This is a genomic window from Sphingomonas sp. Leaf37 (genome assembly GCF_920939475.1).
Lineage (GTDB): Bacteria > Pseudomonadota > Alphaproteobacteria > Sphingomonadales > Sphingomonadaceae > Sphingomonas.
Genome location: NZ_CAKLAX010000006.1, coordinates 57672 through 106977 on the forward strand (window position 1 = coordinate 57672; position 49306 = coordinate 106977).

Annotated in this window: 47 protein-coding genes, 1 tRNA gene and 1 pseudogene (1 of these 49 running past the window's edge); 30 read left to right on the forward strand and 19 right to left on the reverse strand. The window is 67.2% G+C overall.

Going from position 1 to position 49306, the window contains the following annotated elements; translation table 11 throughout:
- From LRA87_RS17425 to LRA87_RS17460, 8 genes are all read left to right on the forward strand, one after another.
- Positions 1–294, forward strand: partial view of a histidine phosphatase family protein gene (locus tag LRA87_RS17425; protein ID WP_230782088.1) — the 3' portion only. The gene continues 279 nt to the left of window position 1, outside the view; only the last 294 of its 573 coding nucleotides appear in the window; its start codon lies beyond the left edge, outside the window; it ends in the stop codon at positions 292–294.
- A 28-nt stretch (positions 295–322) separates the two neighbouring features.
- Entirely contained in the window at positions 323–1039 is a 717-nt protein-coding gene (locus tag LRA87_RS17430; RefSeq protein ID WP_230782090.1) for a phosphocholine cytidylyltransferase family protein, read from the forward strand.
- Positions 1036–2148 (forward strand): CDP-glycerol glycerophosphotransferase family protein, encoded by a 1113-nt coding sequence (locus LRA87_RS17435; protein ID WP_230782094.1) that lies wholly within the window; start codon positions 1036–1038, stop codon positions 2146–2148. The genes LRA87_RS17430 and LRA87_RS17435 overlap by 4 nt, the downstream gene beginning before the upstream one ends.
- Positions 2149–2195: 47 nt before the next feature.
- Entirely contained in the window at positions 2196–3326 is a 1131-nt protein-coding gene (locus tag LRA87_RS17440; RefSeq protein WP_230782097.1) for a CDP-alcohol phosphatidyltransferase family protein, read from the forward strand.
- Positions 3323–4681 (forward strand): lipopolysaccharide biosynthesis protein, encoded by a 1359-nt coding sequence (locus LRA87_RS17445; RefSeq protein ID WP_230782099.1) that lies wholly within the window; start codon positions 3323–3325, stop codon positions 4679–4681. Before LRA87_RS17440 ends, LRA87_RS17445 begins: the two co-directional genes overlap by 4 nt.
- Positions 4682–4807: 126 nt before the next feature.
- Positions 4808–5860 carry a diacylglycerol/lipid kinase family protein gene (locus LRA87_RS17450; protein WP_230782101.1) on the forward strand — a complete coding sequence of 351 codons (1053 nt, stop codon included), beginning with the start codon at positions 4808–4810 and terminating at the stop codon, positions 5858–5860.
- A gap of 35 nt (positions 5861–5895) precedes the next feature.
- A complete protein-coding gene (locus tag LRA87_RS17455) occupies positions 5896–6795 on the forward strand; it encodes a hypothetical protein (protein ID WP_230782103.1) in 900 nt (299 codons plus the stop codon).
- Positions 6792–7565, forward strand: coding sequence for an NTP transferase domain-containing protein (locus tag LRA87_RS17460; protein WP_230782105.1), 774 nt, complete (start codon positions 6792–6794; stop codon positions 7563–7565). The genes LRA87_RS17455 and LRA87_RS17460 overlap by 4 nt, the downstream gene beginning before the upstream one ends.
- Here the strand turns inward: LRA87_RS17460 and LRA87_RS17465 are convergent.
- Positions 7544–8245 carry an HAD family hydrolase gene (locus LRA87_RS17465; protein ID WP_230782107.1) on the reverse strand — a complete coding sequence of 234 codons (702 nt, stop codon included), beginning with the start codon at positions 8243–8245 and terminating at the stop codon, positions 7544–7546. The genes LRA87_RS17460 and LRA87_RS17465 overlap by 22 nt on opposite strands.
- 124 nt (positions 8246–8369) lie before the next feature.
- On the opposite strand from LRA87_RS17465, the gene LRA87_RS17470 reads away from it, so the two are divergent.
- A complete protein-coding gene (locus LRA87_RS17470; protein WP_230782109.1) occupies positions 8370–9152 on the forward strand; it encodes a hypothetical protein in 783 nt (260 codons plus the stop codon).
- 10 nt (positions 9153–9162) lie between these two features.
- Here LRA87_RS17470 and LRA87_RS17475 read toward each other — a convergent pair whose 3' ends face one another.
- Positions 9163–10068: a prephenate dehydratase gene (locus LRA87_RS17475; RefSeq protein ID WP_230782111.1), complete on the reverse strand. Its 906-nt coding sequence runs from the start codon at positions 10066–10068 to the stop codon at positions 9163–9165.
- 115 nt (positions 10069–10183) lie between these two features.
- Here LRA87_RS17475 and LRA87_RS17480 point away from each other — a divergent pair, with 115 nt between their 5' ends.
- A complete protein-coding gene (locus tag LRA87_RS17480; protein ID WP_230782113.1) occupies positions 10184–10876 on the forward strand; it encodes a c-type cytochrome in 693 nt (230 codons plus the stop codon).
- A 99-nt stretch (positions 10877–10975) separates the two neighbouring features.
- On the opposite strand, the gene LRA87_RS17485 is transcribed toward LRA87_RS17480, so the two are convergent.
- Both LRA87_RS17485 and LRA87_RS17490 read right to left on the reverse strand, forming a co-directional pair.
- The gene (locus LRA87_RS17485; RefSeq protein ID WP_230782115.1) at positions 10976–11851 is read right to left on the reverse strand and encodes a TIGR00730 family Rossman fold protein; all 876 of its coding nucleotides are present in this window, start codon (positions 11849–11851) and stop codon (positions 10976–10978) included.
- A 47-nt stretch (positions 11852–11898) separates the two neighbouring features.
- Complete coding sequence (locus tag LRA87_RS17490; RefSeq protein ID WP_443024905.1) at positions 11899–12549, reverse strand: extensin-like domain-containing protein; 651 nt, start codon at positions 12547–12549, stop codon at positions 11899–11901.
- A 143-nt stretch (positions 12550–12692) separates the two neighbouring features.
- On the opposite strand from LRA87_RS17490, the gene LRA87_RS17495 reads away from it, so the two are divergent.
- From LRA87_RS17495 to LRA87_RS17515, 5 genes are all read left to right on the forward strand, one after another.
- A complete protein-coding gene (locus tag LRA87_RS17495; RefSeq protein ID WP_230782117.1) occupies positions 12693–13844 on the forward strand; it encodes a phosphoserine transaminase in 1152 nt (383 codons plus the stop codon).
- A gap of 106 nt (positions 13845–13950) precedes the next feature.
- Positions 13951–15528 carry a phosphoglycerate dehydrogenase gene (serA, locus tag LRA87_RS17500; RefSeq protein WP_230782119.1) on the forward strand — a complete coding sequence of 526 codons (1578 nt, stop codon included), beginning with the start codon at positions 13951–13953 and terminating at the stop codon, positions 15526–15528.
- 121 nt (positions 15529–15649) lie between these two features.
- A complete protein-coding gene (locus LRA87_RS17505) occupies positions 15650–16705 on the forward strand; it encodes an MlaA family lipoprotein (protein ID WP_230782125.1) in 1056 nt (351 codons plus the stop codon).
- Positions 16706–16760: 55 nt separating this feature from the next.
- Positions 16761–17873: an ATP phosphoribosyltransferase regulatory subunit gene (locus tag LRA87_RS17510; protein ID WP_230782126.1), complete on the forward strand. Its 1113-nt coding sequence runs from the start codon at positions 16761–16763 to the stop codon at positions 17871–17873.
- Positions 17874–17982: 109 nt separating this feature from the next.
- Complete coding sequence (locus LRA87_RS17515) at positions 17983–19272, forward strand: adenylosuccinate synthase (protein ID WP_230782128.1); 1290 nt, start codon at positions 17983–17985, stop codon at positions 19270–19272.
- 62 nt (positions 19273–19334) lie between these two features.
- Here the strand turns inward: LRA87_RS17515 and LRA87_RS17520 are convergent, their stop codons facing one another.
- The 6 genes from LRA87_RS17520 to LRA87_RS17545 all read right to left on the reverse strand — a co-directional run bounded on the left by LRA87_RS17520 (position 19335) and on the right by LRA87_RS17545 (position 24177).
- Entirely contained in the window at positions 19335–19814 is a 480-nt protein-coding gene (locus LRA87_RS17520; protein WP_230782130.1) for a hypothetical protein, read from the reverse strand.
- Positions 19815–19882: 68 nt separating this feature from the next.
- Positions 19883–20965 (reverse strand): chorismate synthase, encoded by a 1083-nt coding sequence (aroC, locus tag LRA87_RS17525; protein ID WP_230782132.1) that lies wholly within the window; start codon positions 20963–20965, stop codon positions 19883–19885.
- Positions 20962–21231, reverse strand: a complete 270-nt coding sequence (locus tag LRA87_RS17530; protein ID WP_230782242.1) for an endonuclease domain-containing protein — start codon at positions 21229–21231, stop codon at positions 20962–20964. Before LRA87_RS17530 ends, aroC begins: the two co-directional genes overlap by 4 nt.
- A 230-nt stretch (positions 21232–21461) precedes the next feature.
- Positions 21462–22253, reverse strand: coding sequence for an enoyl-ACP reductase FabI (gene fabI / locus LRA87_RS17535; RefSeq protein WP_230782244.1), 792 nt, complete (start codon positions 22251–22253; stop codon positions 21462–21464).
- 8 nt (positions 22254–22261) lie between these two features.
- Positions 22262–23212 carry a YihY/virulence factor BrkB family protein gene (locus LRA87_RS17540; RefSeq protein WP_230782134.1) on the reverse strand — a complete coding sequence of 317 codons (951 nt, stop codon included), beginning with the start codon at positions 23210–23212 and terminating at the stop codon, positions 22262–22264.
- Between the two features lie 8 nt (positions 23213–23220).
- Positions 23221–24177, reverse strand: a complete 957-nt coding sequence (locus LRA87_RS17545) for a DnaJ C-terminal domain-containing protein (RefSeq protein ID WP_230782136.1) — start codon at positions 24175–24177, stop codon at positions 23221–23223.
- A gap of 97 nt (positions 24178–24274) precedes the next feature.
- Here LRA87_RS17545 and LRA87_RS17550 point away from each other — a divergent pair, with 97 nt between their 5' ends.
- Entirely contained in the window at positions 24275–24538 is a 264-nt protein-coding gene (locus LRA87_RS17550) for a hypothetical protein (protein ID WP_230782138.1), read from the forward strand.
- A gap of 147 nt (positions 24539–24685) precedes the next feature.
- On the opposite strand, the gene LRA87_RS17555 is transcribed toward LRA87_RS17550, so the two are convergent.
- From LRA87_RS17555 to ku, 4 genes are all read right to left on the reverse strand, one after another.
- Positions 24686–25576 carry a transglutaminase family protein gene (locus LRA87_RS17555; protein WP_230782246.1) on the reverse strand — a complete coding sequence of 297 codons (891 nt, stop codon included), beginning with the start codon at positions 25574–25576 and terminating at the stop codon, positions 24686–24688.
- 8 nt (positions 25577–25584) lie between these two features.
- The gene (locus tag LRA87_RS17560) at positions 25585–28059 is read right to left on the reverse strand and encodes a circularly permuted type 2 ATP-grasp protein (RefSeq protein WP_230782152.1); all 2475 of its coding nucleotides are present in this window, start codon (positions 28057–28059) and stop codon (positions 25585–25587) included.
- A gap of 461 nt (positions 28060–28520) precedes the next feature.
- Positions 28521–31001 (reverse strand): DNA ligase D, encoded by a 2481-nt coding sequence (ligD, locus tag LRA87_RS17565; RefSeq protein ID WP_230782154.1) that lies wholly within the window; start codon positions 30999–31001, stop codon positions 28521–28523.
- The gene (ku, locus tag LRA87_RS17570) at positions 30994–31857 is read right to left on the reverse strand and encodes a non-homologous end joining protein Ku (RefSeq protein WP_230782160.1); all 864 of its coding nucleotides are present in this window, start codon (positions 31855–31857) and stop codon (positions 30994–30996) included. Before ku ends, ligD begins: the two co-directional genes overlap by 8 nt.
- Before the next feature lie 191 nt (positions 31858–32048).
- Between ku and pdxH the strand changes: the two genes are divergently transcribed.
- The 3 genes from pdxH to LRA87_RS17585 are packed head-to-tail and all read left to right on the forward strand — an operon-like array spanning position 32049 to position 34377.
- Positions 32049–32627, forward strand: coding sequence for a pyridoxamine 5'-phosphate oxidase (gene pdxH / locus LRA87_RS17575; protein WP_230782162.1), 579 nt, complete (start codon positions 32049–32051; stop codon positions 32625–32627).
- Positions 32624–33571, forward strand: coding sequence for a cation diffusion facilitator family transporter (locus LRA87_RS17580; RefSeq protein WP_230782164.1), 948 nt, complete (start codon positions 32624–32626; stop codon positions 33569–33571). Before pdxH ends, LRA87_RS17580 begins: the two co-directional genes overlap by 4 nt.
- Positions 33568–34377 carry a PhzF family phenazine biosynthesis protein gene (locus tag LRA87_RS17585; protein WP_230782172.1) on the forward strand — a complete coding sequence of 270 codons (810 nt, stop codon included), beginning with the start codon at positions 33568–33570 and terminating at the stop codon, positions 34375–34377. The genes LRA87_RS17580 and LRA87_RS17585 overlap by 4 nt, the downstream gene beginning before the upstream one ends.
- 54 nt (positions 34378–34431) lie before the next feature.
- Here LRA87_RS17585 and LRA87_RS17590 read toward each other — a convergent pair whose 3' ends face one another.
- Both LRA87_RS17590 and mnmA read right to left on the reverse strand, forming a co-directional pair.
- Positions 34432–34686 (reverse strand): UvrB/UvrC motif-containing protein, encoded by a 255-nt coding sequence (locus LRA87_RS17590; protein ID WP_268934882.1) that lies wholly within the window; start codon positions 34684–34686, stop codon positions 34432–34434.
- Entirely contained in the window at positions 34683–35795 is a 1113-nt protein-coding gene (gene mnmA / locus LRA87_RS17595) for a tRNA 2-thiouridine(34) synthase MnmA (RefSeq protein ID WP_230782174.1), read from the reverse strand. The genes LRA87_RS17590 and mnmA overlap by 4 nt, the downstream gene beginning before the upstream one ends.
- A gap of 162 nt (positions 35796–35957) precedes the next feature.
- On the opposite strand from mnmA, the gene LRA87_RS17600 reads away from it, so the two are divergent.
- The 3 genes from LRA87_RS17600 to LRA87_RS17610 all read left to right on the forward strand — a co-directional run bounded on the left by LRA87_RS17600 (position 35958) and on the right by LRA87_RS17610 (position 36966).
- Positions 35958–36200, forward strand: a complete 243-nt coding sequence (locus LRA87_RS17600; protein ID WP_230782176.1) for a hypothetical protein — start codon at positions 35958–35960, stop codon at positions 36198–36200.
- 102 nt (positions 36201–36302) lie between these two features.
- Positions 36303–36602, forward strand: a complete 300-nt coding sequence (gene sciP, locus LRA87_RS17605; protein WP_163957783.1) for a CtrA inhibitor SciP — start codon at positions 36303–36305, stop codon at positions 36600–36602.
- 106 nt (positions 36603–36708) lie between these two features.
- Positions 36709–36966 carry a GlsB/YeaQ/YmgE family stress response membrane protein gene (locus LRA87_RS17610; RefSeq protein WP_230782178.1) on the forward strand — a complete coding sequence of 86 codons (258 nt, stop codon included), beginning with the start codon at positions 36709–36711 and terminating at the stop codon, positions 36964–36966.
- A 69-nt stretch (positions 36967–37035) separates the two neighbouring features.
- On the opposite strand, the gene LRA87_RS17615 is transcribed toward LRA87_RS17610, so the two are convergent.
- Positions 37036–37755 carry an SIMPL domain-containing protein gene (locus LRA87_RS17615; protein ID WP_230782179.1) on the reverse strand — a complete coding sequence of 240 codons (720 nt, stop codon included), beginning with the start codon at positions 37753–37755 and terminating at the stop codon, positions 37036–37038.
- Positions 37756–37975: 220 nt separating this feature from the next.
- On the opposite strand from LRA87_RS17615, the gene LRA87_RS17620 reads away from it, so the two are divergent.
- From LRA87_RS17620 to LRA87_RS17650, 7 genes are all read left to right on the forward strand, one after another.
- Entirely contained in the window at positions 37976–39151 is a 1176-nt protein-coding gene (locus LRA87_RS17620) for an efflux RND transporter periplasmic adaptor subunit (RefSeq protein ID WP_230782181.1), read from the forward strand.
- 1 nt (position 39152) lies between these two features.
- On the forward strand, positions 39153–42368 hold the full coding sequence (locus LRA87_RS17625) for an efflux RND transporter permease subunit (protein ID WP_230782190.1): 3216 nt from the start codon (positions 39153–39155) through the stop codon (positions 42366–42368).
- Between the two features lie 232 nt (positions 42369–42600).
- Positions 42601–43866 (forward strand): DUF445 domain-containing protein, encoded by a 1266-nt coding sequence (locus LRA87_RS17630; protein WP_230782197.1) that lies wholly within the window; start codon positions 42601–42603, stop codon positions 43864–43866.
- Between the two features lie 82 nt (positions 43867–43948).
- Positions 43949–45049, forward strand: coding sequence for an ABC transporter permease (locus tag LRA87_RS17635; protein WP_230782199.1), 1101 nt, complete (start codon positions 43949–43951; stop codon positions 45047–45049).
- A complete protein-coding gene (locus LRA87_RS17640; RefSeq protein WP_230782202.1) occupies positions 45049–45948 on the forward strand; it encodes an ABC transporter ATP-binding protein in 900 nt (299 codons plus the stop codon). Before LRA87_RS17635 ends, LRA87_RS17640 begins: the two co-directional genes overlap by 1 nt.
- On the forward strand, positions 45948–46910 hold the full coding sequence (locus LRA87_RS17645) for an MlaD family protein (protein ID WP_230782206.1): 963 nt from the start codon (positions 45948–45950) through the stop codon (positions 46908–46910). Before LRA87_RS17640 ends, LRA87_RS17645 begins: the two co-directional genes overlap by 1 nt.
- A gap of 4 nt (positions 46911–46914) precedes the next feature.
- On the forward strand, positions 46915–47502 hold the full coding sequence (locus LRA87_RS17650) for an ABC-type transport auxiliary lipoprotein family protein (protein WP_230782208.1): 588 nt from the start codon (positions 46915–46917) through the stop codon (positions 47500–47502).
- Between the two features lie 92 nt (positions 47503–47594).
- Here the strand turns inward: LRA87_RS17650 and LRA87_RS17655 are convergent, their stop codons facing one another.
- Positions 47595–48449: a peptidylprolyl isomerase gene (locus LRA87_RS17655; protein WP_230782210.1), complete on the reverse strand. Its 855-nt coding sequence runs from the start codon at positions 48447–48449 to the stop codon at positions 47595–47597.
- Positions 48450–48537: 88 nt separating this feature from the next.
- On the opposite strand from LRA87_RS17655, the gene LRA87_RS17660 reads away from it, so the two are divergent.
- Positions 48538–48628: transfer RNA gene (locus LRA87_RS17660), tRNA-Ser, on the forward strand.
- Between the two features lie 571 nt (positions 48629–49199).
- On the opposite strand, the pseudogene LRA87_RS17665 reads toward LRA87_RS17660, so the two are convergent.
- Positions 49200–49306: pseudogene (locus tag LRA87_RS17665) on the reverse strand (IS5 family transposase); the annotation flags it as partial.

The following is a 49306-nucleotide window of genomic DNA, read 5'->3' on the forward strand; positions in this document are numbered from 1 at the left end:
TGGCAGGCGATCTGGCGCGAAACCGGCGACCTGATGGATCGGATGATGACCGATCCATCAGGCTTCCGACCGGGCAACGGCGAGACGGGGCAGGAACTGGCGCAGCGGGCATGGGCCGCCTGGGATCGCCTGCCGATGGACGGCACGACGCTGGTGGTTGCGCATGGCGGATCGATCGCGGCGATCCGCGCCCGCTACGCGGGTGCATCGCTGGAGCGGATGATAGATTTCGTGCCCCGCTGCGGCGACGTGGTGGTGATCCCGCGCCGGACCGGTTGCGATCCGCTGGGCTAACCGCGACGACGCGGTTAAAAGCGGGATCATGCAAGCTGTAATCCTCAGCGCGGGCATCGGCTCGCGCTTGCTGCCGCTGACGCGCGAAATCCCCAAATGCCTCGTTGAGGTCGGCGGACGCAGCATCCTCGACCACCAGCTCGACGCGCTGCACGCCGCGGGGATCGAGCGGGCGGTAATCGTCGGCGGCTATCGCTATCGCCAGATCGGGGCGCATCTGGCCGTTGCCCGCCCGCCGGTGCCGGTGCGGCTGATCTTCAACCCCTTCTGGTCGGTGGCGAGCAGTATCGGCAGCGTCTGGATGGCGCGCGACCTGCTGGGCGATCCGTTCTGCCTGATGAACGGCGATACCGTGTTCGCGGCCGACCTGATCGCCGCGGCAGTGGCGGTCCCGGGCGATGGCGTCGGGCTGCTGGTCGAGCCGCTGCATGTCGCGGCGGTCGACGACATGCTGGTGACCGTCGCCAACGGCCAGATCTGTTCGGTCGCGAAAGAGTTGCCGCTCGATGTCGCGACGCATCGCTCGCTCGGGGTGATCGTGTCGAACGGCGGCAACTCCTATGTCCGTGCGCTGGAAAGCGTCATTGCGCGACCGGGCGGGCTCAACGCCTTCCATCATGCCGTGATCGCCGAACTCGCGAGCTATGCGCCGGTACGGGCGGTGGTCGCGGGCGAGGGCGCGTGGCAGGAGATCGACCAGCCGGAGGATATCGCTGCCTGGACAGGGCAGGGGCGGGCCGGATGACGGCGGACGTCGCCTTCCTGTTTCTGGGCGAGACCTTGCTGATCCCCCATCTCTACCCGGTGCTGGATGCGCTGACGCAGGCGGCGCCACAGCGGCCCGTCGACGTATGGGTGGCGACGTCGATGCATCGCGATCTGATCGGCGGCTGGCTGGGGGATCGTCCCAACGTGCGGCTGCGCCGGGCACCGGGGTTCCGCGATCTCGATGCATGGCCCGCCGGTCGCAACCCGCCCTTGCCTGCAAAACTACCGCTGCTGGCACGGCTCGCGCCGCGGTTGATGGGCACGCGAGTGGTGGTGTCGGCGGAACAGACCAGCCTGTGGATTCCCACGCTACTGCCGCTGCGCAGCCGGTTCGTAAACATCCTGCATGGCGCGGGATCGATGATGAACCGTGACGATCGGCGACGCAGGGCGGCGGTGCTGACCATCGTCGCGGCCGAACGTGAACGCGATGCGCTGGCCGCGCATGGCGTCGATCCGGCACGGATCGCGGTCGTCGGTTACGTCAAGTCGGGGTTCCGCCAGCGGACGCATGCTGCGCTCGCCTTTGCCGCGGATCGACCGGTCGTCCTCTACGCACCGCACTGGCAACGGCATCGTTCCTCGTGGTGGGCGTGGGGCGAGGAGGCGGTGCGACGTGTGACGGCGACGGGCCGCTACAATCTGATCTTCGCTCCTCACCAGCGGCTGGTCGAAAAGGCGCCGGACGTCCGCGCATTCGCGGCCGGACTGGCAGGTCGGAACGACGTGCACGTCGATCTCGACAGTTTCGCGATGGTCGACGGCAGCTACACCGCGGCGGCGGACCTGTATCTGGGCGATACGTCGAGCCAGGTCGTCGAATTCCTGATGCGGCCGCGACCGTGTGTGTTCCTCGATCCCGCCGCCGTCGCGTGGCAGGGGGATCCGAGCTATGCGATGTGGGCGGCCGGTGAGGTGGTGACCACGATCGACGCCATGATGCCGGCGCTGGATCGCGCGACGGCGCGGCATTCCGGCTTCGTTGCGGCGCAGGAGGCGTTCGCGGCGGCGTCGCTGGGCGCCAGCGACGGCGTGGCACCGGACCGGGCGGCGGCGGCGATCCTGCGGCTGCTCGCGACCAGTTGAACGCTGGCGACTATCCCGATCGCATCGGCGACGCTATCGGGCCGGACATGACCGTGCCCGTTCCCGCCCCGCGCCCGATCGTGATCGCGATCGGAGACAATCCGACGCCGATCTGGGGGATGACCGTAGCGGAACGGCTGCGGCGGCTGGCAGCGGCGCGCAAATTGCCGCTGGCGGGCGATGCCGATGCGGCGGGGGCGCTGCTCGTCAATCTCGCGTTCGCGTTCGACCCTGCGTGGGTGCCGTACCTCGTCGCGCGACCGGGCACGGTAGTGACGCGGGGCGGCGTGCCCGTACTTGCGCACATCCTCGACGCCGCCGATCGCGCACGCGTCGCTGCGGCGATGGAGGCGAACGGGCCGCTGGAGCCGGGCACGCTGACGGTGATCCCGGCAGAGGCGGAGGACGGCATCTTCAACGAGGCGCTGCGAAAGCGGGAGCGTCCGTTTGCGGAGCGGCTGGAACCTGCCAGCGTGCCGGCGATCGAACGCGCCAGCTACACCGGCGCGTATAAGGGCGTCACCGATCTGCTGACCAAATATCTGTGGCCGGAATGGGCGTTGTGGATCACGCGGCTGTGCGCGCGGGCCGGCATCTCACCCAATCAGGTCACGGCGCTGGGTTCGGTGCTGTGCATCGTCGCGACCGTGGCGTTCTGGTACGGCTGGTTCTGGAGCGGGCTGGCGGTCGGGCTGCTGTTCATGGTCCTCGACACCGTCGACGGAAAGCTGGCGCGGTGCACGATCACCTCGTCCGCGCTCGGCAATGCCTGGGATCATGGCGTTGACCTGATCCACCCGCCGTTCTGGTGGTGGGCATGGGCGACGGGATGTGCCGCCTATGGCAGGCCGCTCGATCACGACATCTTCGTCGCAGTGATCGCCGCGATGCTGTTCGGCTATGTCGCGCAGCGCTTGATCGAGGGCGCTTTCATCGCGCGGTTCGCAATGCACATCCACGTGTGGGAGCGGTTCGACAGCCGGTTCCGCCTGATCACCGCGCGCCGCAACCCGAACATGGTGCTGCTGTTCGCCTTGCTGCTGGTCGGTCGCCCCGACTGGGGCATCGTCGCGGTGGCGATGTGGACGATGCTGTCGCTCCTCGTCCACCTGATTCGCCTGTTCCAGGCGATGGCCGTCGCCAGGCGGGGGCAGAGGATCGTCAGCTGGCTGGCATGAGTCCCGACGCCACGAAGACCGGCCTGTTCCAGGGCGGTCCGATGCGCGCCATCGCGCGGAACCTGGGCTGGATGCTCGCCAGCCGCGGCGTGCTCGCCGTACTGAGCCTCGTCTATCTCGCGATCGTCACGCGAACGCTGGGGGTCAACGGCTTCGGCCGGTTCGCGCTGATCACCGGTGCGTCACAGGCGCTCGCCACCGTGGTCGGGTTCCAGACGTGGCAGATCATCGTCCGCTACGGCACGCAGCATCTGGGCGCTGCCGATCGCGATCCCGGCCAGAAGGACAGCGATGCCTTGCGGCTGGCGCGGCTGTTCAAGGCGTGCGGATTGCTCGATCTGGCGAGCGCGGTGGTCGGCGTGATCCTGGCGGCGATCATCATCCGGACGTGGGGCGAGGCGCTGGGGGTCCGGCCCGTCCACGCGCGTGCGACCATGCTGTTCACCCTGGCACAACTGCTGTCGATCCGGTCGACTCCGCTGGGCATTCTGCGCCTGCGCGACCGGTTCTCGTTCGCGGCGGCGGCGGACAGCGTCACCCCGGTGATGCGGCTGGTGGGCGCGGTCGGGGCGGCGGTGTTCCTGCCCAGCGTCACCGGTTTCCTGATCGCCTGGGGCCTTGCCGAGGTGCTGACCGCCGCCGCATACTGGGCGGCGCTCGCCCGTACCGGTGACCTCAAGCTGCTGTTCGCCCGCGGCATCGGCGTGCGCGACGTGGTGGTCGATCATCCGGGTATCGTCCGCTTCTCGCTCGCCACCAACGCCAGCTCTTCGCTCGGTCTGTCGAGCAAGCAGATCCCGCTGCTGCTGGTCGGCGGCACCGTCGGCACCGCGTCGGCGGGCGCGTTCCGGCTGGCGCTGCAACTGGCGCAGGCGCTGACCAAGGTGTCGCAATTGCTGGCCCGCGCGGCCTTTCCGGAGATCGTTCGTGCCGTCGCCGCCGGCGGGCTGGCACGGGTGCGGCAGATGATCATGCGATCGTTCCTGATGGCTTCGGTCGTCGCGGCATTCGCCTTCCTGATCGTCGTGCTGTTCGGACATCCGGTGCTGACGTTGATGGGGGGCAAGGAATTCGGCCGCGCCTATCCGATCCTGTTGTGGCTGGCCGCCGCCGGATGCGTCGATCTGGTCACCGTCGGGTTCGAGCCCTTGCTGCTCGCCGCCAACCGGATCGGCGCGACGTTCATCGCCCGATTGGTCGGGATCGTCGTACTATTCGGCGTCAGCTTCTGGCTCAGCCCGTCGCTGGGCGTCATCGGCATCGGTGTCGCCGTGCTGGCCAACGCGTTGATCGTCGCGATCATGCTCGGGGTCGCCACGCGCGCATTGCTCACGCGGTCTGCCGGGGCCGCCTGAACTTGGGCGAAGCGCGCATTTCGGCGAAATCATACTAAAATGCGTCAATTTTCTTGCTGGGGCCGTAATCCTGCCCATATTCTCGCCTGTGACAGTTCGGTGAAGGACTTGTGACGGAGGGCGGTTGTGGCCACACGGATAGATGGGCGGCCCTCCGCCGGACAGACCCTGCTCGGTGCGGCGGGCGAAGTCCTGTTTCGCCAGACCGGCGCGCATGCTGACGGTCGCCTGCCGCGGGTCGCATTGCCGGCTGCGCTGGCGCCGGCATCGTCTCTGGTAGGCGTGATCGCCAACGCTCGCAGCCACCGCAATCAGAAGACCGGGGTGCGGCTGGATCACTGGCCGGACGTGCTCTACGCTGCGCCGGAGACGTTCGACGCGCTGGAGGACACGCTGCGCGATTATGCCGCGCGCCAGATCGGCCTGCTGGTCGTCAATGGCGGTGACGGAACGTTGCGCGACGTGATGACCGCGGCGGCACGGGTGTTCGACCGGTTGCCGCCGATGGCGATCATCCCGTCGGGCAAGACCAACGCGCTGGCACTCGACCTCGGCATTCCGGACGTGTGGACGGTACGCGATGCGATCGCCGCGGCACAGGCCGGGCGGTTCGTCCAGCGTTCCCCGGTCGAGGTGCTGCGCAACGGCAGCGACCTGCCCGATGCACGCGGATTCCTGCTGGGCATGGGCGGCTTCGTGCGTGCGACCGAACTGGCGCAGAGCACGCACCGTGCCGGCGCGTTCAACGGTATCGCGGTGGCGCTGTCGCTCGGCTGGAGCATCGCCCAGACGCTGTTCGGCGGCCCCGGCAACCCCTGGCGCCGGGGGACGACGATGCACATGCAGGTTGACGATCAGGCGCCGGCGACGCGCCGATTGTACCTGATGCTCGCATCGACGCTGGAGCGGATGCCGGTCGGACTGAAACCGTTCGGTCGCCAGCGCGCAGGCCTCAAGATGCTGACTGTCGAGGCCCCGCCGAAGCATCTGCTGCGCATGCTGAAGCCGATCCTGACCGGAACCGACGGCGGTGCAGCAACATCGGACGATTTCACTCGAAGCGATCCGGGTATCGTCCATGTCCGGTCGGACGAGGGGTTCATTCTCGACGGCGAACATTATGCCGGTGGCGATCTGACGATCCGGGCGGGAGAGCCAATTCGGTTCGCCGCCCCGTGAGTTCAGGTGTGGATCGGGCGGCGGGACACACCTTGTTGTCGTTCGTCGCAGATGAACTGGATGTCGCGGTCGCCCCGCTGGTTTCGGCTGCGGCGCGCGATCTGGTACGGCGACTCAATGGCGTGGCGGTGCTGTTCTACGGATCGGTACTGCGGACCGGCGATCTGGATGGTGTCCTCGATTTCTATGTCCTGACGCCGCCGCCGCGGGGCTTCGGCATGCGGGCCCTGGCGACGCGGGCGCTCTGGCCCGACGTCAGCTTCCACGAGCTTCCGGTCGGTGGTCGTATGATCCGGGCCAAGGTGGCGACGATGCCGCTCGATACATTCTGCCGCGCCGCCGGGGGGCGAACGATCGACACGACGGTCTGGACGCGGTTTGCGCAGCCGGCCGGGCTGGTGTGGAGCGCCGATCCGGTGACCGGTGCGCGGGTGGTTCGCGCGGTTGCGCATGCCGCGGCGACGGCGGCGCGTTTTGCCGCGGTGCTGGGTCCGCAAAGCGGCCGCCCCGGCGATTTCTGGACCGCGCTGTTCCGCCAGACCTATTCCGCCGAACTGCGCGTCGAGGCGCCGGGGCGAGAGCAGCAGATTCTCGCCTTCGATCCCGACCGGTTCGATACCCTGTTGCCGCTGGCGTGGCAGGGCGCAGGGATCGGGTACGAACGCCGCGGCGACGCCTATCGCCCGCTGGTGACCGAGCGGGACAGCCGCCAGACGCTTGCGGCCTGGTGGTTGCGCCAGCGGCTCGGCAAATGGCTCAACGTCGCACGGCTGATCAAGGCGGCCTTCACGTTCGATGGTGCCGCCCGTTACGGCCTGTGGAAGTTGCAGCGTCACACCGGCATCGACCTGCCGCTGACGCCGTGGCGCGAACGCCATCCGATTCTGGCGGCGCCGGGCGTGATGTGGCGGGTATGGCACGCGCGTCAGGCATGACCTTCAACGCACTGATACTGGCGGGATCGCGCGGCGGCGCGGATGCGGTCGCATCATATGCCGGAGTGGCGGACAAGGCCCTGATCGTGATCGAAGGCGAGACGATGCTGGCGCGGGTCGTCGCGGCGCTGCGGGCGGCGGGTGCCGACCGGATCGCCGTGTCGGCGAACGCTCCTGCGGTGCGTGCCGAGGCAATCCGGCTGGGTGCCGAACCGCTCGATGCCGCTGCCGGCCCCAGCACCAGCACTCGGTCGGGCTTGCGGACGCTGGGCGCGCCGCTGCTGGTCACCACGGCAGATCACGCGCTGTTGCGTGCCGCATGGGTGTGCGAGTTCCTGACCGATGCACCGCCCGACGCGGACGTCGCCGCGCTGCTGGCGCACCGCGATGTCGTCGAACGCGACGCGCCGCCGACCCGGCGTACCTATCTGCGCTTTGCCGACGGCGGCTGGTCGGGCTGCAACCTGTTCCTGTTGCGCACGCCGGCCGCCGACGCTGCGATTGGACTGTGGATGTCGGTCGAGGCGGACCGCAAGCGGCCGTGGCGGATCGTCCGGCGTCTGGGCGTGCGCACGCTGCTACGCTATCTGGGCGGCCGGCTGACGCTGAATGCCGCGTTGGCACAGCTTGGAGCGATCGCAGGCGTACGGGCGGCGGCCGTCGCGGCACGGCATGGGCTGGCTGCGGTCGATGTCGACAAGCCCGACGACCTCGACCTCGTCCGCAGGATCGTGGCGGAACCGCCGGGTCAGGCGTCCCAGTCGACCTGAGGCCAGCCACGCTGTGCGGTGACGCGTCTCAGCGGGGCATGCGGATTGACCACCACGGGCTCGTCCGACCAATCGAAGGTCGGCACGTCGGAGACATGGTCGGAATAGAAGCGGACGGTCGTGGTGGCGCGGTCCAGTCCCTGCGCCGCGAACCACGCCTCGATCATCGCCAGCTTGCCCTCGCCATAGCAATTGCCGCCCTCGATCCGTGGCAGCAGGTGCCCGCGCGCATCGACCGCGGTGCGCGTCGCGATCAGCGCATCGGCGCCGACATCGCGCGCGATCGCCTCGGCGTAGAAACCATAGGCCGCGGTGGCGATCACGATGCGATATCCCGCCGCGCGATCCGCCGCCATCTGTCGGCGGGCCGAGGCGCGAATCTGCGCCGGTCCGAATCGCGCCATCCAGCGCGCCGCGATCGCTGCCGCGCGATCCGGTGACAGCGTGCCGAGCGCGGCGCGGTGCATCACCTGCTTCAGCTGGTCGCGATGCAGCAGCCCGACCCCCCGCAATGCCGCCGCCGCCAGCACGGCGGGCAGCAACGCCAGCCGCCACGGCGCGTGGCGGACGACGGCGTGCAGCAGAAACGGGGTCCAGGTCGGCAACCGGGTGATCGTCCGGTCGAGATCGTAGATCGCCACCCGCATGAGGGCTGACGAGCGTGGCGGGGTGTCATCCATCAGAGCGTCGATGGCGTTCGAAGATGGCGCGGACGTGGCAGGGAGCGGACACTGGTCAGGCATCCACCGTGCGCGATTCGAAGCGGTTGCGGCGGACATCCGGCCACGCTAGGCGCGGCGTTCCATGCGGTCCTATCAGCCATCGTCGGACCGTCGCCGGGCAGTGTCGCTGGCGCTCACCGTCGCCGCGCATGTCCTGATCGCATGGCTGCTGTGGCAACTCGCGCCGGTGTTCGATCCCGACCGGGAGCCGGGTCGGTCGCTGACGGTCAACATGCTGCCCGTCGGCGACAACAATTCCACCGCGACCAGGAGCGCCAAGGCGCCCGCCCGCGCAGCACAGGCGAGCCGCCGCACCGCGCCGGATCCCCCCGCTGCACCGAAGCCGCCGGCGGAGGACAGGCCGGTGCCGCCACCGGTCGACACGCCGTTTCCCGGCTATCTTGTGCTCAGCAAGAACGATTTCGCCGCCTCCGACGTCGGCAAGATCCCGTCGCGCAAGTCGGGCGGCAGCGCGGGCAGGCAGATGGCGGCGGCGGCGGAGGGGCAGGGCGACGGCGACGACGGCGAAACCACGGCGGCGGCGGGTATCGGGCCAGGCGGGCAGCGCCTCTACGCCGCCGAATGGTACGTCCGGCCGGCGGCGTCCCAGCTCAATCCGTATATGCCGCGCAACATCGTGCCTGCGGGGTCATGGGCAGAGATCGCCTGTCGCACCGCGCCCAATTACCGGGTCGAGGATTGCGTTCAGATCGGCGATTCGCGTCCCGGGCTGGGGCTGGCTCGCGCGATCCGCGAGGCGGCGTGGCAGTTCAAGATCCGGCCGCCGCGCATCAACGGCAAGCCGCAGATCGGTGCCTGGGTGCGCATCCACTACGACATCGTCGAGGGGCGACTGACGCCCTGACTCGGCGGGGTCAGCCCCGTTCGCGCGCGCGGCGGTACGTGCCCAGTACGCGCACCCATTTCGAATGGAAGCCCAGCTCCTCCAGCGCGCGATCGACCGCGGCGTCGCCGGGCTTGCCCTCGATATCGGCGAAGAACTCCGTCGCGACGAACTGCCCGCCGCGCTGATAGCTTTCCAGCTTCGTCATGTTGACGCCGTTCGTCGCGAAGCCGCCCATCGCCTTGTAGAGCGCGGCGGGAATGTTCTTCACCTCGAAGATCAGCGTCGTCATCCATGGGCCCCCGTCTTGCCCGTCGGCGCCTACCGCCGGCTTGCCGCCGCGCGCCAGCACGACGAACCGCGTGGTGTTGTGATCGGCATCCGCGATGTCGACGCCAAGCAGGTTGAGGCCGTAGATCGTCGCCGCACCGGGCGGGGCGAGCGCCGCGACCGCCGGATCGCCGAGCTCCGCCACATAGGCTGCCGCGCCCGCCGTATCGGGATAGGACGCCTGCCGGATACCGTGCGCCTTCAGCCAATGGCGGCATTGGCCGATCGCCTGCGGGTGGCTCATCGCCTCGCGAACGTCGTCGCGCGTGCCGGTGCCCATCAGCGCGTGGCGAATCGACAGGAAATGTTCGCCGGTGATGACCAGCCCGGATTCCGGCAGCAGGAAATGGATGTCGGCGACGCGGCCGTGCAGTGAATTCTCGATCGGGATGACCGCACAATCCGCCCGGCCGTCGCGCACGGCGTCGATCGCATCCTCGAACGCGAAGCACGGCAGCGGCAGGCCGTCGGGAAAGGCCTCCAGTGCCGCGACATGGCTGTTGGCGCCCGGCGCGCCCTGAAAGGCGACGGCGCGACCTGGGTCGGCGGCGGCGGCGGCAGTCATCGCGGCGACGATCGGACGGGCGGGGGCGGCATAGGTTTCCATGGCGACCGCGGCGGTAGAGTGCCTGTGCGCCACCAGCAAGCGCGCGCTTGCGGATGTATCCGCCGTTTCCTATGGGTTCGCTGCGCAAGAAGAGAACAGGGGCAGCGTCAGGCAGATGGATAACCGCACCAACACGATCGCCGGGTGGACGCTGGCAGCCTGCGGGCTCGCGCTCGGTCTGTCGATCGTCGGCGGCATGGCCTTCCACAGCGAGCGGCCGGAAAAGATGGGCTATGCGATCGAGGGCGTCGAGGCCGAGGGCGGCGAAGGCGGCGCGGCCGAGGTGCCGATCGCCACGCTGCTGCCGGCCGCCGACCCCGGCAAGGGCGCCGAAGTGTTCAAGAAGTGCGCTGCCTGCCACACCGTGACGCAGGGTGGTGCGAACGGCATCGGCCCGAACCTGTACGCGACGATGGGCGAGGGCATCGGCCAGGGCAAGGGCGGCTTCGCCTTCTCCGACGCGCTGAAGGGCGTGGGCGGCAACTGGGACTTCGACAAGATGAACGCGTGGCTGACGAGCCCGCGCAAATTCGCACCCGGCACCAAGATGACCTTCGCCGGTCTCGGCAATGCGCAGGATCGTGCCAACGTCATCGTCTATCTGAACGCGCAGGGATCGAACCTGCCGCTGCCGGCCGCTCCTGCCGCGGGTGCCGCTGCTCCTGCCGATGCGAAGGCGCCGGAGGGCAAGGATTCGGTAACCAACACCGATGCGGCGAACAACCTCGGCAATACCGGCACGCCGGCGTCGGGCGCGCCATCTGTCGATCCGAACGCCGCGATCGAAGGGGCGAAGGCGGGCAAGTAACGCCCAGGGCTATCGATCGGGCGAGTGCCGGTCGATAGCCCTGAATCCGTCAATCACCCGGAACGTATCCCGGGGACGAGGGGCGGCGACGGCAAAGGTTCAGCCATCCTTCTTCGCCTGTTCATCGTAGAAGTTGCGCACCACGTCCCACGCCTCCTCGGCGCTTTCGACATAGGTGAAGATCCCCAGATCGCGCGCGCTCACCACGCCTTCGTCGACGAGGGCTTGGAAATTCACCACCTTTTCCCAGAATTCGCGTCCGAACAGCAGCACCGGGATCGGCTTGATCTTGCCGGTCTGGATCAGCGTCAGCAGCTCGAACAGCTCGTCGAACGTCCCGAACCCGCCGGGGAACGCCGCCAGCGCACGGGCGCGCAGCAGGAAGTGCATCTTGCGCAGCGCGAAATAGTGGAACTGGAAACTCAGCGACGGTGTCACATAGGGGTTGGGCGCCTGCTCATGCGGCAGCACGATGTTGAGGCCGATCGATTCCGCCCCCACGTCGGTCGCGCCGCGGTTGGCGGCTTCCATGATCGATGGGCCGCCGCCCGAACAGACGACGAACTGGCGCATCCCGGCCTGATCGCGCGGCACGCGGCTGGCGATCTGCGCCAGCTCGCGCGCGACATCGTAATAGCGGCTCTTGGCGACCAGTCGCTCGGCGATCGCGCGCGAGACGTCGTCGGTGGCGAGTTCGAGCATCGCCTGCGCCTTGGCAGGCTCGGGGATGCGCGCCGACCCGTACATGACGAAGGTGGAGGCGATCTGCGCCTCCTCGAGCAGCAGTTCGGGCTTCAGCAGTTCGAGCTGGAACCGGATCGGCCGCAGGTCTTCGCGCAGCAGGAAATCCATGTCCTGGAAGGCGAGCTTGTAGGCGGGATGCTCGGTCTGCGGCGTCGAGATCGCCTGTTCGGCGCTGGCGGCATCCTGTCGGGCGCGGGGAAAGACCCGCTCGGGTACGCGTGTATCAGTCATCCGAGGGGGTTAGAGCAAAGCGCGTACCCGCTCAACGGAGGAAATCTTCACCGGCAGAAGCGCGCGCCGTCATCTTCCAAATGCAGGTGGTTGCGGTGCGCGGCATTGTACGCCGGCGACAGGACGGTGCCGAAACGGCGGCAGGCCGAATCGTGGATCGTGGTGAGGAATCGCTGCACCTGCGGATCGGGCGAGGTCCAGTCGTTGAGCACCGTCAAGCGCCGCCCGTCCTTCAGCGTCACGCCGCCGATATCGATCGCATTGGCGATGGCATGGCCGGAGCGGCGATCGGTGCGCTTCGACCCGATGACGTTGCGGCAAGCGTAGCTGCCCATGCTCTGCACGCTGACGAGTTCGCTGCCGAGGATCTGGTATGCCGCCGGCGCGACCGCGTTGCGGATCCAGCCGGAAAACGCCCGCGCCTCGCCGCACCGCACCGCACCGAGGCCGGTGACAGGCACGCCGATCTCGACGAGCTGGACCGTGCCCGAGAGGCCGCAGCCATTGCCGTTGTCCGTCTCCGGCAGCACGCGGTAGGCGACGTTCATCGCGCGAAGGTCGGCGAGGCATTGCGCCGTCTCGCGCGCCGCCGGCTTGGCGATCGTGTCGCGCGGCGGCGCAGGGCGTTCGCGACTGCCGCAGGCGGCAAGGAAGGCCAGCGCCGACAGGACACACGGGAAGCGAAGATACCGATACACGCGGCGATCATGCGTCAGACGCGCGGGCACAAACAAGTCCGGGACGGACAAACCTGCCTTGCCAGCGGCACGAACCGCCTCTAGGGCCGTCGACGGGCCACGCCGCCCCAACGCGGCGCGTGCTCTCTGTGAGGAGAGATACTTTGACGGATACCGTTACCGCACCCGCGTTGGATGCGACCAAGCCTGCCATGACACCGGCACGGCCCTTCTTCAGCTCCGGCCCTTGCGCCAAGCCTCCGGGCTGGGATGCGTCGAAGCTCGCCACCCAATCGCTCGGTCGTTCGCACCGGTCCAAGATCGGCAAGACCCGCCTTGCCTATTGCATCGACCTGATGCGCGAGCTGCTGGGCCTGCCCGACACGCATCGTATCGGCATCGTTCCCGGCTCCGACACCGGCGCGTTCGAAATGGCGATGTGGACGATGCTCGGCGCGCGCCCCGTCACGACGCTGGCGTGGGAAAGCTTCGGCGAGGGCTGGGTGACCGATGCGGTCAAGCAACTCAAGATCGATCCCACCGTCATTCGCGCCGATTACGGGCAGCTCCCCGATCTGACGCAGATCGACTGGGCGACCGACGTGCTGTTCACCTGGAACGGCACCACAAGCGGCGTGCGTGTGCCGAATGCCGACTTCATCCCGGCGGACCGCGAGGGGCTGAGCTTCGCCGACGCGACGTCGGGCGTGTTCGCCTATGACATCGACTGGGCCAAGATCGATGTCGCGACGTTCAGCTGGCAGAAGGTGCTGGGCGGCGAGGGCGGTCACGGCGTCCTGATCCTCGGCCCGCGCGCGGTCGAGCGGCTGGAGAGCTATACGCCGGCATGGCCATTGCCCAAGGTGTTCCGCCTGGTGTCGAAGGGCAAGCTGACCGAGGGCGTGTTCAAGGGCGAGACGATCAACACGCCGTCGATGCTGGCGGTGGAGGATGCGATCGCGTCGCTGGAATGGGCGAAATCGCTCGGCGAGCGTGGTCTGATCGCGCGGTCGGATGCGAATGCGGCGGCGCTGGACCGGATCGTCGAGGAGCGGGACTGGCTCGGGCATCTTGCCGCCGATCCGGCATCGCGGTCGAAGACCAGCGTCTGCCTGACCGTCGAGGGCGCCGACGAGGCGTTCATCAAGACGATGGCCGGGCTGCTGGAGAAGGAAGGCGCGGCGTATGACGTTGCGGGCTATCGCGATGCGCCCGCCGGCCTGCGCATCTGGTGCGGTGCGACCGTCGATACCGCCGATATCGAGGCGCTCGGGCCGTGGCTCGACTGGGCTTATGCGACCGCGAAAGCGGCCTGATTTGCCGTGCTCCTGCGCACGCAGGAGCCCAGAGCCACATGCGACATCCCCTGTAATCCTGTTCTCCTGCGTTCGCAGGAGGACAGTCGTTCTTTAGGAAATCCCCATGCCAAAAGTCCTCATCAGCGACAAAATGGACCCCAAGGCCGCGCAGATCTTTCGCGAGCGCGGTGTCGAGGTCGACGAGATCACCGGCAAGACGCCGGAAGAGTTGATCGCGATCATCGGTGACTATGACGGCCTCGCGATCCGCAGCTCGACCAAGGTGACGAAGGCGATTCTCGAACACGCCACCAACCTCAAGGTCGTCGGTCGTGCCGGCATCGGCGTCGATAACGTCGATATCCCCGCCGCGTCGGCGAAGGGCGTCGTCGTCATGAACACGCCCTTCGGCAACAGCATCACGACCGCCGAGCACGCCATCGCCTTGATGTTCGCTCTCGCCCGGCAATTGCCCGAGGCAGACGCCTCGACGCAGGCCGGCAAGTGGGAGAAGAACCGCTTCATGGGCGTCGAGCTGACCGCCAAGACGCTCGGCCTGATCGGGGCCGGCAATATCGGCTCGATCGTCGCCGACCGTGCGCGCGGCCTGAAGATGAGGGTGGTGGCGTTCGATCCGTTCCTGACGCCCGAGCGCGCGGTGGAGATGGGCGTCGAGAAGGTGACGCTGGACGAATTGCTCGCCCGCGCCGACTTCATCACGCTGCACACGCCGCTGACCGACCAGACCCGCAACATCCTGTCGGCCGAAGCGCTGGCCAAGACCAGGAAGGGCGTGCGAATCATCAATTGCGCCCGCGGCGGCCTGATCGACGAGGCGGCGCTGAAGGCAGGGCTCGACAGCGGCCACATCGGCGGCGCGGCACTGGACGTGTTCGTCGAGGAGCCGGCCAAGGCATCGCCGCTGTTCGGCACGCCCAATTTCGTCAGCACGCCGCATCTGGGCGCATCGACGACCGAGGCGCAGGTCAACGTCGCGATCCAGGTCGCCGAGCAGATGGCCGATTTCCTCGTCTCGGGCGGCGTCACCAACGCGCTCAACATGCCGAGCCTGTCGGCGGAGGAAGCGCCGAAGCTGAAGCCGTATATGGCGCTGGCGGAGAAGCTCGGGTCGCTGGTGGGTCAGCTGACCACCGGCGCGATCACGCGGATTTCGGTTCATACCGAGGGCGCAGCGGCGGAGCTGAACGCCAAGCCGATCACCAGCGCCGTGCTGGCCGGCTTCCTCGGCACCCAGACCGCAACGGTCAACATGGTCAACGCGCCGCTGCTGGCGCGCGACCGCGGTGTCGAGGTGCGCGAGGTCCGCACCGAACGCGAGGGCGATTACCACACGCTGCTGCGCGTTTCGGTCAAGACCGCCGATGGTGAACGCTCGGTCGCGGGTACGCTGTTCGGCGATCAGGCGCCGCGCCTGGTCGAGCTGTTCGGCATCAAGGTGGAGGCCGATCTGGTCGGGCCGATGCTCTACGTCGTCAACGAGGACGCGCCGGGCTTCATCGGTCGCCTCGGAACGGCGCTGGGCGAGGCCGGGGTCAACATCGGCACCTTCCATCTCGGTCGCCGTCAGGCGGGCGGCGAGGCGGTGCTGTTGCTGTCGGTCGATGAGCCGGTCGACGTCGCGCTGCTGGCCAAGGTGAAGGCTCTCGGCGGCGTGAAGACCGCGATGGGTCTGACCTTCTGATCCGACCCGGAGGGTGCCACGGAACAAGCGATCGTTCCGTGGCACCCTCTCTGGTGCTTTGCCGCATAGATGGTATGCAGCACCCGCCGGTCGGTTCGCGCCGGTGTGGAGATCATCGTAAGTGGCGCTGTCGGTGATCGCGATCCTGCTGTCCCTGTCGGATCAGCCGGTTACGCCCGCGCCTTCTCTCGTCGCTCCGGTTGAGCAGACGGCGAGCACCGGATCGGGAGCGATCGCGGATCGTGCGTCGGGTACGGTCCCGCAGATGGCGGATGCCACACCGGTCGTGTCCGTCCTGCCGCTCGTATCGGTCCCTTTCGACACGTTTCCGGTCTTCGTGGCGGCGGACGGCACATCGGCACCCAGCGATATTATCGTCACCGCACGCGCCGAATGGGAGGCCCCCGATCCGCTCGCCGGGATCAATGCGACCGCGTTTGAGGCGACGCAGACGGTGGATCGTGCGCTGATCGGCCCCCTGTCGATGGCGTATAAAAAGAAGGTGCCTGGGCCGATCCGCGACGGCATCCACAACTTCCTCTACAATCTGCGCGAACCCGTCGTCTTCGTGAACTACGTGCTCCAGCACAAGATCGGCAAGGCGGTGGAGACGGTCGGGCGATTCGTGGTCAACACGACGATCGGCGCGATCGGCCTGTTCGACATCGCCAGGCGCAAACCGTTCAGGCTGCCGCGCCGGAGCAACGGGTTCGCCAATACACTGGGGTTCTACGGCGTGCCCAACGGCGCGTTCCTGTACCTGCCGCTGGTCGGGCCGACGACGGTACGCGACCTGTTCGGCGGCGCGGTCGATCGCCTGATCCTGCCGATCACGCTGGGGCAGGGGGTGACCGATCCCAAATTCGCGATTCCCGCCGGCGTGCTCGGCGCGCTCGATCACCGGGCCGAATTCGACGAGACCTACAAAGCGATCGATACCGCGCCCGGGGACCGTTACGGCAATGCCCGCGACTTCTACCTGCAGCGGCGGCAGGCGGAGATCGACCGTCTTCATGGTCGCGGCAAGGCCGGAGCGGGTGGCATGACCGAGGCGCCGAGCGGGACGATCCGGCTGCGCGGGCGGGGATCGGACCCGACCGTCGAGCTTCCCGTCACCCCGTCCGCGATCCCTGCGGCTACGCCGTCCGCAACGACGACAACGCCGCCCGCCAGATAGGGCTGCTGCATCGCAGCTATGGCGCTCCCCCGCCGCTGTCGCTATCCGCGCGGACATGACCAAATTCGGCCTGCTGCCTGAGGGCTTCCACGATCGCCTGCCCCCCTTCGCCGACGCCATCGTGGCGGTGGAGGCGCGCGTGCTGGAGGCGGCGCGGGGTCATGGTTACGAACGCGTCGATCCACCGCTCGCCGAATTCGCCGAAGGGCTGGGTGCGCGACTGAAGGCCGGCGGCCTGCGCAACGCGGTGCGCTTTGTCGATCCGGTCAGCCAGACGACGATGGCGATCCGGCCGGATCTGACCGCGCAGGTTGCGCGGATCGCGGCGACGCGCATGGGCCACCATCCGCGTCCGGTCCGCCTGTCCTACGCCGGTTCGGTACTGGCGCTGAGAGCATCCGCGCTGGCACCGGAGCGGGAGCGGCGACAGGTCGGTGCGGAGCTGATCGGCCTCGATTCGATTCCAGCCGCGCGTGAGGTCGTCGGTGTGGCGGTCGAGGGGCTGATCGCGGCCGGTGTCGCCGGCGTGTCTATCGACTTCACGCTGCCCGATCTGGTCGACACGCTCGCCGCTGGACCGCTGCCGGTCGCCGCCGACCGGATCGGGCGATTGCGCGAGCGGCTGGACGCCAAGGATGCCGGCGGCGTCGCCGGGATCGCGCCCGCCTATCTGCCGCTGATCGCCGCGGCGGGACCGTTCGACAGTGCGATGGCGCAGTTGCGCGCGTTCGATAACCAAGGCGTGCTCGCATCGCGACTCGACGGCCTCGCCGACATCGCAGCGGCGATTCCCGCCGGTATCACGCTGACGCTGGATCCCACCGAACGCCATGGTTTCGAATATCAGACCTGGCTCGGCTTCTCGTTGTTCGCTGCCGGCGTCGCGCGCGAGGTCGGGCGTGGCGGGACCTATCTGATCGTCCACGGCGATGGCGCCGAAGAGGTCGCGACGGGTTTCTCGCTCTACGCCGACGCGATCGTCGCAACGACGGGACCGGTCGATCGCCGCCGCCTGTTCCTGCCGCTCGGTACCCCCGCCGACGCGGGTGCGGCGATGCGCGCGGCAGGCTGGGTCACTGTCGCGGCGCTTGAACCCGGCGATACGCCGGAGGCGCAACTGGCGACGCATCTGTTCGTCGATGGCCGAGCCAGTCCGCTGGACGGTTGACCCGCCGGGCGGAGACCGGTAGGCGCGCCCTCGCAATCAGGACCTGTTCGTGCGCCGAGTCCTGTCGAAGGGCGCACGGATCAACGCCGGCAGGCGGAGACCTGTATCCATGGCCAACGTAGCAGTCATCGGCGCGCAATGGGGCGACGAAGGCAAGGGCAAGATCGTCGACTGGCTCGCCGAGCGGGCCGACATGGTCGTGCGCTTTCAGGGCGGACATAACGCCGGCCATACGCTCGTCGTCGGCGAGAACGTCTACAAGTTATCGCTGCTGCCGTCGGGCATCGTCCGCGGCACGCCCAGCGTCATCGGCAACGGTGTCGTGCTCGATCCGTGGGCGCTAAAGGCCGAAATCGAGCGGCTGGCGGCGCAGGGTGTCATCGCGACGCCGGATACGCTGCGCATCGCCGACAATTGCGCGCTGATCCTGCCGCTCCACCGCGACCTCGATGCGCTGCGCGAGGATGCGAGCGGCGCGGGCAAGATCGGCACCACCCGACGCGGCATCGGCCCGGCATATGAGGACAAGGTCGGCCGGCGCGCGATTCGCGTGTGCGATCTCGCGCACCTCGACGACCTCGGTCCGCAGCTCGATCGCCTGCTGGCGCATCACGACGCGCTGCGTGCCGGCTTCGGCTCGCCAGCGATCGATCGTGAGGGACTGATCGCCGAACTGCGCGAGATCGCGGGTTATGTGCTGGCATTTGCCAAGCCGGTGTGGCGCGACCTCAACGGGGCGCGCGCGGCGGGCAAGCGCATCCTGTTCGAGGGCGCGCAGGGCGTGTTGCTCGACGTCGATCACGGCACCTATCCGTTCGTCACCTCGTCCAACACGATCGCGGGTACGGCGGCCGGCGGGTCCGGCCTTGGGCCGGCGGCGGTCGGCTTCGTTCTGGGCATCGCCAAGGCCTATACGACACGCGTCGGCTCGGGACCGTTCCCCACCGAGCTTGAGGACGAGACCGGCGAGCGGCTGGGCGTGCGCGGTCACGAATTCGGCACGGTCACCGGGCGCAAGCGCCGCTGCGGCTGGATCGACACGGTGCTGCTGCGCCAGTCGGCGGCGGTCGGCGGCATCACCGGCATCGCGCTGACCAAGATCGACGTGCTCGACGGGTTCGAGACGGTGAAGATCTGCACCGGCTATCGCCTGGATGGGCAGGAGCTGGATTATTTCCCCTCACACGCCGCCGATCAGGCTGCGGTCGAGCCGATCTACGAAGAAATGGAGGGGTGGCAGGAATCGACGGCCGGTGCCCGCAGCTGGGCCGCCCTGCCGGCACAGGCGATCAAGTATATCCGCCGCGTCGAGGAACTGATCCGCTGCCCGGTCGCGCTGGTATCGACCAGTCCGGAGCGTGAGGACACGATCCTGGTCCGCGATCCCTTCGCGGACTGATCCGGACGCGAAAAAGCCGGGCGGCTGACGCCACCCGGCTTTTCGTCCATCGGAATGGATGCTTATTGCGGCGGCGTGGTCGTACCGGTGCCGCCGGTCGTTCCACCCATGGTGCCGGTGGTCGTCGATCCGCCCATCGTGCCCGTCGTGGTCGAACCGCCCATTGTACCGGTCGTCGTGCCGGTTCCGGTGCCGGTGGTGCCGCCCATCGGATCGGCTGTGCCGGACGTGCTGGTGCCCGTCGTGCCACTCATCGGATCTGCGGTCGTCGACCCGGGCGTGGTCGTCGTCGATGATCCGGTGCCGGTCGTGGTGCTGCCGCGGCGGCCGCTACGACGCGACGAACGATCCTGGGTCGTCGTGGTACCGGTGCTGGTCGTGGGATCGGTCGGCGTGGTCGTCTGGCCACCCATGTTGCCCGAGGTCGCACCATTTGCGGTGCCGGACATCGTGCCAGGGGCGGAGCCGCCATTGCTGGTCTGGGCATACGCTGCGGCTGGGATCAGCATGGCAGCGGCCATGAACGGAATGATCTTACGCATTGTTCTCTCCTGCAAAACTTGCCCGCACCCAACGGGTTAGGCAGAAGAGTGTTCCACTCGTCAGGTGTTTAACGGCCCGTCTGGCCCCGATGCAGCAACGCCTGGTCGGCTAATACCAGTACCATCATCGCTTCCACTACGGGCACACCGCGGATGCCCACACAGGGGTCGTGACGACCTTTGGTGGCAATGTCGGCAGCATTGCCGGAACGGTCGATCGTCTCCACCGGGGTCAGGATCGAGCTGGTCGGCTTGAACGCCACGCGCACGCGGATCGGCTGTCCGGTGGCGATGCCGCCGGTGATGCCGCCGGCATGGTTGGCAAGGAATTCAGGCCCCCCGTCAGCGCCATGTACACCCGGGCGCATCGCATCGGCATTGCTTTCACCGGTCAACGCCGCCGCCGCGAAGCCGTCGCCGATCTCGACCCCCTTCACCGCGTTGATCCCCATGCAGGCATGCGCCAGTTCGGCGTCGAGCTTGGCATAAAGCGGCGCGCCCCAGCCGGCAGGCACGCCCGTCGCCTCGCAGGCGACCACCGCGCCGAGCGACGATCCCGCCTTGCGTGCGCCATCGATCAGCGCCTCCCAACGTGCCGCTGCCGCACGATCGGGGCAAAAGAATGGATTCTCGTCGATCGCCGCGTCGTCGAAGGCGGCATAGTCGATCCCGTCGCCGCCGATCGCCTCTACCCAGCCGCGAATACGTACCTGCGGGATCACCAGTCGTGCGACGGCGCCGGCGGCCACCCGCGATGCCGTCTCGCGGGCGGACGATCGTCCGCCGCCGCGATAATCGCGAAAGCCGTATTTGGCGTCATAGGCGTAATCGGCATGACCGGGACGGTACGCCAGCGCGACCTCTGAATAATCCTTCGACCGCTGGTCGACATTCTCGATCATCAGGCTGATCGACGTTCCGGTCGTCCGCCCCTCGAACGTGCCCGACAGGATGCGCACCTGATCCGGCTCGCGCCGCTGCGTGGTGAAGCGCGAGGTGCCGGGCCGCCGCTTGTCGAGCCACGGCTGGATGTCGGTTTCGCTCAGCGTCAGACCGGGGGGGCAGCCATCGACGACGGCGCCGATCGCCGGGCCGTGGCTTTCACCCCAGGTGGTGAAACGAAACAGGTGACCGAAGGAATTGACGCTCATGCTCTGCTCTCCGCATGGGGGAGAGTAAGGGCCCCGCCCGGCATCGCCGGGTAAAAAGGTGATGGCGGAAGCGCGGCAAGGATCGTAGCGGCGACGCCGTCAAGATTGCCCATCACGTCCGCATTGCCGAAACGCACGGTTCGATATCCTTCCTGTGCCAGAAACGCCGTCCTTTGTGCATCGACCGCCACCGCGGCAGCGACGCCATGCGTATCGCCATCGACCTCTACGACAAGCTTTGCGCTCTGGCAGGCAAAATCCGCAATGTACGGACCAAGACGCTGTTGTCGGCGAAACTAGAGGCCGGCGGGGCGCTGCCGTGCAGAGCAGACCAAAAGAAAGTTCGGCAGGGGTGGCATCACGGCGCAGGCTTCGCGCGCGCTCGATCGTGCCGTCAGCTGGTGGATAGCGTGGTGGCACTGACCCTCACCCTCCCACTGCCTGCGGCAGCGGGCCCCTCCCTTTCCCCCGCGGGGAGAGGGGTCGAGCGGCATTCCTAGGCCAGCGCGATGTCCGGCGCGTCCTCTGCCTTCATGCCGATGACGTTGTAACCGGCATCGACGTGGTGGATCTCGCCCGTCACGCCGCTCGCCAGATCACTGAGCATGTACAGGCCCGCGCCGCCGACATCCTCGATCGTCACCGTGCGCCGCAACGGCGCGTTCAGCTCGTTCCACTTCAGGATATAGTTGAAGTCGCCGATGCCGCGCGCCGCCAGCGTCTGGATCGGGCCTGCCGAGATCGCGTTGATGCGGATATTGTCGGGGCCGAGATCGACCGCGAGATATTTGACGCTCGTCTCCAGCGCCGCCTTGGCGACGCCCATGACGTTGTAGTGCGGAATGACCTTTTCAGCGCCGTAATAGGTCAGCGTCAGGATCGATCCGCCTTCCGGCATCATCCGACGTGCGCGCTGCGCCACCGCTACCAGACTGTAGGCCGAGATGTTCATCGTCATCAGAAAATTGTCGAGCGTGGTGTCGTAATACCGTCCGCGCAACTGCGACTTGTCGGAAAAGCCGATCGCATGGACGACGAAATCGATCGTCGGCCATTCCGCCGCCAGTGCCTCGAACGTCGTATCCAGCGCCGCCATGTCCGACACGTCGCAATCGAACAGACGCGCCACGCCGAGCTGCTCGGCAAGTGGACGCACCCGCTTTTCCATCGCCGCGCCCTGATAGGAAAACGCCAGCTCCGCGCCATGTTCGGACAATTGCTTGGCGATGCCCCAGGCCAGCGACTTGTCGTTCGCCAGACCCATGATCAGCCCACGCTTGCCCGCCATCAAACCCGTCACGCCGTCTTCGCCTCCATCTTGGTCGCGCTCCCCTGTAGCGCCGGTTCCGGCGGTTCCGCCAGTGCCGCATTGAGATGGGCGCCGAACACCAGACCCAATCCGATTAGATAGAAGAACAACAGCATCACGACTACACCGGCGAGACTACCATAGGTTAGGTCGTAGCCGCCGAGCTGCGCGAGCACCTTGGGCAACAACGCGGTCATGCTGATCCACCATCCGGCCGTGAACAGCGCACCCGGCCATTTCGCACAGTCGGTGTAACGATATTTGGACGGCGTCACCGAATAGAATAGCAGATACAACGCGCCATACATCACCAGTCCCGGAATGATCCGCGACAGCCCGACCCAGCCCGCGACGCCTTCCGCAAACGGCAACAGGCGATAGATGAACTGTTCCGTGGCGGTCAGGATACCCTGGATCAGAAAGCTCATCAGCGCGATGATCACCGACAGGATGATGACGCCGGATGATGACAGACGCGATCGCCAGAACGGTGCGGTCGCCTTCACGCCATAAGCACGGTGGAAGATATCGCGGATCGTCTCGACGAAACTGCCGACCGTCCATAGTCCCACCAGACCGCCCAGCCACAGCAACGATCCCGTTCGCGCGACCAGCACATCGGCGATCGGCTTGCGCAGGATGTCCGCGACATTGGGCGGCAACACGTGGAGGAACGAGGCGACGGCACGCTGCGTCTCCTCGCTCTGGCCGAGCAGCGACAGCACCGCTGCCGCGGTGATGAAGAACGGGAACACCGTCATCAACGCCAGATAGGCGAGGTTTCCGGCGTGGATGAAACCATCGTTGAACACGCCGAGCGCGGAACGCTTGGTCACCTCCCACGCTGCGGGGCCGGGCTTCAGCTTGGCGAGTTGATGGCGGGCACCATGGCGCTGATGCGCACGGTCTTCGGGGGTCAGGGCAGCGGTATCGGTCACGTGGACGTTCAGACGCCCATCGCCGCCCGAGGGTTCCGTGGGTCGGTCCAGCCCGCTACGAACTGTTGCAGCGCCGCATCGTCTGCAGGCACGTCGATCACCAGCGTCACCAGCTGGTCGCCGCGACTGCCATCCTTCTTGTGGAACCCCTTGCCCTTCAGGCGCAGGGTCTTGCCCGACGTCGTTCCTTTGGGGATGGTGAGCATCACCGCCTTGTCGACCGTCGGCACGCGCACTGCGCCGCCGGCCACCGCTTCGCCGAGCGTGATCGGCAGGTCGAGCCGCACGTCGTCGCCTTCGCGGGTGAAGAAGCGGTGGCCCTGCACCTCGATCGACACGATCGCATCGCCGGCCCCGCCCGGACCCTGTTCGCCCTTGCCGCCCAGCTTCATCTGGGTGCCGGTCTCGACCCCCGCGGGCAGCTTCAGATCGATCGTCTTGCCGTCACCCAGCGTGACGCGCTGTGGGCTGAGCATAGCCGCGTCGACGAAGGGCACCTGCAGGCGATAGGTGACGTTGGCGCCCTTTGGCTGCGGCTGCCGGCCAAAACCGCTGGAAAATCCGCCGCCGCGCGATCGGCCGCCGCCGAACAGGCCTTCGAAGATGTCGCTCATGTCGGGATCGCCGGCACTGCCGCCGCCGCCGAATTCGAATCCTGCACTGCTGAACCCGCCGCCGGGGCCACCGGCGCGACCACCACCTCCCGGCCGCGCGCCGCCGCCATAGCCGAACGGCGAGGCGGGGTTGCCGTCGCCGTCGATCTCGCCGCGGTCGAAGCGGGCGCGCTTGTCCTTGTCGTTCAGCAGGTCATAGGCGTTGGTGACCTGGCTGAATTTCTCCGACGCCTTCGGATTGTCCTTGTTGCGATCGGGGTGCAGCTCTTTGGCGAGCTTGCGATACGCTTTCTTGATGTCCGCCTCGGACGCGCCGCGGGCGACGCCCAAGGTCTGATATGGATCGGCCATTGGTTCCCCGTTGGTGTATTACGCGCCTATGTGGGGGAGGGCGTCGCGCAACGCAATCTCGGGTTGGGTCGTTTGGGTCGCACAAGGAGATGCGATCATGACCGACAAGCAACCGATGCAGGCGATGCCCGGGGACGATGCGAAGCAGGGCGCGGACGATGGCGTGACCAACCCTTCTGGCAAGAGCGACAGCGAGAGCAACGGCGGGGCTTATCCCAATCCACATACGGGGAAGGGCAAGCAGGACGACGTCGGCGGCGGCTTCATGGGCCACGGCGGACAAAGCCATGTCGAATATTCCGGCACCGGGGATGCGGATACGGACGGCGATGTCGGAAACGACAACGCTGTGACGAAATAGGGTTGCCTACACCCCGTCATCCCGGCGAACGCCGGGTCCCATGGATGCGCGCGGCTAGCGTGGCACACATCACTAACCGTTTCCTTCCATGGGTCCCGGCGTCGCCGGGATGACGAACAATAGAGCGGATGGTCTGGCCCTTGAGGTTTAGGCCACCACCCCCACCAAAGGCGCGACATCGACACTGACGTCCATGTTCTGTGCCTGCGATCCCAGCACCACGCCATCCACCGGCGCGATCTCGGCATAGTCGCGACCGACAGCCATGACGATATGATCGCCCGCCATCCAGATGCCGTTGGTGGGGTCGAGCCCGACCCAGCCCTTCACCGGCCCGCACCACAGCAGCACCCACGCATGCGTCGCATCCGCGCCGACCAGCCGCGGCTGCCCCTCCGGCGGGATCGTGCGGATGTAGCCACTCGCATACGCCGCCGGCAGCCCTGCCGCACGCAGGCCGGTAATCATGATCTGCGCGAAATCCTGGCACACGCCCTTGCGCTTCAGGAATGCCTCGTGCGGCGGCGTGTCGACCAGGGTCGCGGTCGCGTCGAAGGTGAAATCGTCCTGTATACGGCGCGCGAGCGCAATGCCCGCCTCCAGACTGCCACGGTCCGGGTCGAGATCGGCCGCGCAATAATCGGCGATGGCATGGTCGAGCGGGATCCGAGGTGACGGAAACAGGTAATTGGCCGGGCTCGCCGCCGACAGGTCGCGGCTCGTCCGCGCCAGCGCCGCCACGTCGCGCAGGCTGAAATCGCTCGCGTCCGGCACCGGCACCAGCCGGTCGACCCGCATCCGCGATCGGCTTTCGATCGTCAGGCTGCGCACCGGCGTATCGATTACCAGCCGGGTGACGTTGGCGAGCCCCGCCTCCGCCCGCGCCGGGCTGACGCGCCCGACCGGTTCCACGGTCAGCGCATAATCCTCCAGCGTCTGCCCCGGCCAGTCGATCGGCTTCAGGCGCAGGTTGCAGCGGGCGAACTTGACGTTGCCGCCATAGTCGAACCGGGTGATGTGCCGGATATCGTAGAGCATGTCGCCGGTCACGCTAACGTCAGCCCCCCGGCCCGGAGCGGTTCCGCGCCTTGCAGGAAATAGCGGCGTGCCACGCTTTCCGACAGCTGCGCCAGCCGCCGCTCCAGATCGCCGAGCGCATCCGGCTCCAGCGCCGCTGCCGTCGTCATCGACAGCGCAGCCGCCAGTGCGCGGCCATGCGCCTGCTGTGGTTCGGGCATACCGTCGTCGCTCAACACGGGCAGGTCACGCAGCCGTTCGCCGATCCGCTCCGCCTGATAGGCGAGCGAGCGTGGATTGCCCGGATCGAGCGCGACCAGATCGACCACCGGTATGCGCGCAAGCCCCGTCATATAACGCTGGCGATAGCTGATCTGGCTGTCGGCGAGGTCGAGCAGGGTGGACAGGTCGTCCAGCGTCGCCCCCGGCATCCCGAACAACCGCAACGCCCGCGTCATCGCCATCGCGCGCTCGATCCGCCGGCCGAGATCGTGGAACCGCCACGCCGCGGTGCGCCCCATATGCTCCGCCGACAGGCCGGCGATCGCGACATAGCGGCGTTGCAGCGACCCGGCGCGGTCGAGCATGCCGCGATGGGTAGGGAAGGGCGCCTCGAGCAGCCGCACCATGTCCGCCGACAGCCGGTCGCGCGACCCCTCACCGATCCCCCGCGCGAGGCGGTTGATCGTGGCGACCGAATGCCAGCCTTCGTCCTCCATTGCCTGACGCGCGAATGCGGTCAGATCGCCGCGCTTGAGCGACGGCGGGTGCGCCGCCGCCCCGCCGCCGGCGATCAGCCCGACGAGCTTGCCGACCGTTGCCGACGACAGCGCCGCACCGCCGTCCGCATCGATCGAATTGCCGAGCATGACACGGATCGCAGCGAGCAACGCCTCGCCCCGTTCCAGATAACGACCGAGCCAGTAGAAATTGTCGGCCACGCGGCTCGGCAGCGTTCCCGGATTGCGACGGACGTGGTGCGAATCGGGCGCCGGTAGCAGCGACACCGGTTCGACCGTATCGGCACCGTGGATGCAGACGTCCGCCGACCATGTCCCCTCGCCGAGCACGCTGGCGCGGGGGTCGGTCGCCTCGCCAATCCGCGCAAAGCCGCCAGGCATCACCGTCCAGCCGCCGCTCGCATCGCGCGCCGCGAACACACGCAGCGTGAACGGCCGTGGCACCAGCGCGTCGTCGATGACGACCGGCATCGTCGAAAGGCGCACGATCTCCTGCCCGACGTAATCCTGCGGCCGGCGGGTCATGTCGGCGAGCAGCTGCGCCCGCTGACCCGCATCGAGTTCGCCGCCGTGCACCGTGCGCCCGCCCGGCAGGCCGAGCGGCACCGGCCCGAACGCCGATCCGATCAGCATCCGGTCGAGATCCTCCTCGACGCGCGCCAGCTCCGACGACTGGCCGCACCACCACGTCGCGATATTGGGCAGGTGCAGGCTTTCGCCCATCAGCCGGGTCGCGAGTTGCGGCAGGAACGCGCCGAACGCCGGCGCCTCCAGCACGCCCGCACCGGGCGCGTTCGACAGCACCACGTTGCCCGCGGCATAGGCGTCGATCAGCCCCGGCACACCGATCTGCGAATGCGAATCGAACGCCAGTGGATCGAGCATGCGTGGATCGACCCGCCGCCACAGTGCATCGATGCGCTTCAGCCCGCCGATGGTGCGGACGTAGACCTGGTTCTCCAGCGCGGCCAAGTCCGCGCCTTCGACCAGCAGCAAACCGAGATAGCGCGCCAGATGCGCCTGCTCGGGATAGCTCGGGTTGAATCGCCCCGGTGTCAGCAGTCCGATGCGCGGATCGGTACGCCGGCACATTGCCGCGATCCCCGCGCGAAAGGCGGCGAAGAACGGTGCATGTCGCTGCACGTTGATCCGCCCCTGAAGGCCGCCCAGCGTGCGGCTGACCGCCAGCCGGTTCTCCAGCGCATAGCCTGCACCGGCGGGGGCGCGCAGATGGTCGGCAAGCACGCGCCATTCGCCGGTTGGGCCGCGACCCAGGTCGATCGCGATGAAATGCAGGTGTTTGCCGCCCGGCGGCTCCAGCCCGACCATCGGCCGCAGGAAATAGGGGCTGCCGGTCACCAGTGCGGCAGGGATCAGCCCCCGTTCGACGAGGCGACCGGGGCCATAGAGATCGGCGATCACCGTCTCCATCAATTCGGCACGCTGGACGACGCCGCGGCTGATCTGCGCCCATTCCTCCGCATCGATCAGCAGCGGCACGGGGGAGACGGGCCATGGCCGCTCGTCCGCCTCGCCGATCATCCGGAACCCCATGCCGATGTCGGCGGCATGCCGGCGCACCCGCTCGCGGACATGGTCGAGATCGTCGGAAGCGACGGTCGCCAGTTCTTCGAACATCGCGGTCCAGGCGGGATCGTCGCTGCCGCACAACACATCGCCCGCGGTGGATCGCGCGCAATAATCGGCGATCCACCGCCGTGCATGCGTCGCCGCATCGAATAAGGGCGCAGCCTGCGTCGCCATCGCTCTAGCGTGTCACCCCATGAAGCCCGCGCTCACCGTGTTCGCTTGCGTGCTGCGAAGCAACACAAAACGGGGAAGCGGTTGGATGGCTGCGCTTTCCATTCCTCCCTCGCGGGGGAGGAACTTGCACCAGCGAACCTTCTTTAATTCCTCCCTCGCGAAGCGGGGGAGGGGGACCGCCGCGTAGCGGTGGTGGAGGGGGCGCTTCCGCAAGCGACCACGCTCGCAGCCTGCCGCCCCCTCCGTCACGCTCTTGCGAGCGCACCACCGCCCCCTCGCCGGGGAGGAACTTGCGCCAGCCAACCGTCTTTAATTCCTCCCTCGCGAAGCGGGGGAGGGGGACCGCCGCGTAGCGGTGGTGGAGGGGGCGCTTCCGCAAGCAACCGGGCTCGCAGCCTGCCACCCCCTCCGTCACAGTCCTGTGAACGCGCCACCTCCCCCTCGCCGGAGAGGAATGAACATCACAAATCCGGCAGCACCTGATCCGCCACGCCCCATCCCGCCAGCGCCCGCGACGTGGCGCGATCCAGCAGCTCCGGGGCATCCCGCACGCCCCAGCGCGCCGCGGTGTCGATGTCGCGCAACTCGGTCCACGACACCGGCGCCGCGACCGGAGCGCCGGCCCGCGCGCGCGCCGAATAGGGCATGATCGCGGTGCTGCCGCGCTGGTTGCGCAGGTAGTCGATGAAGATCTTGCCCTTGCGCTTGGCCTTGGTCATCACCGCGACGAACCGGTCCGGCTCCGCCGCCGCCAACGCCCGTGCGAAGCGATCGGCGAAGTCCTTCACCGCCGGCCATTCCGCCTGCGGGGTCAGCGGCACCACGACATGCACGCCCTTGCCGCCCGACAGCAGGGGAAAGCTTACCAGACCCAGCTCGGCCAGTTGCGCCGACACATGCTCCGCCGCGCGCCTGGTGTCGGCGAAGTCGAGTCCCTCATCGGGATCCAGGTCGATCACCAGCCGGTCGGGCTGTTCCAGCGCGTCGATCCGCGATCCCCAGCCGTGGAATTCGATCGTCCCCATCTGGACGCAGGCGACCAGGCCATCGGCATCGTCGACGTACAGATAGGGCTGGGTCGACCCGTCCTTCTCCCGCACGTCGATGTGGTGGACGGTGTCGCCGAAGCTGCCGGCGTCGTGCTTCTGGAAGAAGCATGCCTTGCCACGGCCCTGTGGACAGCGGACCAGACTGATCGGCCGCCGCCCCGCCCACGGCAGCATGATCGGCGACAGCTGCGCGTAATAGTCCGCCAGTTCACCCTTGGTGACCTTGCTCTCCGGAAAGATCACCCGGTCTCGGCTGCTCACCTTGATAAGCACCTGCGGCGCGGCGGCGGGGGCGGGTTCGGGCACCTCGGCGACCACCTGATCCGCCGTCTTGTCGCCGCGCAGGCCGACGAAGCTCGAATGGCGTAGCACCTTGTCGGGCGTCACCTCGGCAAAGGCGATTTCGGCGACGAGTTCCGGCCTGATCCACTTCGCCCCGCGCAGGGCGGCCTTGTGCGTCTTCAGGCTGGCCGCATCGACCGACGGCTTCGCGACCGACAGCGTCGTCATCCTGTCCGTCAGGTCGTTCATCAGATCCTGGTCGAACCCCGTGCCGACCTTGCCGGCATAGCGAAACCCGTCCGCTTCGCGCAGCCCGAGCAGCAGCGACCTGAACCCGCGGTTCTTGTCCGACGGCGTCCAGCCGACGATGACGAATTCCTGCCGCTGGATGCACTTGGCCTTCAGCCACGTCCTGTTGCGTGCACCGGCATACGGCGCGTCGGCGCGTTTCGACACGACGCCTTCCAGCCCCTCGCGGCACATCGTCTCGAACAATTCCTCGCCCGAACCAAGCACGTGTTCGGCGAACTGGATGCGTTCGCCATTCTCCACGATTCCACGCAGTCGATCCTTGCGCTCGACGGTGGTGAGGGGGGTCAAATCCTCGCCGTTCAGCTCCAGCAGGTCGAACGCGAACAGGGTCATGTCGCCGGCGTTGGCGATCGCATCCTTCAGCGTCGAAAAATCCGGGTGGCCGTCCTTGTACGCGACGATTTCGCCATCGATCAGCGCGGACTGCACCGGCAGGGCGGCGGCGGCATCGGCGATCGCGGCGAACTTGTCCGTCCAGTCGAGGCCGCTGCGGGTATGGACCTTGGCCTTGCCATCGCCGATCGCGACCAGGGCGCGATAGCCATCGTATTTCACCTCGTGCAGCCATCCGGTGCCGGCAGGGACGCTGTCGACGAGGGTGCAGAGCTGCGGTTCGCGAAACGTGGGCAATGGCGTGTTGGCGCCGGACCTGCCCTTCCGCGGCTTCGCCGCAGGTGCCGGCTTGCGGGCCGGTTTTCGGGCCGGCGCCTTTGCGGTCGCGGCCTTCCCTTCGGCGATGTCCGCCATCGTCCGACCGGTGGCGATGCTGGTCAGCGCCCCTTCGACCAATGTGTCGGTGCCGCCGGCATAAGCGTCGTTGATCTTGCGGAGCAGCCAGTTCTCCCGCTTCTCCTTCGCGCGCGGTTTCAGCCGGATTAGCAGCCATTCTCCCTTCATCCGCTCCCCATCGAGCGTGAAGTGCAGATGTCCCTTGTCCAGATCCCTGGCGGATTTGCCCGCGATCGGGGCCCATGTTCCGCGGTCCCACAGCATCACCGTTCCGCCGCCATATTCCCCGGCAGGAATCGTCCCCTCGAACGTCGCATAGGACAGCGGATGATCCTCGGTCCGCACCGCCAGCCGCTTTTCGTCGGGGTCGAGGCTCGGCCCGCGCGTCACCGCCCAGCTTTTCAGGACGCCGTCGATTTCCAGCCGGAAATCCCAGTGCAGCCGGGTCGCGTCATGCTTCTGGACCATGAAGCTGTTGCCGTGGCCCGGCGCCAAAGTACCGGCGGGCTCCGCCGTCTTCGCAAAGTCGCGCTTGGCGTTGTAGCGTTCGAGCGGATCGGCCTCAGGCACGCTTTTTCGCCGGTGCGCGCTTGGCGGGGGCCTTCTTCGCAGGAGCCTTCTGCGCGGCGGTCCCGCCGGATTTTTCCATCGACTTCTTCAACGCCGCCATCAGATCGACGACGTTGCTGCCGGACTTGGTGCCGCTATCGTCCGCGGCCTCGATCACCTTGCCGCCCTTCGCCTTCCGCTTGCGCTCGACGAGGTCCTTCAGCGCATCGACGTAGCGGTCGTGGAACTCCTGCGGGTCGAAGGTCGCGGTTTTCTTGTCGATCAGCGCCTCGGCCAGATCGAGCAGCTCGGCATCCGGCTTCTGGTCCGGTATCTCGCGAAAATAACTCTGCGCCTTGTTGACCTCGTCGGCATAACGAAGCGTTTCCAGCACCATGCCGCGTCCGCATGGTTTCAGGCTGACGACATATTCCCGCCCGCGCATGGCGAGTTGCCCCAGACCCACCTTCTTCGTCCGCCGCAACGCCTCGCGCAGCACGATGAACGCCTCCTCGGCCAGATCGTCCGCCGGCACGACGAAATACGGCTTCTCGTAATAGAGCACGTCGATCTCGCTCGCGTCGACGAATTGGGTCAGCTCCAGCGTCTTCTTCGATTCCAGCTTCACCGCGTCGATCTCGTCCTGCTCCAGCAGCACGAACTCGCCCTTCGACACCTCATAGCCCTTCATGATCTCGTCGGTGTCGACGGGACCGACACCGGTGACGATCTTCTCGTAATGGATCGGTTTGCCAGTCGGTTCGTGGATCTGCTTGAACGCCACCGCCGCGCCGCTCTTGGTCGCGGAGTAGATTTCGACCGGGATCGACACCAGCGCGAGCCGGATCTGTCCTTGCCAATACGCACGTGCGGCCATGTGTCGGTGTCTTTCCGTTGCGGAAGCGATTCAATTCGCGGGCGAAAGAGTCGTTCCGCGACAACTGAAGTCCTCCCCCGCGCGGGGGATGTGGCGCGGCGTAGCCATGACGCAGGGGGGCAGGCGACCTCTTCGACTGGAAGGCCCCAGCTCCCTTTCCCCCGATCGCCGACATGCGCTAAAGAGCCGCTATGGCCGACGATCCCTTCGCTCTGTTCGACAGCTGGTACGCCGATGCGCGGGACAGCGAACCGAACGATCCCAATGCGATGGCGCTCGCCACCGTCAACGGGGAGGGGCAGCCCTCCGTACGTATGGTGCTGCTGAAGGGGCACGGCCCCGACGGATTCGTGTTCTACACCAACCGCGAAGGGCGCAAGGCGGCGGACCTCGCCGCGGTTCCGAAGGCGGCACTGCTGTTTCATTGGAAATCGCTGCGTCGACAGATACGTATCGAAGGCCCCGTAACGCTCGCCACCGATGCCGAATCCGATGCCTATTTCGCCAGCCGCGGCCGGGATTCGCAGCTCGGCGCATGGGCGTCCGACCAGTCGCGCCCGCTCGCCGACCGGGACACGTTCGAGGCGCGCTTTGCCGAAATGACGGAGCGGTTCGAGGGCGGGGACGTCCCGCGGCCGCCGCATTGGGGCGGCTATCGCGTCACGCCGCGGGTGATCGAGTTCTGGCAGGATCGTGCGCATCGCCTGCACGAACGCCGCGTCTTCACCCGTTCCGGCAGCGACTGGAGCGAGGGGCTGCTGTTCCCGTGACGCGTGACGAACAGCGTCGGTTCCTGCCACTTGCGACGCGCGCCGCGCTCGCCAGCGTGGCGATGGCGTGTTTCCTGCTGGCGTTGAAGAGCTTCGCGGCATGGCAGACCGGATCGGTCGCGATGCTCGGCAGCCTCGCCGATACCGCGCTCGATCTCCTCGCCAGCCTCGTCACCCTGTACGGCGTCCGCCTCGCCGCGACGCCGGCCGATCACGACCACCGCTTCGGCCATGGCAAGGCGGAGGCGCTGGCGGCGTTGTTCCAGGTCGCGCTCATCACCGCGTCGGCCGCCGCCATCGCATGGCGCGCGATCGATGCGCTGGGCCAGAACGGCCCGACCGCATCGGCGGATTTCGGCATCACCGTGTCGGTCGTCGCGATCGTCGCCACGGCGGTCCTGCTCTGGTACCAGCGCAGCATCATCCGGCAGACCGGCTCCGTCGCGATCATGGCCGACAACATCCATTACCAGTCCGACGTGCTGCTCAACGGATCGGTGATCGTCGCGCTGGTGCTCGACCAGTATCTCGGGTTTCACAAGGCGGACCCGATCCTCGGCATCGCCATCGCGCTCTGGCTGGCCTGGGGTGCGTTCCAGGCGTCGTCCAACGCGATCGACCAGCTGATGGACAAGGAATGGCCGGAGGATCAGCGCAATGCCTTCCTCGACGTCGCTGCCCGCCAGCCGGGACTGAAGGGCATCCACGATTTCCGCACGCGCCGGTCGGGCAGCCACGATTTCGCGCAATTCCACATGGAGGTCGACCGCAACCTGACGGTCGGCGCCGCGCACGACATCGTCGAATCCGTCGAATTCAACCTCCGCCAGACCTTTCCCAAGGTCGAGGTGCTGATCCACCTCGATCCCGAGGGGCATGTCGACACCGACAATCCGCTGGTCGAGGCCGACGTCACCCCCCATTGGTTCGGAAAGCGCCTATGAGAATCCCGTTCGCCCAGATCGATGCGTTCGCCGAGAGTGCTTTCGGCGGCAATCCGGCGGCGGTGATGCCGCTGTCGGCATGGCTCGACGACGCCGTGCTCCAGAACATCGCGTCCGAGAACAACCTCAGCGAAACCGCTTTCATCGTCCCGATCGCGGGCAACGGCGGCGCGGATGACGATGCGGATTTCGAGTTGCGCTGGTTTACCCCCGCGGCGGAAGTCGCGCTGTGCGGCCATGCGACGCTGGCGAGCGGTCACTTCGTGCTGTCGTCCGACGACGACCGGACGACGGTGCGCTTCCGGACGCGGCAGGCTGGCATCCTGCAAGTCTCGCGCGAAGGCGACCGCTATCGCATGGCGCTGCCGGCGTGGGGGCCATCGCCCCGACCGCTCGACGCGATCGTCGCCGCGCTCGGCGTCGAGGCGGTCGAGACGCTGTGGCAGGACAAGGGCTATGCGCTGGTCGTCGTCGCCGATGAAGCCGCGGTGCGCGCCGCCCGGCCGGACGATCGTGCACTGATGGACGCGGGGCCGATCGTCGCGATCGTCACCGCGCGGGGCGAGCGCACCGACATCGTCAGCCGCGCCTTCACACCCTATTTCGACATTTCCGAAGACCCGGTGACCGGTGCCGCGCATGCCGTCGCGGTGCCTTATTGGGCGGAAAAGCTCGGCAAGGACCGGTTCACCGCCTTTCAGGCCAGCAAGCGCGGTGGCCTGCTCACCTGCGCGCTGGAAGGCGACCGCGTGATCCTGGGTGGCGCCTGCGTGACGGTGATCGAAGGGACGTTCCTGCTGCCGTAAGGGGCATCCTGCACATCACCCACACCACCATCATGCCGGGAACCCCGCGTTTCTTTACCGCCCACGGCCCTTCGTCATCGGGTCGGGCTTCACCGGCTTCACCCAGCCTTCGGGCGGCACGACGCGCGACTGGCTCGTTCCGAGGCCCATCGCGCCCGGCCGCTGCCGCTCCAGCCCCGCCGGGTCGACATCCTCGCCGCCGCCGCGCAACAGGCTGATCCGGTCGCGCAACCGCCCCGCCGTTTCGAAATCGAGTGCCGCCGCGGCGGCCTCCATCTCCAGTCGCAACGCCTCGATGGAGACGGTCACGCCGCTTCCGCCACCATCGCCGCCTCGGTCGCCGCGATCCAGCCGCCGCCGAGCACGCGTGTTCCCGCATACAGCACCGCCGCCTGACCCGGCGCGACGCCATATTCGGGTGCATCGAACGACAGCCGGTCGCCATCCAGCCGTGCCGCCACCGGCTTCGCCATCGATCGCACCTTGGCGGTGACCGGCCCGTCATGGTCGCCACCGATCCAGTTGAGCCCGGTGATCCGTGCCGCTCCAACCGCCAGCGCCGCGCGCGGCCCGACCACCACCTGCCGCGCGGCCGCATCGACCCGCACCACGTACAGGGGTTCGGGCGTGCCGCCGATCTCCAGTCCGCGGCGCTGGCCGACGGTGAAGTGGATGATGCCGCGATGCGTGCCGAGCTTCGCGCCGGACAGGTCGACGATATCGCCCGCGGTATCCGCCTCCGGGCGCAGCTTGCGCACCAGACCGGCATAATCGCCGTCGGGGACGAAGCAGATGTCCTGACTGTCGGGCTTCGCCGCGACACCCAGACCCAGTTCGGCGGCGATCTCGCGCACCCGCGGCTTGGGCAGCGCACCGAGCGGGAAGCGCAGATAGTCGACCTGCGCCTGCGTCGTCGCGAACAGAAAATAGCTCTGGTCGCGCGCGGGATCGGCACCGCGATGCAGCTCCGCGCCCGCCGGCCCGATCACCCGCTGCACGTAATGACCCGTCGCCAGACAATCCGCGCCCAGGTCGCGTGCCAGCGCCAGCAGATCGGTGAACTTCGGCCCGGTGTTGCATTGTACGCAGGGGATCGGCGTGCGGCCGGCCAGATATTCGTCGGCGAAGGTGTCGACCACCGTCTCCTTGAAGCGGGTCTCGTGATCGAAGACGTAATGCGCGATCCCCAGCCGGTCGCATACCGCACGCGCGTCGCGGATGTCGCGGCCGGCGCAGCAACTGCCGGCGCGGCCCGTCGCCTCGCCATGATCGTACAATTGCAGCGTCACGCCGATCGTCTCGGCCCCGGTACGCGCCGCCAGCGCAGCGACGACCGAACTGTCGACGCCGCCCGACATCGCCACCACGATCCGCTTCGAGGCGAGGTCGCCACCCAGCTGAAAATCCAAATCGTCCATGCCCGGCCACATAGGCGTTCCGACGTGGAACCGCAAAGCGACACCCGTGGTGGAACGGTAAGGTAATGAAGGTTCACATAAACTTGCGTCGGGCTTTACCCCGCCTTCACCGCCTGTCCCCTAAGCCCGGGTTCCCGAACGCGTAACACGAGTAATCGAGCATTGGATCTCAGCTTCCCCGGCTTCGACAGGAATTCGGAAGTCACCCAGCTTCCGGGCGATCTGGCGGTGCTCATGGTCGGGATCGCCGCGCGGCAGACGGCGTCTCCGACCGCCGTCGCGCAGGCACGGTTCGGCCGCCTGGGCGATCCGTCCCGGTTGCTGCAGCCGCTGGATGGTGCCTTCAACGGCCCGATGGCGGCGATGCTCGCGCGTTGGAGCGGAACCCGACGAAGTGAGGAATGAATGCGCCGTTTACCGTGGCGTTTCAGGCGATCTTCAAGACCGCTCGCTAGGGACCAGTATCGCGTTTGAGAGGGGGCCCCCCGCCCCGATCGAGGTTGAGTAATGATCGAGAACCAGAAAATCCGTCCCGCCAAAGTCATCGGTCCGCTCGGCGAGTCGCTGACGCTGGACTCGCTGCCGCCGCCATCGACGACGCGGTGGGTGGTGCGACGCAAGGCGGAGGTGGTCGCCGCGGTCAACGGCGGACTGCTGAGCGTGGACGAGGTCTGTGCCCGCTACGGCCTGACGGTCGAGGAATTCGCCGGCTGGCAGCGGGCGATCGACCGGTCGGGCATGCCGGGCCTGCGCGTCACCCGTATCCAGCATTACAAATCCCTCTACGAACGCCAGCAAAAGTATTGAGAACACCCGGTTCCGCACGTCGCAAAAACGAAACGCGTGCGGAACATTATCCGGCCCTCATGAGTCTTTCCGCACAGAGCCCACGCCGGGCGTAACGGAGGGACTTATGGGTATCATTCTTTGGCTGATCATCGGTGGTGTCATCGGCTGGCTGGCCAGCATCATCATGCGCACCGATGCGCAGCAGGGCATCTTCCTGAACATCATCGTCGGCATCGTCGGCGCGTTCATCGGCGGGCTGATCATCTCGGGCGGATCCATCAACAATGCACCGCTGAACATTACCTCGTTCCTGGTGTCGCTGCTGGGCGCGATCGTCCTGTTGGCGATCGTCAACCTGGTGCGTCGCGGCAGCGTCCGCTAACCACGACGGACTTTCGCTTCGTCACGCGAACGTGGAAAGGCCGCCCGGGCAACCGGGCGGCCTTTTTCGTCATTGCAGCAGGAAACGGACCGACAGCGTCACGGTGACGTCCTGCTCGCCCGGTGCGATCGACGTCTGTGCATCGGCGGCGCGCTGTACCCGGAACAGCACCGGCGGCGTCGGGCCGCCCGCGTTCTGCCCGGCCTCGGCGATCGAGATCACCCGGACGACCTTCATCCCCGCCGCGGCTGCGTACAGATCGGCTCGCGTGCGAGCCTGCTTCACCGCGTCGGTCCGCGCTTCGTCCAGCGCGGCGTCGGGCTTGTCGATCGACAGGTTGGGCCCATCGATCTGGTTCGCACCCTGTGCGACCAGCGTATCGAGCACACCACCGGCTTTCGCGACGTCGCGGAAGCGGACGCTGACGGTATTGGTCGCCTGATAGCCGGTGAGGGCGGGCGGCTGCCCGTCGGTATAGCGATATTGCGGGCTGAGCCCGACGTTGGCGGTCGCGATGTCGCGGGCGGCGATGCCCCCACGCTTCAGGGCGGCCAGCACCCGCGCCATCCGCTGGGCATTGTCCGCGAGTGCCGCCGCCGCGGTCGGCGCCTGTGACACCACGCCGGCACGGATCGTCGCGATGTCGGGCACGCGCGTCGTCCGCCCTTCGGCGCTGACGTCCAGGATCGTGCCCTGCGCCGGTATCAGCGGCTCGACCGTCTGCGGCGCGGTCTGCGCAGCCGCCGCGGCAGCGACCATCACCGTCGCCAGCGCTGCCCCGAAAGCCATCGAACCCTTCACTATCGTATCTCCCGTCGCCTCAGTGCGAGACGGTCGTCTGCCGCGCTGCGACGAAACCTCAGCTGAACGGGTGAAATCGTTGCGAAGACGGGCGCTTTCGGGCATGGCACAGCGGTCGCGCCGGCGGGGGCTTGAGCGTGGTGATATATTCATATAATACAGCTGCGGTATGCGGTGGCCATGATGGCCGGACGGGGATGGGACAGGCATGAACGACTATCAGGGTTCGATCGGTCACGAGGAGCGGCTGGCGTTGCCGGGTGAGCCTGCACCGTCGCGCCGCGGCCGCACGATCGTCATCACGCTGATCGTCGTCGTTCTGCTCGCCGCCGCCGCCTGGGCGATGTTTGGCCGCAAGAAGGTGGACCCCAACGCCGGGCAAAAGACCGAACAGATGCCGACGGTCACCGTCGTCGTTCCCGGCCGCAAGACCGTCGATCGCACATTGTCCGCAACCGGTACGCTCGCCGCGCGCCGCGAGATGCCGGTCGGTGTCGCGGGCGAGGGCGGCATGATTACCCGCGTGCTTGTTGAGCCGGGCCAGTGGGTCAATGCGGGACAGGTGCTCGCCACCGTCGACCGGTCGGTGCAGCAGCAAACCGCGCAGTCGCTCGCGGCACAGGTGAACGTCGCCCGCTCCGACCAGACGATCGCGCAGGCGGAGCTGGACCGCGCCCAGCAGCTCGTCGATCGCGGCTTCATCTCGAAAGCCGATCTCCAGCGCAAGGCCGCCACCCGCGACGCCGCCGCCGCCCGCGTGCAGGTCGCCGCCGCCGGTCTGCGAGAGGCGAATGCCCGCAACGGCCGGCTCGACATCCGCGCGCCCGCCGCCGGGCTGGTCCTGACGCGTGGCGCCGAACCGGGCCAGATCGTCAGCTCGGGCACCGGCGTCCTGTTCCGCATGGCGCAGGGCGGGCAGATCGAGATGCGCGCGCAACTCGCCGAGGCGGATCTTGCGACGCTGCGCCCCGGCGCCCGCGCTCAGGTGACGCCGGTCGGCAGCGACCGCGTCTTCACCGGAGAGGTCTGGCAGGTCGCGCCGATCATCGACGCGCAGACGCGGCAGGGCGTCGCGCGCATCGCATTGCGCTACGATCCTGCGCTGCGCCCGGGCGGGTTCGCCGCCGCGACGATCGTCGGCGGCGCCGCGGTTGCGCCGCTGCTCCCCGACAGCGCCTTGCAGAGCGACGAAAAGGGCAGCTTCGTGTATGTCATCGGCAAGGACGATAAGGTCGAACGCCGCAACATCAAGATCGGCCAGGTCTCCGATGCCGGCGTCACGGTGATGTCGGGCCTCGACGGCACCGAACGCGTCGTGCGCTCGGCCGGCGGGTTCCTCGCGCCGGGCCAGAAGGTGAAGCCGGTCGTACAGAAGGCGAGCTGACATGAGCTTTCGCAACATCTCCGCTTGGGCGATCCGCAACCCGGTCCCGCCGCTCGTCCTGTTCTTCGCGCTGACGCTGGCGGGCATCGTCAGCTTCATGCGGATGGACGTGAACAACGATCCGGACATCGATTTCCCGATCGTCATCGTCGTCATCAGCCAGCCTGGCGCGGCGCCGACCGAACTTGAAAATCAGGTCACCAACCGCGTCGAAGCGGCGGTGCGATCGCTCCAGGGTATCGACGAGATCAACTCGACGGTGACCGAAGGCCAGTCGCAGACCGTCGTCCAGCTCGCGATCGGCACCTCGATCGACCGCGCGGTCAACGACACCCGCGACAAGATCGCCCAGATTCGCAGCGACCTGCCTGACGGCATCCTCGAACCGCAGATCTTCCGCGCCGACACCACCGATAACGATCTTGCCAGCTATTCGGCGATCGCCAGCGACATGACGGTGGAGCAGCTCAGCTGGTACATCGACAACACCGTGTCGAAGGAATTGCTGTCGGTGCCCGGCATGGCCGCGGTCAACCGCAACGGCGGCGTCAGCCGCGAAATCCGGGTCATCCTCGATCCGCTCAAGCTGCAAAGCCAGGGCCTCACCGCGTCTCAGGTCAACCAGCAGCTCCGCCAGATCAACCTCAACGCCGCGGGCGGGCGTGCCGAGATCGCCGGGTCCGAACAGTCGGTCCGCGTGCTCGGCAATGCCAGGAACGCCAACCAGCTGTCGGACACGCTGCTCAACGTCGGCGGCGGCCGCACCATCCGTCTGGGGGACATCGCCACCGTCCGCGATCTGTACGCCGAACAGCGCAGCCGCGCCGCGGTCGACGGGCGTCAGGCGATCAGTTTCGATTTCCAGCGCGCCAAGGGCGCATCGGACGTCACCGTCTTCAACGAAGCGGTCAAGAAGCTGGAGGCGCTGGAGAAGCGCAACCCGAACGTTCACTTCATCCTCCGCTCGAACAGCGTCAAATATACCGAGGCGCAGTACGAATCCGCCATCCACGCGATGATCGAGGGCGCGGTGCTCGCGGTGCTCGTCGTGCTGCTGTTCCTGCGCGACTGGCGCGCGACGCTGATCTCGGCGCTCGCGATCCCCTTGTCTGCGATCCCGACCTTCTGGTTCATGGAGCTGCTCGGCTTCAACCTCAACCAGATGACGCTGCTCGGCCTCAGCCTCGTCGCGGGCGTGCTGGTCGACGACGCGATCGTGGAGATCGAGAACATCGTCCGGCACATGCGGATGGGCAAATCCGCCTATCAGGCCTCGATCGACGCCGCGGACGAGATCGGCCTTGCCGTGCTCGCCACCACCATGTCGATCGTCGCGGTGTTCATGCCGGTCAGCCTGATGCCCGGCATCTCGGGCCAGTATTTCCAGAACTTCGGCCTCACCGTCGTTGTGTCGGTGCTGATGAGCCTCGCCGTCGCGCGCCTCATCACGCCGATGATCGCCGCCTATTTCCTCAAATCCTTCGGCCACGCCAGCCACGGCGAGGGCAAGCTGATGGACGTCTACATGCGCGTGCTGCGCTGGACGCTCGACAGCACCCGGCAAAAGGCGAGCGCGGCGCGCGGCGGCTTCCATCGCTTTTCGAGCCGCTGGCGCGATCACCGCATGTGGGTAATGGGTTTCGGCTTCCTCACCTTCGTCGCGACGATCCTGATGTTCGGCGCGGTGCCGATGCAATTCTCGCCATCCGAGGATAGCGACAATTCGACCGCGACGATCGAGATGGTGCCCGGCACCACCCTTGCGCAGACCGACGCCGTCGTCACCCGCGTCAGCGACCTGCTGCGCCGCCAGCCGGAGGTGCAGTCGGTCTACGCCCGCACCGGCGTCGGCAACGGCCGCGTCACCGCCACCCTGAAGGACGATCGCAAGGTCACCAGCACCGAATTCGAACGCAATCTCGCGCCCGAGCTCGCCAAGTTCGCCGATGCCCGCGTCGGCTTCCGCTCGCAATTCGGCTGGGGATCTTCGGGTCGTGACATGACCGTCGTCCTCGGCGGCGACGATCCGGAACTGCTGCAGAAGACCGCGACCACGCTGGTCGAACAGATGTCGCGCCTGCCGACGCTCACCCAGCCGCGCATCTCGGGCAACCTCCAGCGGCCGGAGATCGTCATCCGTCCGCGCTTCGATCTCGCCGCCAGCCTCGGCGTGACGACGCAGGCGCTGTCCAGCGCGATCCGTATCGCCACGCTGGGCGACATCGACCAGAATTCGGCCCGCTTCTCGCTGTCGGATCGTCAGGTGCCGATCCGCGTCGCGCTCGACCAGGGCGCGCGGACCGAATTGTCGACGATCCAGAACCTGCCCGTCTCCACCCAGTCGGGCGGATCGGTGCCGCTGTCGCTGATCGCCGACATCTCGCTCGGCTCCGGCCCGACGCAGATCGACCGCGTCAACCAGCAGCGCCGCATCGCCGTCGGCGCCGACCTCGCATCCGGCGTCGTGTCCGGCATCGCGCAGAAGCAGATCGACATGCTGCCGATCATGCAGAACCTGCCGATCGGCGTGAACAAGCTGACGCTGGGCCAGGCCAAGTGGCAGGCGGAGATGTTGCAGAACTTCGTCGTCGCGGTCGTCGCGGGCACATTCCTCGTCTTCGCGGTTCTCGTGCTGCTGTATCGTCGCGCGCTGCCGCCGTTCGTCAACATGGCCTCGCTGCTGCTCGCGCCGCTGGGCGGGCTGATCGCGCTATGGGCGACGGGCAATCCCCTGTCGCTGCCGGTGTTCATCGGCCTGCTGATGCTGCTCGGCATCGTCGCCAAGAATTCGATCCTGCTGATCGACTTCGCGCTGGAGGAGATGAACAAGGGCGTCGACACGCTTACCGCGATCATCGATGCCGGGCACAAGCGCGCCCAGCCGATCGTCATGACCACGGTCGCGATGGTCGCCGGCATGATCCCCACCGCCGCTTCGATCGGCAGCGACGGTTCGTGGCGCGCGCCGATGGGCATCGTCGTGATCGGCGGGCTGATCCTGTCGACGCTGCTGACGCTGGTGATCGTGCCGGCGGCCTTCAGCCTAGCGGTCGGGGTCGAACGCTACGTCGGACCGCGGCTCGGCCGTCGCCTGCTGACCTATCGTCCCGGCGACGACGGCAGCACCGTGGTCGGCATCGCCGGCCCGGATCAGCCGGCGATCGCACCCGCACCGGGACGCATCGGCTACGGCGAGGGCGAACAGCCGGCGGAATGATGCGGGGCGGGGGCGCGTCCCTCCCCCCGGTCGTCCCGGCGAACGCCAGGACGACCGGGGAAGGGGGATCGTCATCCCCGCGAAGGCGGCGATCCATAATCACGATGCCAGCGAAGGGCCCGCACGCCGGCCCTATGGATTCCCGCCTTGGCGGGCATGACGACACGGAGCCGCAACACCCCTTTCGTCGCCGCCACTTGAACTTCCCCCGTTTTCAGGGATTGTTTCGTCGATGACACCAATCCCCCGCGCCAGCAGCACAGAGGCGGCCCCGCCCGCACTCGTGCGGATGCGGCGGGTTGCGGGTGCGCTGCTGATCGTCATGGCGGCGACGTTCCTCGTCAGCCGCCACTTTGCACCACTCCATTCCTGGGTCGGCTTCCTCCAGGCATTCAGCGAAGCGGCGATGGTCGGCGGCCTTGCCGACTGGTTCGCGGTCACCGCCCTGTTCCGGCATCCGCTCGGTCTGCCGATCCCGCACACCGCGATCGTGCCGCGCAACAAGGACCGGATCGGCGACACGCTCGCGCAATTCCTGCACACCAACTTCCTCCAGCCCGCCGTCATCAGCCGCCGGATGCGCCGCGTCGATGTCGCCACGGCGATCGCCCGCTGGCTGACCGACCCGCCGGAGGGCGCCGGTGGTCGCTTCCGCCAAGGCGCATCGAAACTGGTCGCGCAGGTTCTCGAAGGCCTCGACCCGCAACGCCTCGGCGGGATGGTCAAGGCCGGCATCGCCGCCCGCCTGCGCGAGACGGAGGTCGCGCCGATTCTCGGCCGGATGATGAAGGCGGCGCTCGCCGAACAGCGTCATGCCCCGCTGCTCGACGGTGCGATCCGCTGGGGATCGAAGGCATTGGCTGCCAACGAACATCTCATCCGCCAGATGGTGCACGATCGCGCCGGATCGATCCTGCGCTGGACCGGACTCGACGAAACCGTAGCGGACAAGCTGATCGCCGGCCTCGACAAGCTGATCGCCGACATGGCCGATGATCCGCAACATCCGCTGCGGCTGAAGGCGGAGGAGGGGCTGGATCGCCTCGCCTGGGATCTTCAGTTCGATCCCGTCATGCAGGCCCGGGTCGAGGCGATGAAGGTCGAGATGATCGCCAATCCGGCGATGCAGCGTTGGCTGGACGGCCTGTGGGAATCGGCCCGCGCCGGGCTGCTGCGCATTGCGCGCGATCCGGAAAGCGCGATGGCCGGACAATTGGGCGACATGCTGCGCCAGCTGGGACAGACGCTGACGCAGGACCCACGCCTGTCCCGCACGATCAACCGCTTCGTCCGGCGCGCGATCGTCGGCGTCGCTGCGGACTATGGCGACGGCATCGTCCGGCTGGTATCGGAAACCGTACGCGGCTGGGATGCCCGCACGATTACCAGCCGGTTGGAAAATGCGGTGGGGCGCGATCTTCAGTATATCCGCATCAACGGGACGCTGGTCGGCGGTCTGGTCGGCCTCGTCATCCACAGTGTCGATGTCCTGTTGTGAGCCGATCGCGCCGTCCGAACCGAACCGTCGCGTATGTTAAACGCCTTGCCGTCCCTGCCGACTTGCCGCAGAAGCGGACGTGATGAGCGCCACAGCCGAATTCGAGCAGGACAGCGGCGGAACACTTCGCTTTTCCGGTGACCTGCTGCTGCGCACGCTGGGCAAATTGCCCGACCGACTCGATTCGCTCGACGGACCGGTGCAGCGGATCGACCTCAGCGATGTCGGCCGGATCGACACCGTGGGCGCTTGGGTCGTCCACCGGCTGGCGACGCGCCACGATGCCCGGATCGACGGCCTCGACGAGGATGGGCGATTCCTGCTCGACTCCGTCGTCGCCGCGGATCAGCCGGTGGCGCTGCCGGAACGTCCGTCGAACGCCTTCAATCGCCTGCTCGGTGAAGTCGGCGACGCCGTCGTCGTCACCTTCCGCACGCTCTACGGTTTGCTCGGCTTTCTCGGTGCGACCACGATCGCCCTCGCCAACGTCATCCGCCATCCCGGCCGCTTCCGCTTCAACGCCACTGTCCACCGGTTCGAAGTCGTCGGCGTACAGGCGCTCGCTATCGTCGGGTTGATGAGCTTCCTGATCGGCATCGTCATCGCGCAACAGGGCGCGGTGCAGTTGCGCCAGTTCGGCGCGGAGGTGTTCACGATCAACCTGATCGGCCGCCTGACCCTGCGCGAACTTGGCGTGCTGATGACCGCGATCATGGTCGCCGGCCGCTCCGGCTCGGCCTTCGCGGCACAGCTCGGCACGATGAAGCTGACCGAAGAGATCGACGCGATGCGGACGATCGGCGTGTCGCCGATGGAGGCGCTGGTGCTGCCGCGCACGATCGCCGCCGTGCTGCTGATGCCGCTGCTCGGCTTCTATGCATCGCTGGTCGCGATCATCGGCGGTGGCCTTTTGTGCTGGGTGTCCCTCGACATTCCGCCCGTCACCTTCATCCAGCGCATCCGCGAAGTCGTGCCGATCACCGATCTGTATATCGGCCTGATCAAGGCACCGGTGTTCGGAGCGATCATCGCCATCGCCGGCTGTTTCCAGGGCATGCTGGTCGAATCCGACGCGGAACAGGTCGGCCTGCGCACCACATCGGCGGTGGTTCAGGCGATCTTCCTCGTCATCGTCCTCGATGCCTTTTTCGCGGTGTTCTTCACCTGGGTGGGGTGGAACTGATGCCTGCATCCAGCACCGATCGCGACGCCGACGAACATATCATCGAGGTTCGCGGCCTGAAGAACGCGTTTGGTGACGCGGTCATCCACGACGGCCTTGACCTCGACGTGCGGCGTGGCGAAATCCTCGGCGTGGTCGGCGGTTCCGGCACCGGCAAGTCGGTGCTGATGCGCTCGATCATCGGACTCCAGACGCCGGTCGCGGGCGATATCACCGTCTTCGGCGAACCGACGATCGGTCGCGAGGAGACGGAGGCGACCAACATCCGCAAGCGCTGGGGCGTGCTGTTCCAGGGCGGTGCGTTGTTCTCGACACTGACCGTGTCCGAAAACGTGCAGGTGCCGCTGCGCGAATTCTACGGCGACATGAACCCGGCGCTGATGGCAGAGGTCGCCGCCTACAAGGTCGTGATGACCGGGCTGAAGCCGGACGCCGGACCGAAATACCCCGCCGAACTCTCGGGCGGCATGAAGAAGCGTGCCGGCCTTGCGCGTGCGCTGGCGCTCGATCCCGAATTGCTGTTTCTCGACGAACCGACCGCCGGCCTTGACCCGATCGGTGCGGCGGCGTTCGACGATCTCACCAAATCGCTGCAGAAGACGCTTGGGCTCACCGTCTTCCTCATCACCCACGATCTCGATACGCTGTATGCGATCTGCGACCGGGTGGCGGTGCTGGCCGACAAGAAGGTGATCGCGGTCGGCACGATCGACGAACTCCTCGCGCTCGATCACCCGTGGATCCAGGAATATTTCAAGGGGCCTCGCGGCCGTGCCGCCGTCGCGACGCAGGAAGCGCAGGCAGAAGCGCGCGCCCACCCGACCGAAGTCAAATCACAGCAGATCGCGGCAAGTCCCGCCGCGGCGACCGAACCGGCCGAAAAGGCGAGTAGCGACTGATGGAAACCCGTTCCAACCATGTGATCGTCGGCGCGGTCGTGCTGATCCTGCTCGCCGTATTGGCGATCTTCACCGTCTGGATCGCGCGTCTGGGCGGTGCGACCGAACGCGAATACGACATCTTCTTCAAACAGTCGGTCGATGGCCTCGCCAAGGGGTCGACGGTGACCTATTCCGGCGTGCCGACCGGGCAGGTGAAGACGATCGCCTTGTGGAAGCCCGATCCGCAGTTCGTCCGAGTCCGCGTGACCGTCAATGATGAGACGCCGATCCTTCAGGGCACGACCGCGACGATCCTCGGCAGCTTCACCGGCACCAGCACCGTCGCGCTCGATGGCGCGCGCAAGGGCGCGCCGCCGATCGTCTGCCCCGAACGTCCCGATGCGACGCAATGCCCCTATGGTGTGCCGGTCATCGCGACCAAGCAGGGCGGCATCGGCGCGATCCTGAACAGCGCGCCGCAGTTGCTCGAGCGTCTGTCGACCCTCACGGAGCGGCTCACCGGTCTGTTGACGGACCGCAATCAGGCATCGATCGCCGGCATTCTCGACAACACCAATCGCCTGACCGATGCGCTCGCCGATCGCGGGCCGGAAATCGCGGCGACGCTGGCGCAGACCCGGATCGCGATCCAGCAGGCGGGCGACGCCGCGCAGTCGATCGGCAAGCTTGCCGATACGACCAACGGCGTGCTGGCCGAGGATGTGAAGCCGACGCTCCAGAACCTCAACAAGACGATCGCCTCGGCGCAGCAGAGCACCGAGACGCTCAATGCGGCGATTCAGGATGCGCGTCCCGGCTTGCAGACCTTCTCGAAGCAGACGATCCCGGAGGCGAACCGGCTGGTTCGCGATCTGCGCGTCACGGCGAGTGCGTTGTCGTCGATCGCCGACAAGGTCGATCAGGGCGGGGCCAGCTCGCTGATCGGCCAGCAGAAGCTCCCCGACTACAAGGGCAAGTGAGATCATGAAGACCAAGCTTCTCATTGTCGCCGCGGCCCTGCCGCTTGCCGCCTGCATCAGCTTCGGCGCCAAGCCGCCGCCCTCGCTGCTGACGCTGGACGCGACATCGGCGCCGGCCGTGGGCACCGAGCAGAATTCAGCGAAGGCGCGCTCGATCACCATTCAGGTGCCGTCGACGCCGACGTCGATCGCCGGCGCGCGTGTGCCGGTACAGGCGACGCCGACGACGATCGCCTATGTCGAGGATGCGCAGTGGAGCGAGCCGCCGGCGCGGCTGTTCGCCCGGCTGTTGTCCGACACCGTGTCGGCACGCAGCAACATGGTGGTGCTGTCGACCGTCCAGTCGATCGCCGATCCCAGTGCGACGCTGAGCGGCGAGCTGCGTCGCTTCGGGCTCGACGCGACCAGCCGCGAGGCGATCGTGACCTATGACGCGGCGCTGACCCGCGCTGGCGGTGCGACGGTGGAGAAGCGCCGGTTCGAGGCGCGCGTGCCGGTCGCCGCGATCGACGCGACGAATGCGGGGACTGCGCTCAGCCAGGCCGCCAATCAGGTCGCGGTCGAGGTTGCGGCATGGGTCGCGGCCAGCTGACGATGGCGTGATCCAATGCCGTCGCGTTATCCGCGCTGGCCCCGTCTCTACCCGGATCAGGGCGAGCCTGAACCAGCGGGCGAGGGTCGACGTCAGGGCGTCCGACGGACCGCTGGCAAAACGTCGCACACCGTTGCTCCGCCAAGCGATACCGTTGGCGCCTCCGGATTTTCGCGGCGTGCTACTGCCGCGGCGAAGCGCGGGTTATCGGCGCTGCGATACTGGAAATGCGGTCGCTCGCCCGCAGGCAAATCGCTCGCCAGCCGCACCTTGGCGATCGGGACTCTCTCACCCGGAGTGGCATACATCCCCATCGCCGCCTCGCTTCGTGGCAGGGCGGACAGATATTGCATGCCCTCTACGATCCGTCCGACGACGGTGTAGTTGCGATCCAGCCGGCGTGCCGATTGGCCGATCGGCGTGAAAAGTTCCGCCCCCGATCCCGTGCTCGGCAGCGCGTCCCGTGCTACGCCTACCATGCCGTAACAATGCGTCAGCCATGCCTGCGTGCCGTTGGTCGCCACCGGCCAGCCATCCGCCGTGATGCCGCTTGCAGTGGAATAGCCGTCCGCCTGTGCCATCCGCACTGCAGGGCTGAAGTTCGCGATCTCGAACTCGGCGGCGGGCCGGTCCGTGACCCCCGCCGGCAATGGTTTCTTCTCGGTCGCGTCGCCCCATTGCGCGACCCAGTTCTCCTGCACGCGGTACACGCTCGCCGCGTCCCACCAGCGCTTTCGTGCAAGCGTGCGAATATTGCCGACGTGGGCCGGTGCCATCGCCGCAGCCAGCCGGATCACGACCTGCTTGCCGTTCGCCAGCGTCATGACCAACAATTCGTCGTCGGGGACGGCCCGCCAATCGGCGATGACCGGATCGGCAGGCGCGGTGGCGCCTTGAGGAGCGGTTTGCGGCAAGGCCGCGGCGACGAGAAAAAGCAGGCTGAGCATAACGCGGCAGACTGACGTAACCCGCGGACATGCGCAATCACTTGCAGGCCACGACCGGACAGGCTAGTCGCGCCCTTCCAGGACATGCGGAGCGGTGGCCGAGTGGTCGAAGGCGCTCGCCTGGAAAGTGAGTATACGCCAAAAGCGTATCGAGGGTTCGAATCCCTCCCGCTCCGCCACGTAGCCTCAAGACACTGAGAAAGCACAAAATTTCCGCGGCAAGGCCCGCGAAACTGGGCGGTTTGCGTGTTCTTCGGTAGTGCGGAGAGTCACCTGATAACCATCAATACGGGATATCGCGCAGGTTTTCTCCGGAGCCATGGCAGGCAGTACGGAATGTCGGTTTGATGGATTCCCATATTGATGGTTCGAAAGACATCCCGCTCCGCCACCTAGTCACAGACGTTGGATCTCCGCGAGAAAATGCACGCGAAGCGGCGCAGAACGACGCGTATCTGTGGCAAGCCGGTACTGCGGAGATTCGGGTCAGGCAAAAGATAGCTCGATTTAGCCTCTGATTCTCTGCGGCTCTGGGTCGCAGTACCGAACCGATATGTCGGCCCGATATCCCTTGATCGCTCTATGAGCGCTTCCGCCAAGCTGTCACTGCTCGCGCGGCCATTTCCCTGATCAGCGGTCTTTTACAGGGATATCTTCCGTGTTTCCCGTTGTCGGCTTGACTGCGGTTGCATGAAACCCACGCGATTCCTCGCGTGTCATTGGAAATTCCCTAGGGTCAGGACTCATTGGTCATAGCCAGAAGATGACTGTGGCCGCGAGGGCAACGGCCGAGAAGAAGACCGTTGGGCATCGGTCGTAGCGTGTGGCGACGCGGCGCCAATCTTTCAGGCGGCCGA

What these genes read in the sequence shown, in the direction of transcription:
- pdxH (WP_230782162.1), top strand. Translation starts at nt 32,049, where the DNA reads ATGGCCGACGATCCCTTCGCTCTGTTCGACAGCTGGTACGCCGATGCG.
- LRA87_RS17445 (WP_230782099.1), top strand. Translation starts at nt 3,323, where the DNA reads ATGAGTCCCGACGCCACGAAGACCGGCCTGTTCCAGGGCGGTCCGATG.
- LRA87_RS17545 (WP_230782136.1), bottom strand. Translation starts at nt 24,177, where the DNA reads ATGGCCGATCCATATCAGACCTTGGGCGTCGCCCGCGGCGCGTCCGAG.
- ku (WP_230782160.1), bottom strand. Translation starts at nt 31,857, where the DNA reads ATGGCCGCACGTGCGTATTGGCAAGGACAGATCCGGCTCGCGCTGGTG.
- LRA87_RS17645 (WP_230782206.1), top strand. Translation starts at nt 45,948, where the DNA reads ATGGAAACCCGTTCCAACCATGTGATCGTCGGCGCGGTCGTGCTGATC.
- mnmA (WP_230782174.1), bottom strand. Translation starts at nt 35,795, where the DNA reads ATGGACGATTTGGATTTTCAGCTGGGTGGCGACCTCGCCTCGAAGCGG.
- LRA87_RS17465 (WP_230782107.1), bottom strand. Translation starts at nt 8,245, where the DNA reads ATGGATGACACCCCGCCACGCTCGTCAGCCCTCATGCGGGTGGCGATC.
- LRA87_RS17435 (WP_230782094.1), top strand. Translation starts at nt 1,036, where the DNA reads ATGACGGCGGACGTCGCCTTCCTGTTTCTGGGCGAGACCTTGCTGATC.
- aroC (WP_230782132.1), bottom strand. Translation starts at nt 20,965, where the DNA reads ATGAGCGTCAATTCCTTCGGTCACCTGTTTCGTTTCACCACCTGGGGT.
- LRA87_RS17625 (WP_230782190.1), top strand. Translation starts at nt 39,153, where the DNA reads ATGAGCTTTCGCAACATCTCCGCTTGGGCGATCCGCAACCCGGTCCCG.
- LRA87_RS17610 (WP_230782178.1), top strand. Translation starts at nt 36,709, where the DNA reads ATGGGTATCATTCTTTGGCTGATCATCGGTGGTGTCATCGGCTGGCTG.
- LRA87_RS17635 (WP_230782199.1), top strand. Translation starts at nt 43,949, where the DNA reads ATGAGCGCCACAGCCGAATTCGAGCAGGACAGCGGCGGAACACTTCGC.
- LRA87_RS17485 (WP_230782115.1), bottom strand. Translation starts at nt 11,851, where the DNA reads ATGACTGATACACGCGTACCCGAGCGGGTCTTTCCCCGCGCCCGACAG.
- LRA87_RS17650 (WP_230782208.1), top strand. Translation starts at nt 46,915, where the DNA reads ATGAAGACCAAGCTTCTCATTGTCGCCGCGGCCCTGCCGCTTGCCGCC.
- LRA87_RS17630 (WP_230782197.1), top strand. Translation starts at nt 42,601, where the DNA reads ATGACACCAATCCCCCGCGCCAGCAGCACAGAGGCGGCCCCGCCCGCA.
- LRA87_RS17480 (WP_230782113.1), top strand. Translation starts at nt 10,184, where the DNA reads ATGGATAACCGCACCAACACGATCGCCGGGTGGACGCTGGCAGCCTGC.
- serA (WP_230782119.1), top strand. Translation starts at nt 13,951, where the DNA reads ATGCCAAAAGTCCTCATCAGCGACAAAATGGACCCCAAGGCCGCGCAG.
- LRA87_RS17620 (WP_230782181.1), top strand. Translation starts at nt 37,976, where the DNA reads ATGAACGACTATCAGGGTTCGATCGGTCACGAGGAGCGGCTGGCGTTG.
- LRA87_RS17655 (WP_230782210.1), bottom strand. Translation starts at nt 48,449, where the DNA reads ATGCTCAGCCTGCTTTTTCTCGTCGCCGCGGCCTTGCCGCAAACCGCT.
- LRA87_RS17520 (WP_230782130.1), bottom strand. Translation starts at nt 19,814, where the DNA reads ATGCGTAAGATCATTCCGTTCATGGCCGCTGCCATGCTGATCCCAGCC.
- fabI (WP_230782244.1), bottom strand. Translation starts at nt 22,253, where the DNA reads ATGGCGGGCAAGCGTGGGCTGATCATGGGTCTGGCGAACGACAAGTCG.
- LRA87_RS17440 (WP_230782097.1), top strand. Translation starts at nt 2,196, where the DNA reads ATGACCGTGCCCGTTCCCGCCCCGCGCCCGATCGTGATCGCGATCGGA.
- LRA87_RS17555 (WP_230782246.1), bottom strand. Translation starts at nt 25,576, where the DNA reads ATGCTCTACGATATCCGGCACATCACCCGGTTCGACTATGGCGGCAAC.
- LRA87_RS17550 (WP_230782138.1), top strand. Translation starts at nt 24,275, where the DNA reads ATGACCGACAAGCAACCGATGCAGGCGATGCCCGGGGACGATGCGAAG.
- LRA87_RS17585 (WP_230782172.1), top strand. Translation starts at nt 33,568, where the DNA reads ATGAGAATCCCGTTCGCCCAGATCGATGCGTTCGCCGAGAGTGCTTTC.
- sciP (WP_163957783.1), top strand. Translation starts at nt 36,303, where the DNA reads ATGATCGAGAACCAGAAAATCCGTCCCGCCAAAGTCATCGGTCCGCTC.
- LRA87_RS17615 (WP_230782179.1), bottom strand. Translation starts at nt 37,755, where the DNA reads ATGGCTTTCGGGGCAGCGCTGGCGACGGTGATGGTCGCTGCCGCGGCG.
- LRA87_RS17510 (WP_230782126.1), top strand. Translation starts at nt 16,761, where the DNA reads ATGACCAAATTCGGCCTGCTGCCTGAGGGCTTCCACGATCGCCTGCCC.
- LRA87_RS17640 (WP_230782202.1), top strand. Translation starts at nt 45,049, where the DNA reads ATGCCTGCATCCAGCACCGATCGCGACGCCGACGAACATATCATCGAG.
- LRA87_RS17560 (WP_230782152.1), bottom strand. Translation starts at nt 28,059, where the DNA reads ATGGCGACGCAGGCTGCGCCCTTATTCGATGCGGCGACGCATGCACGG.
- LRA87_RS17475 (WP_230782111.1), bottom strand. Translation starts at nt 10,068, where the DNA reads ATGGAAACCTATGCCGCCCCCGCCCGTCCGATCGTCGCCGCGATGACT.
- LRA87_RS17470 (WP_230782109.1), top strand. Translation starts at nt 8,370, where the DNA reads ATGCGGTCCTATCAGCCATCGTCGGACCGTCGCCGGGCAGTGTCGCTG.
- LRA87_RS17515 (WP_230782128.1), top strand. Translation starts at nt 17,983, where the DNA reads ATGGCCAACGTAGCAGTCATCGGCGCGCAATGGGGCGACGAAGGCAAG.
- LRA87_RS17460 (WP_230782105.1), top strand. Translation starts at nt 6,792, where the DNA reads ATGACCTTCAACGCACTGATACTGGCGGGATCGCGCGGCGGCGCGGAT.
- LRA87_RS17430 (WP_230782090.1), top strand. Translation starts at nt 323, where the DNA reads ATGCAAGCTGTAATCCTCAGCGCGGGCATCGGCTCGCGCTTGCTGCCG.